53 protein-coding genes, 8 tRNA genes and 1 other RNA gene (2 of these 62 cut by a window edge) are annotated in these 57,671 nt (G+C 35.6%); 50 read left to right on the top strand and 12 right to left on the bottom strand.

Going from position 1 to position 57,671, the window contains the following annotated elements; genetic code table 11:
* The 3 genes in view from BM371_RS17555 to ruvB are tightly spaced (at most 20 nt apart) and all read right to left on the bottom strand, a layout consistent with a single transcriptional unit that may run on beyond the window.
* Window positions 1-21, bottom strand: the beginning of a protein-coding gene (locus BM371_RS17555; protein ID WP_034679103.1) for an MBL fold metallo-hydrolase. The gene continues 846 nt to the left of window position 1, outside the view; only the first 21 of its 867 coding nucleotides appear in the window; the start codon lies at window positions 19-21; the stop codon falls past the left edge of the window.
* A gap of 20 nt (window positions 22-41) precedes the next feature.
* Complete coding sequence (locus tag BM371_RS17550; protein ID WP_034679104.1) at window positions 42-398, bottom strand: hypothetical protein; 357 nt, start codon at window positions 396-398, stop codon at window positions 42-44.
* Between the two features lies 1 nt (window position 399).
* On the bottom strand, window positions 400-1,422 hold the full coding sequence (gene ruvB, locus BM371_RS17545; protein WP_034679106.1) for a Holliday junction branch migration DNA helicase RuvB: 1,023 nt from the start codon (window positions 1,420-1,422) through the stop codon (window positions 400-402).
* 276 nt (window positions 1,423-1,698) lie between these two features.
* Between ruvB and hutI the strand changes: the two genes are divergently transcribed.
* From hutI to BM371_RS17525, 4 genes are all read left to right on the top strand, one after another.
* The gene (gene hutI / locus BM371_RS17540) at window positions 1,699-2,925 is read left to right on the top strand and encodes an imidazolonepropionase (RefSeq protein ID WP_034679107.1); all 1,227 of its coding nucleotides are present in this window, start codon (window positions 1,699-1,701) and stop codon (window positions 2,923-2,925) included.
* A 1-nt stretch (window position 2,926) separates the two neighbouring features.
* Window positions 2,927-4,033: a DUF695 domain-containing protein gene (locus tag BM371_RS17535; protein WP_034679109.1), complete on the top strand. Its 1,107-nt coding sequence runs from the start codon at window positions 2,927-2,929 to the stop codon at window positions 4,031-4,033.
* Window positions 4,034-4,039: 6 nt separating this feature from the next.
* Window positions 4,040-4,954 carry a formimidoylglutamase gene (gene hutG / locus BM371_RS17530; protein ID WP_034679110.1) on the top strand — a complete coding sequence of 305 codons (915 nt, stop codon included), beginning with the start codon at window positions 4,040-4,042 and terminating at the stop codon, window positions 4,952-4,954.
* Between the two features lie 253 nt (window positions 4,955-5,207).
* A complete protein-coding gene (locus tag BM371_RS17525; RefSeq protein ID WP_034679112.1) occupies window positions 5,208-6,500 on the top strand; it encodes an aldehyde dehydrogenase family protein in 1,293 nt (430 codons plus the stop codon).
* A gap of 58 nt (window positions 6,501-6,558) precedes the next feature.
* Here the strand turns inward: BM371_RS17525 and pyk are convergent, their stop codons facing one another.
* The 5 genes from pyk to BM371_RS17500 are packed head-to-tail and all read right to left on the bottom strand — an operon-like array spanning window position 6,559 to window position 10,735.
* Complete coding sequence (gene pyk / locus BM371_RS17520; RefSeq protein WP_034679113.1) at window positions 6,559-8,004, bottom strand: pyruvate kinase; 1,446 nt, start codon at window positions 8,002-8,004, stop codon at window positions 6,559-6,561.
* Entirely contained in the window at window positions 7,997-8,470 is a 474-nt protein-coding gene (locus BM371_RS17515; RefSeq protein WP_034679116.1) for an IPExxxVDY family protein, read from the bottom strand. The genes pyk and BM371_RS17515 overlap by 8 nt, the downstream gene beginning before the upstream one ends.
* Window positions 8,448-9,209, bottom strand: a complete 762-nt coding sequence (rnc, locus tag BM371_RS17510) for a ribonuclease III (RefSeq protein WP_034679119.1) — start codon at window positions 9,207-9,209, stop codon at window positions 8,448-8,450. Before rnc ends, BM371_RS17515 begins: the two co-directional genes overlap by 23 nt.
* Before the next feature lie 10 nt (window positions 9,210-9,219).
* Entirely contained in the window at window positions 9,220-10,464 is a 1,245-nt protein-coding gene (gene fabF / locus BM371_RS17505) for a beta-ketoacyl-ACP synthase II (protein ID WP_034679121.1), read from the bottom strand.
* A 31-nt stretch (window positions 10,465-10,495) separates the two neighbouring features.
* The gene (locus BM371_RS17500) at window positions 10,496-10,735 is read right to left on the bottom strand and encodes an acyl carrier protein (RefSeq protein ID WP_002976354.1); all 240 of its coding nucleotides are present in this window, start codon (window positions 10,733-10,735) and stop codon (window positions 10,496-10,498) included.
* Between the two features lie 327 nt (window positions 10,736-11,062).
* On the opposite strand from BM371_RS17500, the gene BM371_RS17495 reads away from it, so the two are divergent.
* Together BM371_RS17495 and cqsA are read left to right on the top strand one after the other, a co-directional pair.
* On the top strand, window positions 11,063-11,554 hold the full coding sequence (locus tag BM371_RS17495; RefSeq protein WP_034679123.1) for a hypothetical protein: 492 nt from the start codon (window positions 11,063-11,065) through the stop codon (window positions 11,552-11,554).
* 229 nt (window positions 11,555-11,783) lie between these two features.
* Window positions 11,784-12,989 (top strand): alpha-hydroxyketone-type quorum-sensing autoinducer synthase, encoded by a 1,206-nt coding sequence (cqsA, locus tag BM371_RS17490; protein ID WP_074958866.1) that lies wholly within the window; start codon window positions 11,784-11,786, stop codon window positions 12,987-12,989.
* 134 nt (window positions 12,990-13,123) lie between these two features.
* On the opposite strand, the gene ssrA is transcribed toward cqsA, so the two are convergent.
* Window positions 13,124-13,525, bottom strand: a transfer-messenger RNA (tmRNA) gene (ssrA, locus tag BM371_RS17485).
* Window positions 13,526-13,672: 147 nt separating this feature from the next.
* On the opposite strand from ssrA, the gene rpsU reads away from it, so the two are divergent.
* The 15 genes from rpsU (at window position 13,673) to BM371_RS17410 (ending at window position 24,393) form a co-directional block, all read left to right on the top strand.
* Entirely contained in the window at window positions 13,673-13,870 is a 198-nt protein-coding gene (gene rpsU, locus BM371_RS17480) for a 30S ribosomal protein S21 (RefSeq protein ID WP_034679125.1), read from the top strand.
* Window positions 13,871-13,950: 80 nt separating this feature from the next.
* The gene (locus tag BM371_RS17475; RefSeq protein WP_034679128.1) at window positions 13,951-14,838 is read left to right on the top strand and encodes a tyrosine-type recombinase/integrase; all 888 of its coding nucleotides are present in this window, start codon (window positions 13,951-13,953) and stop codon (window positions 14,836-14,838) included.
* Complete coding sequence (locus BM371_RS17470; protein ID WP_034679130.1) at window positions 14,835-15,125, top strand: HPF/RaiA family ribosome-associated protein; 291 nt, start codon at window positions 14,835-14,837, stop codon at window positions 15,123-15,125. Before BM371_RS17475 ends, BM371_RS17470 begins: the two co-directional genes overlap by 4 nt.
* 110 nt (window positions 15,126-15,235) lie before the next feature.
* Window positions 15,236-15,309 (top strand) — tRNA-Thr (locus BM371_RS17465).
* 20 nt (window positions 15,310-15,329) lie between these two features.
* A tRNA-Tyr gene (locus BM371_RS17460) sits at window positions 15,330-15,410 on the top strand.
* A gap of 86 nt (window positions 15,411-15,496) precedes the next feature.
* Window positions 15,497-15,569, top strand: a tRNA-Gly gene (locus BM371_RS17455).
* 93 nt (window positions 15,570-15,662) lie between these two features.
* A tRNA-Thr gene (locus BM371_RS17450) sits at window positions 15,663-15,736 on the top strand.
* A gap of 20 nt (window positions 15,737-15,756) precedes the next feature.
* A tRNA-Tyr gene (locus BM371_RS17445) sits at window positions 15,757-15,837 on the top strand.
* 83 nt (window positions 15,838-15,920) lie between these two features.
* Window positions 15,921-15,993, top strand: a tRNA-Gly gene (locus BM371_RS17440).
* Window positions 15,994-16,033: 40 nt separating this feature from the next.
* Window positions 16,034-16,105: transfer RNA gene (locus BM371_RS17435), tRNA-Thr, on the top strand.
* Between the two features lie 321 nt (window positions 16,106-16,426).
* Window positions 16,427-17,107 (top strand): response regulator transcription factor, encoded by a 681-nt coding sequence (locus BM371_RS17430; protein ID WP_034679131.1) that lies wholly within the window; start codon window positions 16,427-16,429, stop codon window positions 17,105-17,107.
* Window positions 17,108-18,472 carry a HAMP domain-containing sensor histidine kinase gene (locus BM371_RS17425; protein WP_034679133.1) on the top strand — a complete coding sequence of 455 codons (1,365 nt, stop codon included), beginning with the start codon at window positions 17,108-17,110 and terminating at the stop codon, window positions 18,470-18,472.
* Between the two features lie 195 nt (window positions 18,473-18,667).
* A complete protein-coding gene (locus tag BM371_RS17420) occupies window positions 18,668-19,909 on the top strand; it encodes a TolC family protein (RefSeq protein ID WP_081874591.1) in 1,242 nt (413 codons plus the stop codon).
* 110 nt (window positions 19,910-20,019) lie between these two features.
* Window positions 20,020-21,102: an efflux RND transporter periplasmic adaptor subunit gene (locus BM371_RS17415; RefSeq protein ID WP_034679136.1), complete on the top strand. Its 1,083-nt coding sequence runs from the start codon at window positions 20,020-20,022 to the stop codon at window positions 21,100-21,102.
* 189 nt (window positions 21,103-21,291) lie between these two features.
* Complete coding sequence (locus BM371_RS17410) at window positions 21,292-24,393, top strand: efflux RND transporter permease subunit (RefSeq protein ID WP_034679137.1); 3,102 nt, start codon at window positions 21,292-21,294, stop codon at window positions 24,391-24,393.
* Window positions 24,394-24,481: 88 nt separating this feature from the next.
* On the opposite strand, the gene BM371_RS17405 is transcribed toward BM371_RS17410, so the two are convergent.
* Complete coding sequence (locus tag BM371_RS17405; protein WP_034679139.1) at window positions 24,482-25,981, bottom strand: DUF4394 domain-containing protein; 1,500 nt, start codon at window positions 25,979-25,981, stop codon at window positions 24,482-24,484.
* A 250-nt stretch (window positions 25,982-26,231) separates the two neighbouring features.
* Between BM371_RS17405 and tuf the strand changes: the two genes are divergently transcribed.
* The 28 genes from tuf (at window position 26,232) to BM371_RS17265 (ending at window position 56,111) form a co-directional block, all read left to right on the top strand.
* Window positions 26,232-27,443, top strand: coding sequence for an elongation factor Tu (gene tuf / locus BM371_RS17400; RefSeq protein ID WP_034679141.1), 1,212 nt, complete (start codon window positions 26,232-26,234; stop codon window positions 27,441-27,443).
* Window positions 27,444-27,497: 54 nt separating this feature from the next.
* A tRNA-Trp gene (locus tag BM371_RS17395) sits at window positions 27,498-27,568 on the top strand.
* 12 nt (window positions 27,569-27,580) lie between these two features.
* Window positions 27,581-27,787 (top strand): preprotein translocase subunit SecE, encoded by a 207-nt coding sequence (gene secE, locus BM371_RS17390; RefSeq protein ID WP_034679301.1) that lies wholly within the window; start codon window positions 27,581-27,583, stop codon window positions 27,785-27,787.
* A gap of 19 nt (window positions 27,788-27,806) precedes the next feature.
* The gene (nusG, locus tag BM371_RS17385; protein ID WP_034679142.1) at window positions 27,807-28,349 is read left to right on the top strand and encodes a transcription termination/antitermination protein NusG; all 543 of its coding nucleotides are present in this window, start codon (window positions 27,807-27,809) and stop codon (window positions 28,347-28,349) included.
* Between the two features lie 70 nt (window positions 28,350-28,419).
* Entirely contained in the window at window positions 28,420-29,550 is a 1,131-nt protein-coding gene (locus BM371_RS17380; protein WP_034679144.1) for a hypothetical protein, read from the top strand.
* Between the two features lie 227 nt (window positions 29,551-29,777).
* Window positions 29,778-30,224 (top strand): 50S ribosomal protein L11, encoded by a 447-nt coding sequence (gene rplK / locus BM371_RS17375; protein WP_034679146.1) that lies wholly within the window; start codon window positions 29,778-29,780, stop codon window positions 30,222-30,224.
* 11 nt (window positions 30,225-30,235) lie between these two features.
* Entirely contained in the window at window positions 30,236-30,928 is a 693-nt protein-coding gene (gene rplA / locus BM371_RS17370) for a 50S ribosomal protein L1 (RefSeq protein WP_034679149.1), read from the top strand.
* An 18-nt stretch (window positions 30,929-30,946) separates the two neighbouring features.
* Complete coding sequence (gene rplJ, locus BM371_RS17365) at window positions 30,947-31,534, top strand: 50S ribosomal protein L10 (RefSeq protein ID WP_034679151.1); 588 nt, start codon at window positions 30,947-30,949, stop codon at window positions 31,532-31,534.
* A 48-nt stretch (window positions 31,535-31,582) separates the two neighbouring features.
* A complete protein-coding gene (rplL, locus tag BM371_RS17360; RefSeq protein ID WP_034679154.1) occupies window positions 31,583-31,951 on the top strand; it encodes a 50S ribosomal protein L7/L12 in 369 nt (122 codons plus the stop codon).
* A gap of 282 nt (window positions 31,952-32,233) precedes the next feature.
* The gene (locus BM371_RS17355; RefSeq protein WP_051883024.1) at window positions 32,234-34,270 is read left to right on the top strand and encodes a hypothetical protein; all 2,037 of its coding nucleotides are present in this window, start codon (window positions 32,234-32,236) and stop codon (window positions 34,268-34,270) included.
* Window positions 34,271-34,277: 7 nt separating this feature from the next.
* Window positions 34,278-34,811: a hypothetical protein gene (locus BM371_RS17350; RefSeq protein WP_034679157.1), complete on the top strand. Its 534-nt coding sequence runs from the start codon at window positions 34,278-34,280 to the stop codon at window positions 34,809-34,811.
* A 280-nt stretch (window positions 34,812-35,091) separates the two neighbouring features.
* Entirely contained in the window at window positions 35,092-35,496 is a 405-nt protein-coding gene (locus tag BM371_RS17345) for a hypothetical protein (protein ID WP_034679160.1), read from the top strand.
* Window positions 35,497-36,022: 526 nt separating this feature from the next.
* Window positions 36,023-36,697 (top strand): hypothetical protein, encoded by a 675-nt coding sequence (locus BM371_RS17340; protein WP_034679162.1) that lies wholly within the window; start codon window positions 36,023-36,025, stop codon window positions 36,695-36,697.
* A gap of 147 nt (window positions 36,698-36,844) precedes the next feature.
* Window positions 36,845-37,498, top strand: a complete 654-nt coding sequence (locus tag BM371_RS17335; RefSeq protein ID WP_123947085.1) for a hypothetical protein — start codon at window positions 36,845-36,847, stop codon at window positions 37,496-37,498.
* Window positions 37,499-37,500: 2 nt separating this feature from the next.
* Window positions 37,501-39,429 (top strand): RCC1 domain-containing protein, encoded by a 1,929-nt coding sequence (locus BM371_RS17330; protein WP_034679164.1) that lies wholly within the window; start codon window positions 37,501-37,503, stop codon window positions 39,427-39,429.
* A gap of 16 nt (window positions 39,430-39,445) precedes the next feature.
* On the top strand, window positions 39,446-40,018 hold the full coding sequence (locus tag BM371_RS17325; RefSeq protein ID WP_051883036.1) for a hypothetical protein: 573 nt from the start codon (window positions 39,446-39,448) through the stop codon (window positions 40,016-40,018).
* Window positions 40,019-40,468: 450 nt separating this feature from the next.
* Window positions 40,469-44,290 carry a DNA-directed RNA polymerase subunit beta gene (rpoB, locus tag BM371_RS17320; protein ID WP_034679166.1) on the top strand — a complete coding sequence of 1,274 codons (3,822 nt, stop codon included), beginning with the start codon at window positions 40,469-40,471 and terminating at the stop codon, window positions 44,288-44,290.
* Window positions 44,291-44,456: 166 nt separating this feature from the next.
* A complete protein-coding gene (rpoC, locus tag BM371_RS17315) occupies window positions 44,457-48,725 on the top strand; it encodes a DNA-directed RNA polymerase subunit beta' (protein ID WP_034679167.1) in 4,269 nt (1,422 codons plus the stop codon).
* Between the two features lie 140 nt (window positions 48,726-48,865).
* Window positions 48,866-49,174: a DUF3467 domain-containing protein gene (locus BM371_RS17310; protein WP_034679169.1), complete on the top strand. Its 309-nt coding sequence runs from the start codon at window positions 48,866-48,868 to the stop codon at window positions 49,172-49,174.
* 148 nt (window positions 49,175-49,322) lie between these two features.
* Complete coding sequence (locus BM371_RS17305) at window positions 49,323-49,973, top strand: Crp/Fnr family transcriptional regulator (protein WP_034679171.1); 651 nt, start codon at window positions 49,323-49,325, stop codon at window positions 49,971-49,973.
* Between the two features lie 124 nt (window positions 49,974-50,097).
* The gene (locus BM371_RS17300; RefSeq protein ID WP_034679172.1) at window positions 50,098-50,943 is read left to right on the top strand and encodes a DUF5777 family beta-barrel protein; all 846 of its coding nucleotides are present in this window, start codon (window positions 50,098-50,100) and stop codon (window positions 50,941-50,943) included.
* A 2-nt stretch (window positions 50,944-50,945) separates the two neighbouring features.
* Entirely contained in the window at window positions 50,946-51,296 is a 351-nt protein-coding gene (locus BM371_RS17295; protein ID WP_034679174.1) for a hypothetical protein, read from the top strand.
* Between the two features lie 10 nt (window positions 51,297-51,306).
* Window positions 51,307-51,852: a YceI family protein gene (locus tag BM371_RS17290; protein ID WP_034679175.1), complete on the top strand. Its 546-nt coding sequence runs from the start codon at window positions 51,307-51,309 to the stop codon at window positions 51,850-51,852.
* Entirely contained in the window at window positions 51,849-52,376 is a 528-nt protein-coding gene (locus BM371_RS17285) for an ankyrin repeat domain-containing protein (RefSeq protein WP_034679177.1), read from the top strand. Before BM371_RS17290 ends, BM371_RS17285 begins: the two co-directional genes overlap by 4 nt.
* Window position 52,377: 1 nt before the next feature.
* The gene (locus BM371_RS17280; RefSeq protein WP_034679178.1) at window positions 52,378-53,133 is read left to right on the top strand and encodes a T9SS type A sorting domain-containing protein; all 756 of its coding nucleotides are present in this window, start codon (window positions 52,378-52,380) and stop codon (window positions 53,131-53,133) included.
* A 152-nt stretch (window positions 53,134-53,285) separates the two neighbouring features.
* Window positions 53,286-54,140, top strand: coding sequence for a helix-turn-helix domain-containing protein (locus BM371_RS17275; protein WP_034679179.1), 855 nt, complete (start codon window positions 53,286-53,288; stop codon window positions 54,138-54,140).
* 98 nt (window positions 54,141-54,238) lie between these two features.
* On the top strand, window positions 54,239-54,754 hold the full coding sequence (locus BM371_RS17270; RefSeq protein WP_034679180.1) for a hypothetical protein: 516 nt from the start codon (window positions 54,239-54,241) through the stop codon (window positions 54,752-54,754).
* A gap of 40 nt (window positions 54,755-54,794) precedes the next feature.
* Window positions 54,795-56,111, top strand: a complete 1,317-nt coding sequence (locus tag BM371_RS17265) for an alkaline phosphatase family protein (protein ID WP_228376807.1) — start codon at window positions 54,795-54,797, stop codon at window positions 56,109-56,111.
* Window positions 56,112-56,240: 129 nt separating this feature from the next.
* Here BM371_RS17265 and BM371_RS17260 read toward each other — a convergent pair whose 3' ends face one another.
* Window positions 56,241-57,125: an NmrA family NAD(P)-binding protein gene (locus BM371_RS17260; protein WP_034679182.1), complete on the bottom strand. Its 885-nt coding sequence runs from the start codon at window positions 57,123-57,125 to the stop codon at window positions 56,241-56,243.
* A gap of 79 nt (window positions 57,126-57,204) precedes the next feature.
* Here BM371_RS17260 and BM371_RS17255 point away from each other — a divergent pair, with 79 nt between their 5' ends.
* Complete coding sequence (locus tag BM371_RS17255; RefSeq protein ID WP_034679184.1) at window positions 57,205-57,567, top strand: winged helix-turn-helix transcriptional regulator; 363 nt, start codon at window positions 57,205-57,207, stop codon at window positions 57,565-57,567.
* A 74-nt stretch (window positions 57,568-57,641) separates the two neighbouring features.
* Here BM371_RS17255 and BM371_RS17250 read toward each other — a convergent pair whose 3' ends face one another.
* Window positions 57,642-57,671, bottom strand: partial view of an NAD(P)-dependent alcohol dehydrogenase gene (locus BM371_RS17250; RefSeq protein WP_034679185.1) — the 3' end only. 1,023 nt of this gene lie beyond the right edge of the window; the window shows 30 of its 1,053 coding nt (coding positions 1,024-1,053); its start codon lies beyond the right edge, outside the window; its stop codon occupies window positions 57,642-57,644.

Here is a 57,671-nt window from a genome sequence, read left to right as displayed (position 1 = left end):
TTGTATAGGATATAGTTTCATATAGTATTTTGATTTTTATTTTAATTGGTTACTAATTTGAAATTCATCAAATCGTATTTTTTCAATACATCAAATATTGGTTTTGTTTTAGAAAATGTAGTTTCAGAACTGCCGATAATATAAATTTTAGAATTTCTTATGTATTTTAGATTACTTTTAATGAAGTTTTCAATTTCAACTTTATCATTCGAAACTAGATATTTTTTGCCTAAAGAAATTTTATAATTATCATCCCTAATTTCAATTTTTACTGAATCAATTTTTTTTAAAATCTCTACTTCATTATTTGTTGCAAATCTTGTTTCTTTAGATTTAAAGATCAAAGTCGGAGCAATAGTTAAGAGAAGAAAAAATATGGAAAGACCTATTTTTTTCATATTAAAATAATTCCCCCGGATTTTTTGGTCTTGCTATATTCAAATGTTTATAAGCTTTATCTGTCACTTCTCTTCCTCTCGGAGTTCTGATGATAAACCCTTCCTGAATCAGAAATGGTTCATAAACTTCCTCCAAAGTCTCAGGATTTTCCGCAATAGATGTTGCTAAAGCCGAAATTCCTACAGGTTTTCCTTTGAAATTTTCGATCATCACACGCATTATTTTGTTATCCATTTCGTCCAGACCAAATTCGTCTACATTTAATGAATTTAAAGCATATTTTGTGATCTCAATTTCAATTTCTCCGTTACCTTTAATTTCTGCAAAATCCCGAACTCTTCTCAAAAGCGCATTCGCAATTCTCGGAGTTCCTCGGCTTCTTCTTGCAATTTCAATGGCTGCATCTTCATAAATTTTCACGCCCAAAACTCTTGAACTTCTGATAATAATCATCGATAATAATTCAATTGTGTAATATTCCAGTCTGCTCTGAATTCCGAATCTTGCCAACATAGGTTTTGTCAACATTCCGCTTCTTGTCGTAGCACCTACTAGAGTAAAAGGATTCAGACTAATCTGAACACTTCTCGCATTTGGGCCTGTTTCAAGCATAATATCAATTTTATAATCTTCCATTGCAGAGTACAGATATTCTTCCACAACAGGCGAAAGTCGATGGATCTCATCGATGAAAAGAACATCATTTTCCTCAAGATTGGTCAATAAACCTGCTAAACTTCCGGGTTTATCCAAAACAGGACCGGATGTAATCTTACAATTTACACCGAGTTCATTCGCAATAATATTGGCTAAAGTAGTTTTTCCTAAACCTGGGGGACCATGTAAAAGAACATGATCGAGTGCACCGCCACGTTTTTTGGCAGCGGTTACGAAAACTTCAAGATTTTCTAAAGTTTTTCTCTGTCCTGCGAAATCCTTGAAACTCTGCGGGCGAATTTGCTCCTCCTGCATAAGTTCCTCGTTGGAGTAATTGTCTTTATCTGGATGTAAAAAATCAGGCATTAATTCAGTTTCATTTACCGTAAAGATAGGAAATTTAGGTTTAGGCTGATAGGGAGATTAAGGAAAAAGTTGGCATTTGAATACAACAGATATTTTAAGTATTTTTGAGAGAGAAAATTTTAAAGATAAAAATTGTTCAGTTTATAACGATGTAGAGATTCCTAAGGAATGACAAAAAGTACGCACCGTTTGTCATTCCGTAGGAATCTAGGCAAAATGATATTAAAAAAGTTACAGAATTATTTTTTATCTAAACTTTAGCTTTAAACTAAATAAATGAGATTAATTGGTCCTTTCAAGCAAGTGGTAACTCTTGCCAATCTCCCGTTAAGAGGAAAACTTTCTGACGAACAACTTGAAATTATTGTTGATGGCGGAATTTTAATTAATAATGATAAAATCCAGCAAGTCGGAAATTTTGAAACATTAAAATCAGAAAATCAAAATTTAGAAATCGAAATGATTGAAGGAGTGCAAATTGCACTTCCAGCTTTCGTAGATTCTCACACCCATATTTGCTTTGGCGGAAACCGTGCAAATGATTTTGCCATGCGAAATGCCGGGAAAACATATCTTGAAATTGCTGAGAGCGGCGGAGGAATCTGGAGTTCGGTTCAGCATACCAGAAATGCTTCGGAGGAAGAATTATTAAAAACTTTATTGGAAAGAATAGATTTTTTAATTTCTCTTGGAATTACAACAATTGAAGTAAAAAGCGGTTATGGTTTAGATGTAGAAAACGAACTGAAAATGCTTCGAATCATCAAAAAAGCTCAGGAACAGACAAAAGCGACATTAGTTCCGACTTGTCTTTCAGCTCATTTAAAGCCGAGAGATTTTGAAGGAAGTAATGAAGAGTATTTACAATATATTTTAAAAGAAATTTTACCAAAAGTAAAAGAAGAAAACCTCGCAAAACGAGTTGATATTTTTATTGAAAAATCTGCATTTCAACCTGAAGAAAGTAAAGAATTCTTACTTAAAACTAAAGAATTAGGTTTTGAAATTACGGTTCATGCAGACCAGTTTACTCCGGGAAGTTCAAGAATTGCAGTCGAAGTTGGCGCAAAATCTGCAGATCATCTGGAAGCAACGATTGATGAAGATATTGAGTTTTTAGCAAAATCAGATTCGGTGGCAACAGCTTTGCCGGGTGCAAGTTTAGGATTGGGTGAAAAATTTACTCCTGCAAGAAAATTATTAGATGCAGGAGCAATTGTAGCGATTGCAAGCGATTGGAATCCGGGTTCTGCTCCAATGGGAAATTTAATTACGCAAGCTTCAATATTAGCGACATTTGAAAAATTGACAACAGCTGAAGTTTTGGCTGGAATAACTTTCCGTTCGGCTTTTGCGCTTAATCTGGAAGACAGAGGAAGTTTAAAAAAAGGTCTGAAAGCAGATTTTGTTACTTTTAAAACAAATAATTTCCAGAATGTTCTGTATAATCAGGGAAGTCTGAAAGCCGAAAATGTATACATTGATGGGAATAAAATAAAATAGCATGGGAATTTTCGATAAAGTTTTTGGAAAGAAAGAAGAAAACGAGGGAGCAGAAATCAAAACATATAAAGATTTCTGGGATTGGTTTATGACTAAAGAAAAAGATTTTTTTGAGGTTGTGAAAAACCATAATAATATCGAAACAGATTTCTTTGATCTACTGGCTTCAAAGCTAAAACTGCTTAATGAAGGATATTATTTTCTTTGTGGAATGAGTCAGGACGAAATAGCAGAATTGATTATTACTGCAGACGGAGATATTAAAAATATTGTTTTTGCAGAAGAACTTGTCGCAGAATCTCCGAAGCTTGACCGATGGAAATTTACTGCATTAAAGCCCGAAATGAATCTAGACCACGGAATCAAAATGGATGGAAGAGATTTTTCTAAGGAAAATATTTCCTTTTATTCGAATGAGATTGATAATTATCCCGATGAAATTGATATTACTTTCGTTTACGATGGTTTGAATGAAGAAAACAAAAATGCTTGCGTAACCGGAGTTTGTGTTTTTTTAGACAATTTCTTAGGCGAACTTAATTTTGCCACACAAATTGACACATTTAATGTAATCGGTAGAGACGATGCTGAGAAAGAGCTTGTTCCTATTTCGAAGCTGAAGGATTTTTTATCCTGGCGTGAAAGAGAATTTACAGAGAAATATAAGAATGTAAAAAACTTTGAAGAAGAAGATCAATATACCATTTTAGAAGCAACTTTAAAAAACGGACTTCCTTTGATTGCAACAATCAATACTTCTTTATTGAATTATGATTCCAAAGCTTCTTATCCTTGGATTTCTGTTTTGAAAGTTGAATATAATGGTGAAAATAACAACGGACTTCCCGAAAAAGAAGACTACGAAAAGTTGAGCAATATTGAAGAAAAGATGATTGAGGCATTGAAAATTAAAGAAGGAAATCTGTATATCGGTAGAGAAAACGCTGAAAACCTAAAAGAAAGTTATTTTGCTAGTAAGGATTTCAGGAAACCATCGAAAATTTTGCGACAGGCAATTAAAGATAATCCGGAATATAAAATGTCACTTGAAATTTATAAAGATAAATATTGGCAGAGTTTTGAACGTTATAATGTAAATCAAAATTAATTTAAAATGATTTGGCAAGGAAGACTGGATGGTGAAGAATTACTTTATCACAGAATATTTCAGAGAGTAAAAGTGGAAACCAACTATGATGCGGTTTCAACGAACGATTTCGTTTTGCACGGATTTGCCGTTGATGAAGGGGTTCGCAGAAATAAAGGAAGACAGGGCGCAAAAGATGCCCCGGATCTTATCCGAAAAAATATGTCGAATTTCCCTGTTGTTTTACCAAATTTTTCTCTTCTCGACTTTGGAAATATTACCTGTGAAGATGGCAATCTTGAAAATACTCAGAATGAGCTGGCAAAAAATGTTTCTAAAGTTTTATTGAAAGGTGGTAAATCTTTGGTTCTTGGTGGTGGTCATGAAGTCACATTTGGTCATTATCGTGGGGTAAGAATTGCCTTTCCTGAACAGAAAATAGGTATTATTAATTTTGATGCTCATTTTGACAACAGACAGCCTGAAAATGGAGTAAGAGTAAGCTCTGGAACAGGTTTCTGGCAAATTGCTCAGGAAGGAGAAATCAATTCTTTACATATCGGAATCCAGAGAAATTCTAATACTTTGAAATTGTTTGATACCGCGCATCAGTTCGGAATGAAATACATTCTTGCCGATGAATTATTTTTTGAAAACCTTCCGTCGATATATGAAAGAGTAAATGAACTTGCAGATTCGGTTGATGTTCTTTACATGACGATTTGTATGGATGTTTTCAATGCTTCCATTGCACCGGGAGTTTCGGCTTCTGCTTACAACGGGATTTTTGCAGATGCAGCTTTTATGCATTTGTATAAACATATTCTTAGAAATGAAAAACTGGTTGCTTTGGATATTGCAGAAGTTAATCCGCATTTTGATATTCAGGATCGTACGGCAAGATTGGCGGCGAGTTTGGCGAATGAATGGTTGATGATTTAGTAAGAATTGAGCAGATTATGCAGATTTATTGAATTAAAGATCGGCTCAATCTCCTTACTCTGGTGAACGTTTTTAATACGATTCATTCGAACGAATTCATTTTAAAGAAATAAAATGTTTTAGCCTAAATAAATACATTTCATAGAATTTATCAGTAATTATATATGATATAAGGAACAATATTTGTTGCCTTAAAAATGCTTATCCAAAAGCAGAAGATTTGTTATGAATCTTTAAAAATGGAAAATCTAACATGGAAAATTTAATAGAAAACAAGCTGTTAAAAGCTGATCAGGCTTTTCAGGAATGGAAGAAAGTTCCGTTTGAAGAAAAACAGAAACTCATTGCACAAGCTGCAGAAATTTTTAAATCTAAATCTGAAATTTTTGGCGAAATCATTACCAGTGAAATGAATAAACCTATTTCTCAGGCTATTTCTGAAGTTGAGAAATGTGCTTTAATGATGAATTATTATGCTGAAGCTGAGAATATTTTAAGTCCGGAAAAAATAGAATCTGAATATAAAATTTCAGAAATCCATTATGTCCCGAAAGGAGTAATATTAGGAGTAATGCCTTGGAACTTCCCTTTCTGGCAGGTTTTGAGATTTGCGACACCTGCAATTTTGGCTGGAAATACAGTTGTTTTAAAACATGCATCCATTTGTTTCGGAAGCGGAAACGCTATTGAAAAAGTTTTTATCGAGGCAGGTTTTCCTGAAGACGTTTTCCAGAATCTGGAAGTTGGTCATGGTGAAGTAAAAGAAATTTTAGAACATAAAACCATTAAAGGAGTAAGTCTTACCGGAAGTGAAAGAGCAGGAGCGGAAGTGGCTGCAACAGCTGGTAAAAACATTAAAAAATCTTTACTTGAGCTAGGTGGAAGCGATGCGTTCATCGTTTTGAATGATGCGGATCTTGATGAAGCTGCGAAATCTGGTGCTTTGGCAAGACTTCAGAATTGCGGACAAACCTGTGTTGCGGCTAAAAGATTTATTATTCAGAGAGACATTGAGTTTGATTTCCTTCCCAAGTTTATTGAAGAATATAAAAAATACGTTCCGGGAGATCCGAAACTAAAAGAAACAAAATTAGGCGGAATGGCAAGACCCGATTTGGCAGATGATCTGGAAAAACAATATCAGAAGGCTTTAGATCATGGTGCAGAAGCAATTATTCCGTTGGAAAGAATCTCTGAGAATGAATTTAATCCCGGATTAATCAGAGTAGAAGAAGGAAACCCTATTTTGCAGGAAGAATTATTTGGTCCTCTGGGAATGGTGATGATTGCCGAAAATGATGATGAAGCTTTAGAAATGGCGAATAATATTCCTTTTGGTTTGTCGAATGCAGTTTGGACAAAAAATAAGGAACGTCAACAGTTTTTTATCGATAATCTTGAATCCGGAACAGTGAATATCAATAGAATGACCAGTTCTGATCCTCGTTTTCCGTTTGGGGGTACAAAGTCTTCCGGTTATGGAACCGAGCTTTCTTTATTGGCTTTAAAAGAGTTTGTGACGGCGAAAACTATTTTAGGTAAATAAACATAAAAAACTCCCGATTCAATCGGGAGTTTTCATTTATATATCAAAGATAATAATATTAAATCGTCGTTAATCTCAAAGTATTTGTCTTTCCACCTTCGTAAGACGGTGTTGCGTTGATGTTGATGACGAAATCTCCGCTTTCGATGTAACCATGATTATGAGTTAACATATTTACCTGAATGATGGTTTCATCAGTTGGCTTATTCATGTCATAATAATACGCACGAACTCCCCAAAGAAGATTCAACATTGTGATTACTCTCTTATTTCCACTGTAAACAATAATGTGAGAATTCGGTCTGTGAGCCGACAATTGGAAAGCAGTATAACCAGAACTCGTTAAAGTTACAATTGCAGCTACATTTGTACTTTTTGCAATTCTTACTGCTGCAAGACAAACTCTGTTCGTAATAAAACGCTCATCGATGCAGTTGTAATCTTTTTCAATAGGCTCATTTTTGTGCTGATAGAAATTCGTCATTTCGATATTCTTCACAATTTTTGCCATATTTTCAACCACCTGAACAGGATATCTACCTACAGAAGTTTCCCCTGAAAGCATTACCGCATCAGCTCCGTCCAATACAGAGTTGGCAACGTCATTTACTTCAGCTCTTGTTGGCGTTAAACTGTTGATCATGGTTTCCATCATCTGTGTAGCGATAATTACAGGTTTTGAGTAGAATCTGGCTCTTTCGACAAGATTTTTCTGAATCGCAGGAACTTCTTCCATCGGAACTTCTACACCCAAATCTCCACGGGCAACCATCAATCCGTCACATTCCAATAAAATCTGATCAATATTTTTTACGCCTTCAGGTTTTTCAATTTTCGCAATAATTGGAGTTTTAAACTTACCATTTTTATGCTTAGAAATAAGTTCTTTCAAATCAATAATATCCTGTGCATGACGTACGAATGAAAGCGCAATCCAGTCTACTTCCATATCCATCATGAAATTAGCATCCTGAATATCTTTTTCAGTCAAAGCCGGAAGAGAAACATTGGTATTCGGAAGGTTTACCCCTTTTTTAGAACTCAAAGGTCCACCCTGAATTGTTTTAGCTTTTACAGTGTCAATTTTATTCGTTTCAAGAACCTCAAGAACAAGTTTCCCATCGTCGATCAAAATTCTTTCCCCAACATTTACATCCTGAGGAAACTGCTGATACGTCATGTAAACTTTCGTAGAATCTCCTTCGATTTTTTCATTGGTAAATGTAAGAATGTCTCCCGGGTTTAGGTAAGAACCTTCTTTTACAACACCTACTCTTAGTTTTGGACCCTGCAAATCTCCTAAAATGCTTACGGAGTAACCGTATTCTTTATTAAGATCTCTGATGATTTCTATATTGGAACGAACTAAATCGTAATCTGCGTGAGAAAAATTGATTCTAAAAACGTCAACACCCGCTCTCATCAATCCTAACATTACCTCCTTCGATGATGAAGCAGGCCCAAGTGTTGCGATAATTTTTGTCTTCTTTAAATACTTATTCATAATACTGTATTATTTGATAGAGTTCTTCTTCAGAACTCAGATTGTAATCCTGAATCGGAAATGCAAGATTTTCAGCCAGCAAAATTACGGAAAAATCAGGAAATTGTTCCGAACTATGCAGAATATATTCTACTTCTGGATGATTATTTAATAAAAATTTAATGTTTTCTTCTTCTGCGAAGAGCTCAGTTTGTAATTTTTTTTGATTACTTTCTGAAGATTTGTTGGAGATAAATGTAAAACAGGTCTTGGTATGCTTGTGATAAGCTTCAAACCTGGGAAAATAAAAATCATAATAGATCCCATGAAAAACAAGATCTTTTATTCTTGAAAACTTTAAATCATTGTGTTGATTGATTTTGAAAAAAAACTCATGATCCGGGATATGTTTTACTAATCTTACCAAGGCAATGGCAATATCTTCAAATTCTATATCGTCAATATCATAAAGTTTTTGGATTTCCAAGTATATTTTCTTTTTTATTTAAAATATAAAATGCTCTCTGAGCAGCTTTTTCTTCAGCTTTTTTCTTCGAAGTTTCCGTGGCATTCGAAATCTTCTCATTCCCAAGCCATACATGACAACGGAAAACGATCGATTTGTTTACCTGAATTTCTTCGCAGGTTTCGTACTTTATATTCAGTTTCTTTTTCTGGCTCCATTCCAGCAAAAGACCTTTGTAGCTTACAATTTTATTTTCAAGCTTGTTGATTTCCGTTGGCGTGAGCAGTCTCTCCAAAACGATTCTTTTGCAGGTTTCGTATTGGAAATCTAAATAAACTGCACCAATTAACGCTTCAAAGAGATTCCCTGAAATGTTTTCGCCTAAGGCAACAGAATTGTTTTTTTGTAAAAGATCGGTAAGCTTTAAATCTTCTCCTAATTTATTGAGATTTTTCCTATTTACAATCTTCGATTTCATCTGCGTCATGTATCCTTCATTAGCTTTAGGATAGGTTTGAAACAAATGGCACGAAATAATTGTACCCAAAACAGAATCTCCTAAAAATTCAAGTCTTTCGTAGTTACTTTCCTGATTTTTAGAAGAAGTTTTAATTGAAAAAGCTTCGCGGTAAAAACTCATATTCTGAACATCAGTGCCTAAAATTTTATTTAGCTCTGTAGTCAGGAAATAGTCTCTTTCCGTAAGTTGTCTTTTTCTTTTTTTGAGAAGGAATTTAGAAAAGTATTTCTGTAACTCCATTCAGTAATAATTAGATTTTCTTAAACAGAACGCAGGCATTGTGCCCACCAAATCCAAAAGTATTACTCATGGCTACTTTTACATCTTTTTTTACAGCTTCATTGAATGTGAAATTCAATCTGCTGTCGATGTTCTCATCATCAGTAAAATGGTTGATGGTAGGAGGAACAACACCATGAATAATAGTTCCTAAAGCAGCAATTGCTTCAATAACTCCGGCTGCACCCAAAAGGTGACCCGTCATTGATTTTGTAGAATTAATCTGAATGTCGTAAGCGTGCTCACCCAATAATTTTGAGATTGCGCTGGATTCTGCAATGTCTCCTAATGGAGTAGATGTACCATGCATGTTGATGTGATCTACTTCATCAGTAGTTAATCCTGCATCTTCCAGACAATTTTTCATTACCAGATAAGCTCCTAAACCTTCAGGATGAGGTGCCGTCATATGATGTGCGTCTGCACTCATACCGCCACCCAATAATTCTGCATAGATTGTTGCACCACGCTTCACAGCGTGTTCGTACTCTTCAAGGATGATACAGCCTGCTCCTTCTCCTAAAACAAATCCATCTCTGTCTTTGTCGAAAGGTCTTGATGCAGTTGTAGGATCATCGTTTCTTGTTGAAAGTGCCATCATTGCATTAAATCCGCCAACGCCACTTGCCGTAACGGCAGCTTCAGAACCCCCGCAAACGATAACGTCTGCTTTACCGAGCTGAATAAGCATTTTAGAATCAATTAATGCATTTGCTGATGATGCACAAGCAGAAACTGTAGTGTAATTGGGACCATGAAAACCATATTCAATAGAAATATGACCAGGTGTAATGTCCGCAATCATTTTAGGAATAAAGAAAGGATTAAATCTCGGGATGTCTGTATTTGCCCATCCCAAAACTTCAGTTTCGAAAGTCTCCAAACCACCAATTCCTGATCCCCAAATCACTCCGACTCTGTTTTTATCAACATTGTCTTCCATGATTTTTGAATGACTTACTGCCTCTCTTGCAGCAACCAATCCAAGCTGGGTGTTTCTATCCATTTTTTTAGCTTCTTTCTTATCGAAATGGTCTAATGGATTGAAGTTTTTCACCTCACAAGCGAACCTTGTTTTGAAGTTTGTGGCATCAAAAAGAGTAATAGGAGCGGCTCCGCTCTTGCCTTTTACAAGGCTTTCCCAGTATTCATTCGCATTATTACCGACGGGTGTTATTGCGCCAAAACCGGTTACAACTACTCTTTTTAATTCCATAAACTTTTAAAATTTTCTTTGTTGAAGAATATTATTTATTTACTACTTCTTCTATATAAGCGATAGCGTGCCCTACAGTAGTAATTTTTTCAGCTTGGTCATCAGGGATTTGAATATTAAATTCTTTTTCAAATTCCATGATTAACTCAACTGTATCTAGTGAGTCTGCTCCTAAATCATTTGTGAAGCTAGCCTCAGGAGTTACTTCTGTTTCTTCAACGTCAAGCTTATCAGCGATGATAGCTTTTACTCTTGATGCAATGTCTGACATAGTAAATTATTTTTTTTAATTGTTAGATGGTGCAAATATATAAAATTCTTTACGATAAAACATTTTTTTAGTCTTTTTTGTGGGTAGAGTATTTATTATTTATTATATTTTGAGATACTTATTTCGTTATCAGTGATTTATATTCCGGAGAATTTTTCAGGTCTTTTTAGTCAGTTATTTCTTTTAGTTTTAAATAAGCCTTTACGCATTCATGTGATTGTTGTTTATATAATTTGAAGTTATTTTGATTGATTTTAAAATAGCCTTTACAGTTACAACCGCCGAGGTAAAATTCTATATTTGTGGACTAATTTTAAGCATTAAATAATGTCGGCTACTGCTCTTAAGCTTGTTCCTATGATAGATTTTGTGATTGAATATTATTCTCATGAAGGTTATGCAGATCTTCATACACTTAATCTTATGAATAATTATGCAAATTTTCTCAGATTGCCACTTGCTTTAAATATGTTTGTACCTGTAGATCGATCAGGAAATATTCTGAAAGAACCTAAGAGTTTTGACAGCTGGAAATCTCTTGCCCATAATCAGATTATTGATGATGAAGATCAGACGGAACTTAACGAATATAAAGCTTATCAAAAGGCAAAAGATAAGTGTCTTTTCGGAGATTTTAAAGTTGCATACAATGGTTTTTCTGTCGTGAGAATTGTTGCTTCCTATGACCATAATGTGGAATTGTCATTCAGCAAAACAGAAAACATTTTTCAAGGCTTTAATACTGTAGAATCTCTTATCCGATTTGATGAAATATTTCTGACTAAAGCTGCCTTGAAGAAAATAGGTTTAAAGATCTGATATTTCAGAATTGGTGATGTATTAAATTTTATTAGTATAATCGTTAATAATAATTCACTATGTTAATTTATATAACAAAAAAATACTAATTTTAGTGCTTTGAAATTTGAGCTGTAAAATTTCTGCTCTTATTTTAAGTCTTCTTCTTGTTTATTATAATGTGGTGGATTTATATGTTTAATGGTTTTTAAAGAAGGAGCCTGTAAAAAAAACATTAAAACACCATATCATGAAAATGAACCTCCCTCATTCTCTTTCGGAAAACTACCGAAAGAAATTTCCCAATTTCCTTTTAGATAAAATGGATGACTTTTATGTAAACCGCTTGCATAAAGAATGGAACGGAAAGCATATTCTTCGTGGAGCAATTCCTTCCGAAAATTCAATTAATCTATCAAGTAATGATTATCTGCACTTGTTCAGAGATTTTGAAATTCTAAACTCTGAAACTCAAAAATTTGATGAGACTCCCGGAACACCTTTGATGTCGGCTTCCTTCATTCATGGTGATGCGCCTCAAGCTGTTCTGGAAAAAAGAATGGCTTCTTTTTTTGAATCTGAATCAGCCTTGCTTTGTCAGTCAGGATATGTGGCGAATCTTGGTCTTTTGCAGGCGTTGGTAGAAGATACGGATGTTCCGGTGTATATTGATATGATGGCGCACATGAGCCTCTGGAACGGTATTCGTCTTGGAAACGGCAAAGCGATCCCTTTTTTACATAATGATATTAACTATCTGAAAAGAAAGATTGAAGAGCATGGCGCGGGAATAATCGTTGTGGATTCTGTGTACAGCAGCGACGGAAGTGTGGCTCCTTTGTCAGATATTGCAGAAATTGCTAGAACGAAACATTGTACTTTGGTAGTAGATGAGTCCCATTCATTGGGAACCCATGGTCCGAATGGAAAAGGACTCGTTGTAGAATTGGGAATTACAGATGTTGTTTTGTTTAGGACGGCGAGTCTGGCTAAAGCTTTTGCTTCACGTGCTGGCTTAATTTTATGTCCGGAAGAATTCGGAGATTTCTTTAATGTGACTTCCAAACCGCAAATATTCAGTTCTGCATTAATGCCTTTTGATATTAAAAGTTTAAATACTGTACTAGATTTGATCAATTCGGAAACAGGAAACGACAAGAGATTGAAATTAGATCATAATTCAAAACAATTAAAGAGTTTTTTGCAGGAAAAAGGAATAGATGTAAACGAGAGCCAGTCACAAATAATTGCCCTTAAAGCTAATTCTGAAAGCAAAATCATGCTTTTGAAAGAAATTTTAGAAAACGAACAGGTTTTTGGAGCTCCTTTCTGCACACCTGCCACTTCGAAAAAGAGACCTGTTTTGCGATTTTCTCTTCACTCGGAATTGCAGCTTAATCAACTCGAATATGTTGCTGCGGCCTGTGAAAAAGCTTTTTCGGTACTTAAAATATAAAGTTTTTTATATGGGATTTATTTTGTTCTTGCTTGAATTTTTTTAAGCAAGAACTTTAAATATCTAATATGTGGTAAAATAAATTGTATAAAAAAAGAGAAAATGTAATGTTTACAAATTCTCTTTAGTTTAAAAAGTGGAGTTGGAGGGATTCGAACCCTCGTCCAAACAAGCAATACATAAGCTTTCTACATGCTTATTCTACTATTGGTTTTCGACTGAAAGCAGAGAGCAGACGCCCAACTTCCAGCTTATCTTCTGAGGTTTTCGAGCTTTAGCCGAAGTGTCTAAAACCTTATTTCCGCATTCCTATATCCCATGATCAAACGCCGCAGAACAGAGCGATTGTGGAATATCTTGCTTCCCTACTGAAATCTTCGGGAAAACGCTTGATCTACTATACTTCGATATTAAGCTGCAAGAGCGAACTCTTCGTTGCCAGTTAAAATTTTGTAGCAAGGGATTATAGAGATCGCGCTACGGTTCTCTGCATGCTTACTTACCCATTGGTCTTGCTGTCGAAACCAGTCAACCCCATGAATAATGGTACAAAGATAGAGTTTTTTGTTTAAATTAAATTAATATTCTTATCATATTCTGTGAAATATTGAAATTTAAGTACTGATAATTTTGTGGTTTAATAAAAAACGTTTACTTTTGCAATCCAAAATGAGATGTAATATATGTTAATAATTCCAGTAAAAGACGGAGAGTCTATCGACAGAGCATTAAAAAAATATAAAAGAAAATTTGACAAAACTGGTACAGTTCGTCAGCTAAGAGCTAGACAACAGTTTATCAAACCTTCTGTAACTCTTAGACAAGCTAGATTAAAAGCGGCTTATAAGCAAAGAGGATTAAGCAAGGAAGAGCAGGCTTAAGAAATTTTCTTAGACACATACTAAAATCACTTCTTGAATAGTTATATTTAAGAAGTGATTTTTTGTTTTATATTTACAGTATGGTAGACAAGTTTTTAGATTATTTACAATTCGAAAAGAGGTATTCACCCCATACAATTACCAGTTATCGACGGGATTTGGAAGATTTTCATTCATTCTATATAAAAACGGAAGGTTCTGAAGATTTGTTTAAAGCCAATAAAAAAGTAATCCGCAATTTTGTTGTTGAGCTTAGTGAGAACGGGATTTCTAAACGTACCGTCAACCGGAAGCTTTCTACACTCCGTAGTTTCTATTTGTTTCTTTTAAAACTTGGTGAGATTAAAGTTTCTCCTGTTGAAAGTATTTCTTCTTTAAAATTTTATCCGGAAAAGCAGATTCCTATCTCTCAGGATGAAATGGAAGTTCTACAGACCAAAATTTTTGATGAGGTAGAAGATGTTTTAGAAAAGTCTATTGTCGAAACTTTGTACCAAACCGGAATCCGGAAATCTGAACTTTGTGGCTTAATATTTGAAAGTGTAAACTTAGAAGGAAACGAGCTCAAGATTTTAGGGAAAGGAAATAAAGAAAGGTATATTCCGATCTCCGAAACTTTAAGCAATCTGCTTAAAGACTATCTTAAAGTACGTGTACCACAAGATGAATTTAAAAAGTATTTTTTTGTCAATAAAAAGGGAAAAAAACTCACGGAAAAATTTGTCTATGTAGTAGTTAATAAGTACCTTAGTCTTGTAACTTCTAAACAAAAAAGAAGTCCTCATATTTTAAGACACAGCTTCGCGACGCATGTTTTAGACAATGGGGCAGAGATATCAAAAGTTAAAAAAATATTGGGTCATTCAAGTCTTGCAAGCACACAGGTGTACACTAATGCCAATATAGAACAGTTGAAAAAAGTGTTTAATCAAGCTCATCCAAGAGCAATTAAAAAAGAAGAATTATGAAGATTTCAGTACAAGCAATCGGCTTAACTCCACACGAACCACTAGAGTCACATGTTGACAAAAAAGTAAGCAAACTAGACACGTTTTATGACAAAATTCAGGAATGCAAAGTGTTCTTGAAAGTTGAAAATAATTCAGACAAATCAAATAAAACCACCGAATTGATTTTGGTCGTGCCGGGAGATGATATCGTAGTAAAAAAAACAACCGCAAGTTTTGAAGAAAGTTTAGATCAATGTGTTGATACTGCTAAGAAACTGTTAATCAAGAAAAAAGAATTGGCTTAATAAAAAAAGCAAAAAAACTTCTCGAAAAGTTTTAGAATTCAAAAAATCCGTTCTATATTTGCACACGCAAAAAAGGAACAGTGATCTTTTGAATTCTTTTTGTTTAAATTGCTTCCATAGCTCAGTTGGCCAGAGCACGTGATTTGTAATCTCGGGGTCGTGGGTTCGAATCCCTCTGGAAGCTCAATTTAATATAAAATATCTGGGGAGATTCCAGAGTGGCTAAATGGGACTGACTGTAACTCAGTTGCTTCGGCTTCGTAGGTTCGAATCCTGCTCTCCCCACATTTTATATTAAAAAAAAGTCTTGCGAGTTTAAAAGAATTTTTTTAAATTTGCAGACTGTTACCAATGATTTTGGAAACAAAATTGCGGAAGTAGCTCAGTTGGTAGAGCGTCAGCCTTCCAAGCTGAATGTCGCGAGTTCGACCCTCGTCTTCCGCTCAAATTTCACACCTTCAAGGCGTGATTTTTTTTACTACTGATGTAGAAAAGAGTAGATTTTCTCTTACAGCTCTCAGTTGAAATGTTTAAATTGCTTCCATAGCTCAGTTGGCCAGAGCACGTGATTTGTAATCTCGGGGTCGTGGGTTCGAATCCCTCTGGAAGCTCAATTTAATATAAAATATCTGGGGAGATTCCAGAGTGGCTAAATGGGACTGACTGTAACTCAGTTGCTTCGGCTTCGTAGGTTCGAATCCTGCTCTCCCCACATTTTATATTAGAAAAAGTTGCATAAATAAAGGATTTTTCCTAAGTTTGCACAACGTTACCAATAGTTTTGGAAACAAAATTGCGGAAGTAGCTCAGTTGGTAGAGCGTCAGCCTTCCAAGCTGAATGTCGCGAGTTCGACCCTCGTCTTCCGCTCAACAGAAATCATGCTTTTTAGTGTGATTTTCTTGTTTAAGCCGACTTAGCTCAGCGGTAGAGTGCTTCCTTGGTAAGGAAGAGGTCACGGGTTCAAGTCCCGTAGTTGGCTCATAATTTTATACAAACTTACTGATTACAGTAAGTTTTTTTTATTTCTACTAATTCTCCAAAATGCTTTCTTAAAGCTGGATTTACATTAATATAAATCGTGTTTTTGTTCAAACATTTTCAGACATTTACTCTTAAATATTAACCTAAACCTAAGCCTTTCAAAGTTTAATATTATTTTAATCAATCATAATATCGGCTTCAAATTACTTTAATGATAAGTCTTTAGAAATTCTTATAATTAAACGTGCCCACTTCTTCAAAATAATTCCGGCGAAGAATTTTGAAATTTTCATTAAATTCGTAATAAATAATTTCCCAAATGAATATTCTTTTATTGGAAGATGATTTAATTCTTTCTGCCGAACTGAGTAAATTTTTAGAATCAAATAATTTCAATTGTGACAAGATTTATGATGGTGAAACTTTTCTTCGCCAAATTAAAAACAGTTCTTATGATTTGTATCTTTTAGATATTAATGTTCCGAAGATTAATGGGCTTGATGTTTGCCAAACCATCCGTACGTTTGATAAAAATACACCGATTATTATCATTTCGGCTTATGGCGATATTTCCGATAAGAAAGATGCATTCACAAGATTGGCAGATGATTATTTGGTGAAACCTTTCCAGTTCGAAGAATTGTTATTGAGAATGAATTCTCTTTTAAGAAGAAAAGCACCTTCTGAAAGCGTGGATCTGGATATTATCAGAATTGATGATTTAATTATCAATAAAACTGAACAGAAAGTTTTCCGTGCAGGAAACGAAATTGCTTTAACACTGAAAGAATTCCAGCTTTTGGTTTATTTGGCAGAAGCGCAGGGAAGAACGGTTTCTAAGCAACAGATTACCGAAAATGTTTGGGAACATAATTTTAATACCAATACCAATACAGTTGAGGTTTATATTAATTTCCTGAGAAAAAAGATCGATAAAGAATATAAAGTGAAGCTGATTCACACGAGATCAGGTTTCGGATATTATCTAAATCCTTTATAGATGTCTTTAAAAAGAAAGATTGCGCTTACTTTGAGTGTGTCGTTTTCCTTGCTGTTTGGTATTGTTCTCATCATCATTTATATTTCGTTTGATGATTTCCGGCGTGAAGAATTCAAAGACCGGTTTATAAGACGGTTAGGATTTACGACCAATTTTATTTCAAAATCTAAAAATTTTGAGGAAGAAGCACCTATTTTTTTCAATGAAAACTCAGATAATTTTCTTCTCAATGAAACCATTTTAATATTTAATGGTCAAAAAGAACTTATCTACAGCACCTTAAAAGACCAAAAAGTAACCTGGGACAAAAATTTATTGTCAGAATTAGACAAAAAAAAAGATGTTTATAAAGAAGAAGCAATTCCGGAAGTATATGCTTCATTGAAAAATATTAACGGTGACAATTATTATATCCTTACAAGCGCCTATGATACCAACGGAAGATCGAAACTCGCCTATCTGAAATATCTTTTAATTACTGCTTTTATTACCTGTACTTTATTGATTGGATTTTTCTCCTATTATTTTATGGGTAAATTTCTACGGCCTTTAGAAGATCTGAATAAAGAAATTTCTGAGGTTACGGCTCATAAACTCACGACACAAATTCCGGTGGAGCAGTCGAATGATGAAATCAGTATTTTAGCCAATTCGTTCAATACGATGATTTCAAGGTTAAATGACGTTTTCCAGTCACAAAAAGATTTTACGGCAAGTGCATCACATGAAATCAGAACACCGATTACAAGGATGGCTTTTCAGCTTGAAAATTTAATTAAACTCGAGCAGCACTCTCCCGATACGCTTTCGGCATTACAACAGATGTTGAAAGATGTTTATCAGTTATCTGATCTTACAAATTCACTTCTGCTTCTCACAAAATTCGACAAAGAAAATATTCAGACTATTTACGAAGAAGTACGAATCGATGAAGTGATTTTTGAGTCTTTCGACAGGGTACAGAAAAGTTACCCTAATTTAAAAATGGATTTTGGCATTTCCGAAGAAACCCAGGAAAACGCTTTTCTTACAATCAATGGAGTTCAGTCGCTTTTAGATATTGTCTTTATTAATTTACTTAAAAATGCAGCAGTTTATTCAGACAATGCCGATGCAAAAATTTTAATCACAGAGACTGAAAAAAATCTTTTGGTTGACATTCTTTCAGAAGGTAAAACGATTTCCGAAGAAGAGCAACCCAAACTTTTCGAAGCTTTTATGCGTGGAAATAACTCTCAGAATATTTCCGGTTCCGGTTTAGGCTTGAGAATCGTCAAAAGAATCTTAGAATATCACGGTGCAGAAATTTCTTACGCTTCACTTTCAAAAAATTTAAATAAATTCAGCATTACTTTTGATAAGTGAATTTAATTTAATTTCTCGCAGATTACGCTGATTTTGCACATATTTAAAATCAGCGTAATCTCCAAAATCAGTGAGAGTTTTTCATCAGTATTATTTTGTTTTCAATTGACAAATCAAGAATTTAATTTTATTTTAAGCCTCATTTAAGTTCGTTTTAATCGAGCAAACGCACTTTTGTCATCAAAATTTGAGAGAATGAACAAAATTGCAGGACTGTTCGTTGTAATTTCTTCGGTAATTTCAGCGCAGCAGCAAATGTCGCTTTTGGAGTGCGAAAACGCCTTTCAGCAAAACAATCTTCAGCTTCTTGCCGAGCAATACAGCATCAATATGGCAGATGCAGATATTTTGCAGGCTAAAATCTGGGAGCTTCCGCAGATGAGCGGATATATCAACGGCTATAATCCGGAAGATAAAAGATTTCTTGATGCAGGAAGAGCAAAAGGTTTGGAAGTTACCCAACTGATTTACATGGGCGGTAAAAAGAAAAATGAAATCGCCTTTGCTAAATCAAATAAAGAACTGGCACAACTTCAGTTTTCGCAACTTTTGGTTGAATTGAGAACGCAGCTTCACACCAATTACTACAATCTTTACTACGAAAAACTCAAGCTTGAAAATGTCAACAAACAATTGGGTTACATGAATGACCTTTTAAAGGCATATAAAGTACAGTCTGCAAAAGGAAATGTTTCATTGAAGGATGAAGTAAGACTTCAGAGCATCGTGATTCAACTTAATAATGATAAGGTTGAAATTAATAAGAATCTCCTGGAGTTTAAACAGGCTTTGAAAGTTTTGACAGGAATTTCAGAAGGAGTAGAACCTCAGATTTCAGAGGAAGAAGCGAAAGACATTTTGGCTGCGCAACCTTTCGGAGATGAAACCGAATTGAAAAGAAAAGCGCTTGAAAACAATGCCGATTATTTATTCATTCTAAAACTGATTGAAAATTCCAAATTATATTCGCAATGGCAAAAATCGTTGAATGTTCCCGATTTGAATGTGGGAATGGAATATGATCAGGCTTCAGGAACTTTTAATAATGAAATCAATTTAAAAGTGGGAATCCCGATTCCTTTGTGGAAAAACAATAGAGGAAATGTCGAGAAAGCCAATCATGCAATTAAGCAAAATCAGAAAAATGCAGAATTCCAGAAATTTGATTTGGAAACCAAAGTAGAATCGGCTTTTCAAATCTGGAAATCGCAATACGAACAATTAGCCGAAATAAAAGCGACCGATCTAAGCAATCTCGATTTGGTCTACAACGGAATGCTTAAAAACTTCAGAAACGGAAATATCAGTTTAATCGAATTTACCGATTTCATGGAAAGTTACCGTCAGACAGCACTTCAGATCTATGATATGAAAAACGAACTGATGCAGTCTGCCGAACGGCTTAATCAGTTGGTACAAACTAAAATCTTCTATTAAAGTAAAAAATGTTGCGGTCTTTGCTAAGTGAAACGCCTTTGCGAACTTAAAAACAGCATGTTATTTAAAAAATCTTTGTCCCGAAATTTCGGGATTAAAAAAATTCTAAAATGAAAAAAATAATTATACCCTTATTTTCAGCTTTCCTTTTATGGTCTTGTTCAAAGCCTGAAATTGCAAAAACTCCCGAACCAAAAGGTTTTGAATTGAGCAATACGATGCTTGAATCGATTTCCACGGCAAAAGTTGAAAACAGATTAATAGAAGATTCTTACAGCTTTTACGGCAAAATAGCTGCAGATGCCAATTCATACATTGACGTTTTCCCTTTGGTTGGCGGAAATGTGATGAGTGTAAATGTAGAGCTCGGAGATTACGTAAAAAAAGGACAGGTTTTAGCCACCATCCGCAGCACCGAATTGGCGGAAATTCAAAAAGATGTAAGTGATGCTAAAACAGATTTGCTGGTTGCCAAAAACAATCTTCGTGTTGCCAGAGAAATGTATGAAGGAAAACTGAACACAGAAAGAGATGTTCTCGAAGCAAAAAGTCAGCTCCAGAAAGCAGAAGACCAGCTCCAGAGAGCAAGTGCAGTAAGCACGGTTTATAATGTGAAAAATGGAAATATTTACAGTGTTTTAGCACCAATCAGCGGTTATATTGTACATAAAGACATTAATAAAGATATGCAGCTAAGAAGTGACCGAAGCGAAAATATTTTCGATGTCGCCAATACGACCAACGTTTGGGCAATTATGAATATCAACGAATCTGATATCAATAAAATAAGCCTTGGAATGCCTGCTCAGGTTTCCACATTGTCTTATCCGGATAAAGTTTTTGATGGTAAAATCGATAAGATATTTAAAATTATCGATCCTCAAACCAACGCAATGCAGGCAAGAGTAGTTTTGGATAATGCAAACGGATTGTTGATTCCGGACAGTAAAGCAACGATAAAAGTCTCAAAATCTGAGGGTAAATCTGCTCTTTCGATTCCTTCAAAAGCTGTGATTTTTGATGACAACAGAAGTTATGTGGTGGTTTTTAAATCGAGAACAGATGTGAAAATTAAAGAAATTCAGGTTTTAAAACAGCTTGGAGACGTGACTTACCTTTCGGAAGGTCTTAAAGAAGGAGAGAATGTGATTACCAATAACCAATTATTAATCTACCGTTCTTTGAACAACTAAATTTTTTCCAAACCATTAAGAAGTTTGAGGTGAAATAGAAGTTTTGCTAATTACTTTCTGGCTATTATCCTGTCGATATTGACTTCAAAAACAGAGAGCTTCAGACTCTTAATGGTTTTAATTTCTTTAGATAAAATTAAACACTTAGATATTAAATTAATATCTAAAGTCTAACATCTGATTTCTATCATGAACAAATTCATAAAAAATATAATCTCATTTTCACTGAAAAACAAAGCTTTTACCTTTATTTGGGTGGCTGTTTTAGCAGTGGCGGGATTTATCAGCTTTAAAAATATGCCGATTGAGGCATTTCCCGATGTTACCAATACCCAAATCGTTATCATTACTCAGTGGGACGGAAGAAGTGCCGAAGAAGTAGAACGTTTTGTAACCACACCGATTGAATTGGCAATGAGCCCGGTTCAGAAAAAAACAAGTGTGAGGAGTACGACGATGTTTGGTCTTTCCATTGTCAAAATTCTTTTTGATGACGGCGTAGATGATATGTTTGCCCGAAATATGGTGAATAACCAGCTTCGAAACGTAAGTCTTCCCGAAGGAATTGATCCCGAAGTTCAGCCACCTTACGGACCAACCGGAGAAATTTTCAGATACACTTTAGAAAGCAAGAAAAAAGATTCGCGTGAACTTTTAACAATACAAAACTGGGTGATCGACAGAGCGCTTCGTGGAGTTCCCGGAGTTGCAGATATCAATGTTTTCGGAGGTCAGGATAAGGTTTTTGAGTTGAGTATTGATCCGAGAGCTTTAGATAAATATAATTTGACTCCGCTTCAGGTTTATGAAGCCGTGACGAAAAGCAACTTAAATGTCGGTGGAGATGTTATCGAAAAAAACGGACAAGCGTATGTCGTTCGAGGAATTGGTTTGGTACAGTCGACTGATGATATTGCCAATATTACCATTCACAATGATAATGGAAATCCGGTTTTGGTAAAAAATGTTGCTGAGGTACATGAAAGTTCAAGACCGAGAGTGGGGCAGGCTGGATTAAACAATCAGGATGATACGGTGGAAGGAATTGTTGTGATGCGAAAAGGCGAAAATCCGCGTGAAGTTTTGGTGGGTGTAAAAGCTAAAATTGCAGAGCTGAACGAAAAAATTCTTCCCAAAGATGTCAAAATGGTCACTTTCTACGACCGTGATAACTTAATGGATTTTACCACAGAAACGGTAATGCACAATTTACTGGAAGGAATTATTCTAGTTACGGTTATTGTTTTAATATTCATGGCAGACTGGCGAACGACACTTACGGTTTCCATTATTATTCCGTTGTCGCTACTGTTTGCTTTTTTATGTCTAAAACTTTGCGGGATGAGTGCCAATTTGCTGTCACTCGGAGCAGTCGATTTCGGAATTATCATTGACGGAGCCGTCGTCATGGTCGAAGGGATTTTTGTAATGCTCGATCATAAAGCCAAGAAATATGGCGATGAAAGATTCAATAAAATGGCAAAAGCGGGCTGGATTAAACAAACAGGAACAGGCTTAGGAAAAGCGATTTTCTTTTCTAAATTAATCATCATTACTTCCCTGATTCCCATTTTTGCATTCCAAAAAGTAGAGGGAAAGATGTTTTCACCATTAGCATTTACTTTAGGCTTTGCCTTGTTAGGAGCTTTAATTTTTACGTTGACTTTAGTTCCAGTCTTAACGCATTTGCTTTTAAATAAAAATGTAAGAGAGAAAAACAATCCGTTTGTGAATTTCTGGGACAGAATTGTTTTAAAAGGATTCAGATTTACTTTTAAAAATAAGAAGATAAGCTTAATTGTTTCTGTTTCAATTGTTGTCGTTACTTTATTCTCAGGGAAATTTTTAGGAACAGAATTTTTACCACAACTTAATGAAGGTTCACTCTGGATTACCGCCGAAATGCCAATGAGTTCTTCTTTAAAAGAATCTTTAAAAACTGCAGATATTTTAAAGAAAGATATTATGAGCGTTCCCGAAGTAACCAATGTTTTGGCGCAAACCGGACGAAGCAACGACGGAACCGACCCGAACGGATTTGGATTTGTGCAGTTCGCCGTCAATCTTAAAGCTAAAGATGAGTGGACCCGAAAAATCACTTACGAACAGTTAACCGAAGAAATTGATAAAAAACTGAGCAAATATCAGGGAATTACGTTCAATTATTCTCAGCCGATTTCTGATAACGTTGCCGAAGCTGTAGCAGGTTTTAAGGCTGAAAATGGTATTAAAATTTATGGCGACAATCTTCATACTTTGGATGAATTGGCAGAAAAAGTTTTAAAATCAATCAAAGATGTAGACGGAGTTCGTGATGCCGGAATTATCAAAAATATCGGTCAGCCCGAAGTAAATGTCGTCTGGGACAGAAATAAAATGGCAGCGTATGGTGTAATGCCGGAAGATGCACAAACCGTTCTGGAAATGGCTTTTGGTGGGAAAACAGCTTCTGAAATGTATGACGGCGAAAGAAAATTTCCGATACGTTTAAGATATTCTCACGAATATAGAAAAGATGAGAATGACATGGCTTCACTGATGATCCCTACACAGGATGGAACAATGATTCCGTTGAAAGAAGTTGCTACTATTGAAAAAAATAACGGCGCTGCGTTTATTTACCGAGATGATATTAAACGTTATATCGGAATTAAATTCTCGATTCGTGACCGTGACTTGGGTGGAACGATTTCGGATGCGCAAAAAGAAGTAGCAAAAATTGATATTCCCGAAGGCTATAAAGTGGGGTGGACTGGTCAGTTTGAAAACCAGCAAAGAGCAACCGCAAGATTGACGGAAATTGTACCTATCAGTATTTTAGGAATATTCTTCCTGTTGTTTATTCTTTTTGGAAACATGAAAGATTCATTCTTGGTATTGGCAAACGTCCCTTTTGCGCTTATTGGCGGAATTATCGCACTGCATGTAACCAACATGAATTTCGGAATTTCTGCCGGAGTCGGAATGATTGCTTTGCTCGGAATCTGTATTCAGAATGGAGTAATTCTCATCACAGAGTTTCATCAAAACATAAAAGATGGGTTCAAACTGGATGAAGCTGTTCTTAACGGAGTAAAATCCAGGACAAGACCTGTAATTATGACGGCTTTAATGGCATCCATCGGACTTTTACCTGCCGCTCTATCTACAGGAATTGGTTCTGAATCTCAAAAACCTTTAGCAATCGTTATCATTGGAGGATTAATCACAGCGACGGTTTTAACCTTATTAATTTTCCCAATCATCTTCTGGATTTTCAATCGAACAAAGAAGACCGAAGAAATTATTTAAAATTCTCTTTCATTTATCATTATATAGTTGAAGCCCGGAATAGAAAATCTATTCCGGGCTTCTTTATATATGAAAATCAAGTCTGTTTTTAGAATCCTAAACCGACTGTAAATCCTTTTACAAGATTAGGATAAGTTCCTAATGAAGCAGCAGCTCCTGTAGTTGTATTTACGGTGTACAGTTTTGTTTCTGTACCTACAGTTGCCATCAGATATGCTTTTTGGCTTGTACTACCAATATCAAATCCGTTTGCCTGTGAAATATTGATTCCTAATGAACCTCTTTCTACCAAAATACCTCCGTTTGGCGGGTTTTGCAAGTAGAGTTTATCCGTATTGTGGTCGATTACAAAAAGTTCAGTCGCCGTTGTCCCTGCGAAGTTATTGGTATACGCTGCAGCACTTACCGCAACTGGAGTAGGGCTAAGATTGGTATCGGTCCCAGTAATTCCTCCCGTAACAGGATCTAGTCTTAAATTCTGTCCGGTATTGCTCACCACTCTGATTTTATCCACAACCGGATTAAAGTCAAAACCAAATTCAGTTCCTGAAAGCAAAGTAGGAAGTTGAGTTCCTACAACCGTAGCTGCGCCTGTCCCTAAATTAATCGTATAAATTCTGCTTGAGCTTCCCAGAGCATACAACTGTCCGTTTAATGGTCTGAAATCGATGCCCAAAATATTTTCTCCGGTTTGAAGCCCGGTTATTGTCTTGGTTACAGGCTGTGGATTTTCAGGATTGAAAATTTGTAAGGCATTTGCATCATTTACAGCATAAGCAACCGGATTTGTTGGAATGGCTAAATCTAAAATTTTTTGTGAAAGATTTCCAATGTTTGTTGCTTTTCCGTTTGATAAATCAACTTTATAAAGACTGTTTTGGCTTCCTGTTGTTGCAGCCATTAATGCAACAGAGTTATCAGGATTGATGTCGAATGCAGCTTGTCCTGTAAAGGTTATTCCTAAACTTCCGACTTCAACTAAAGTTCCGTTGTTTGGAGGATCTTGTTTAAATAATTTCCCTGAAGTTGCATCAAGATCATATAAAATAGTTGAACTGGCTCCGGAAACACTGTTGGTATAGGCAATTCCTGTAATGGATGAGGAGGTTGCAATTCCTGTATCTGTAGCAGCCAGAGCGCCGGTTTCAGGATGTAAACGAAGATTTTGCCCTGTATTGGTAACCAATCTGATACGATCCACTGTTGGATTAAAATCGATTGACGCAATCGTTCCCGAAATTGCCGGTGTAAAAGAGGTTGTACTTACAGGTCTTGTATTTCCCGTTGAGGTATTAATAATATAAAATTTGCTTGCATTCGAAACTGCATAAAGCTCACCTGTAGCAGGTCTGAAGTCTATGCTTAATAATTTTTCCCCGGAAGGTACTCCCATGATTGTTTTTGTGGAAGAAAAAGAAGCCGAATTTTTGGAGTTGAAAGCGACCAATTGATTATTGTCGGTCAAGCCATAGACCATCATGTCGGGCGCAGGAATAACTTCTGGTGGCATTTCCATAGAGTCGTCATCACAAGATAATACCGAGACGAATGCTAATGCAGCTAAACAGATGTAAGATAGTTTTTTCATAATAATTTATTTAATAGGATTTTATTAATCTATCTACGAGAAAAAATTATCTCCGGATTTTCACCAACACTTTTTTTTAATTCATTTTTTTGTTTAAATTTGCATCTCTGTTTACAGAAAATAATACGGTTTGTGACTTTCTGGGTTTGAAGATGAAACTTTTTTTTCATAAAAAGATTTTGGTATATAAAAATTCATTATATTTGCACACCGAAAATTTGAATAAAACAATAAATAAATAATTTAAATCATGGCAAAGGAAACGTTTAATCGTAACAAACCACACTTGAACATTGGTACTATTGGTCACGTTGACCATGGTAAAACTACTCTTACAGCTGCTATTTCTGCTGTATTAGCTAGCAAAGGTCTTGCTGAGAAAAAAGACTTCTCTGCGATTGACTCTGCTCCAGAAGAAAAAGAAAGAGGTATTACTATCAATACTGCTCACATCGAATACGAAACTGAAAAAAGACACTATGCTCACGTTGACTGTCCAGGTCACGCGGATTACGTAAAGAACATGGTAACTGGTGCTGCTCAGATGGATGGAGCTATCGTTGTATGTGCTGCTACTGACGGACCTATGCCTCAGACTAGAGAGCACATTCTACTTTGCCGTCAGGTAAACGTACCTAGAATCGTTGTTTTCATGAACAAAGTTGACATGGTAGACGATGCTGAGTTATTAGAGCTTGTTGAAATGGAATTGAGAGACTTATTGTCTACTTACGATTTCGACGGTGATAACTCTCCAGTAATTCAAGGTTCTGCACTTGGTGCACTTACAGCTGCTACTTCTAGCCCGGTAAACACTGACGATCAGTGGTTTAAGAGTGTTGAAGCGTTAATGGATGCTGTTGATACTTGGATCGAAGAGCCAGTAAGAGATACTGAAAAGCCATTCTTGATGCCAATCGAAGACGTATTCTCTATTACAGGTAGAGGTACTGTAGCAACTGGTAGAATCGAGGCTGGTATCATCAATACAGGTGATCCTGTTGATATCGTTGGTATGGGTGATGAAAAATTAACTTCTACAATTACAGGGGTTGAGATGTTCAGAAAAATCCTAGACAGAGGTGAAGCTGGTGATAACGTAGGTCTATTGTTGAGAGGTATTGAAAAAACTGACATCAAGAGAGGTATGGTAATCGCTAAGAAAGATTCTGTGAAGCCACACAAAAAATTCAAAGCATCTGTTTATATCCTTTCTAAAGAAGAAGGTGGACGTCACACTCCATTCCACAACAAGTATCGTCCTCAGTTCTACGTAAGAACTACTGACGTTACAGGTGAGATCTTCTTACCAGAAGGTGTAGAAATGGTAATGCCTGGTGATAACTTAGAGATCACTGTAGAATTGTTACAACCAATCGCTCTTAACGTAGGTCTTAGATTTGCGATCAGAGAAGGTGGTAGAACAGTTGGTTCAGGTCAGGTTACTGAAATCTTAGACTAATCATCTTAATATAATTAAAGTTCCGTAAGGAAGCTTACGGAACTTTTTTAATCTACGGGCATCGTCCAATGGTAGGATACCGGTCTCCAAAACCGTTGATCAGGGTTCGAATCCTTGTGCCCGTGCAAATAAAAATTATGAGTTCATTTGTTGATTTTTTAAAAGGTTCTTATAACGAATTCAGACATAAAGTTGAATGGCCAAAATGGTCAGATCTACAGTCTTCTACAATTGTAGTAACTGTTGCAACTGTTATTTTAGCGTTATTCACTTTTGGTGTTGATGAATTGTTTTCTAAAGCAATCAGCAATATCTTAGGAATATTGATTAACAGCTTCAATTAACAAAAAGTAATTTCCCGTAATGAGCGAATTAAAATGGTATGTGCTGAAAGCAATCAGCGGACAGGAAAATAAAGTGAAAAACTATATTGAGACGGAAATCAAACGTTTAGGGTTTGAGCAGTACGTTACTCAGGTAGTTATTCCTATGGAAAAGGTGATTCAGCTTAGGAACGGAAAAAAAGTTCCGAAAGAAAGACCATACTATCCTGGTTACCTTATGGTAGAAGCTGATTTAATGGGAGAGATTCCTCACGTTATTAAAAACATTCCCGGGGTAATTTCTTTCTTAAGTTTAACTAAAGGCGGAGATCCTGTTCCAATGAGAAAATCAGAAGTGAACAGAATGTTAGGTAGAATGGATGAGCTTTCAGAATTTGCTACCGATGCAGAAATCCCGTTCATTGTTGGTGAAAACGTAAAAGTGATCGACGGTCCTTTCAACGGATTCAACGGAACTGTTGAGAAAATTCTTGAAGATAAAAAGAAAATCGAAGTTTCAGTTTTGATCTTCGGAAGAAAAACTCCAATGGAATTGAGCTACATGCAGGTAGAAAAAGTTTAAGATATTATTCTAAAATATATGAAGGTTACTTTTAATAGGTAACCTTTTTTTGTTCATAATAATAGATCGTATGATTCCATTTGCGAAAAAGAACAGCATTTTTTTATTGTATTGCTTTTTTTTAACGGCAATCTTCTTATATGTCATCTTAAAATTATACGGAAAGGCAACGTTGCCTGTTCATGAATGGACGATGTCTGACTGGCTCGTCAACTACGAAGACGGTGGTTTCAAACGTAGAGGAATTAGTGGAACTGTTTTTTTTGCAATGCAGGATCTTTTCGGGATATCATTACCTATTCAGGTTTTTTTTATTCAGGTTGTTTTCTATGCTCTCGTTTTTTTTGCCTATTTTAAGCTCTTAATTTCAAAAAAAATTGACTGGAACATTTTAATACTATTGTGCTCGCCTCTTTGTTTTATGTACTTTCCAATCAATTTATCATATTCAGGAAAGAGAGAAATAATTTTATTCGCACTTGTCGCATATTTTGCATTAGGTAAAATGACTGTTTTTAAAGAAAGAATATTTTTAGTTTTATTTTCTATAAGTCTGTTTTTTCATGAAATGTTTTATTTCTTCTTGCCATTTTTCATATTCATCCATATTCTCAAAACCGGAAAAAACAAATATGCCTTTTGGCTGCTTTTTTTTGCAGTGTCCACAATTACCGTAGGAAGTATATATTTATTGGGTGCAGATATTAATTGTGGTAAAAGTTTAGAAATTATTAAAAATAGAGGAGTTGTTTTTGGCGAGAATAATATTTTCTTTTTTAAATATTGGAATAGCATAGAAATTATAAAAAATGAAATTAGCTCTTACCTGTTATTCATTTTAGAACTCATCATTGAGATCTCAATGTTTCTATATTATGCATATACCTTTTACAGAAATAAATTTTATACACTTCTTAAATTTGTTTTAATAAGTTTAATCTGGGCAAGTCCTCTATATGTTTTAGGAATTGATTGGTATCGATGGGATCATATTTATTCTATGCTTTTATTTATTATCGTAGTATGTATGTTGCAGAATAATGAAAACAATAAAATTTCATTTAATCAAAATCCGTTTTTAAAGAGGTTTCTTATTTTTAATATTTTGTTTTTCATCTTTTTTTTCATTCATATACAATATGATGGGCGAGGATTTTCATTGCAAAATGTAAAAGAATATTATTTCTCTCGATTCTTCTGATCTTAGATATAATATGTAATTTATACAGTATTCTTTTCTTAGTGTCAAAAATGATCTTATTGAAAATTTTAATTATCTGATTAAAACTCAAATAATTAATTTGCTATTTAAAAAATATTTCATAATTTTGCAGTCCGAAAAGTAGGCTTATCTAATGTGAGAATGGATAACCTGCTGAATAATAATGCTTCCAAACTCATTAATTATTCAAATTTAAAAAATAAAAAATGGCTAAAAAAGTCTTTAAAATGGTAAAACTTCAGGTGAAAGGTGGCGCTGCTAACCCTTCTCCACCGGTAGGTCCAGCTTTGGGTTCTGCAGGTGTGAACATCATGGAGTTTTGTAAGCAATTTAACGGGAGAACCCAAGATAAGCCAGGACAAGTTTTACCTGTAGTAATTACAGTGTACGAAGACAAATCTTTTGAATTCGTAATCAAAACTCCTCCTGCAGCAATCCAGTTGATGGATGCGGCTAAAATCAAAGGTGGTTCCGGAGAACCAAACAGAAACAAAGTAGGTGCTGTATCTTGGGCTCAGGTTCAGAAGATCGCTGAAGACAAAATGACTGACCTTAACTGCTTTACAATGGATTCTGCTGTTTCTATGGTTGCAGGTACTGCAAGATCTATGGGATTAAGAGTGACAGGAACTAAACCAACTTTTAACGCTTAATACTATTAGAAATGGCAAAATTGACTAAAAAGCAAAAGGAAGCTGCTAGCAAAGTAGAAAAAGGAAGAATCTATAACCTTGAAGAAGGTTCAGCTCTTGTAAAAGAAGTGAACACTGCAAAGTTTGATGCTTCTGTAGATATCGCTGTAAGATTGGGTGTAGATCCAAGAAAAGCAAACCAAATGGTAAGAGGTGTTGTATCTCTTCCTCACGGAACTGGTAAAGATGTTAAAGTTTTGGCTTTAGTAACTCCGGATAAAGAAGCTGAAGCTAAAGAAGCTGGTGCTGATTATGTAGGTCTTGATGAATATTTACAAAAAATCAAAGAAGGTTGGACAGATGTTGACGTGATCGTTACAATGCCGGCTGTGATGGGTAAATTAGGACCATTGGGTAGAGTATTAGGACCAAGAGGTTTAATGCCAAACCCTAAATCAGGTACTGTAACTATGGAAATTGGTAAAGCAGTAACTGAAGTAAAAGCTGGTAAAATTGACTTCAAAGTAGACAAATACGGTATTATCCACGCTGGTATTGGTAAAGTATCTTTCGATGCTGCTAAGATCAAGGAAAATGCTCAGGAATTGATCTCTACTTTGATCAAAATGAAGCCAACTGCTGCTAAAGGAACTTACGTAAAGTCGATCTATTTGTCTTCTACAATGAGTCCTGGTATTGCAATCGATACTAAATCTGTTAACTAATATTAAATCCTTAAGACAATGACAAAAGACCAAAAAGTTGTAGCGATACAAGAGATCAAAGACTTGCTTCAGGATGCTAAAGTAGTATATGTTGCAGATCTTGAAGGATTGAATGCTGGTAAAGCTTCAGACTTCAGAAGACAAGCTTTCAAGCAGAATATCAAAGTAAAAGTTGTAAAAAATACACTTTTACAAAAAGCAATGGAACAGATTGACGGAGTAGATTTCTCTGAAATGTTCCAGACTTTCAAAGGTAACTCTGCATTAATGATTGCTGAAACAGCAAACGCTCCTGCAAAACTTATCAAAGATTTCAGAAAGAAAGATGAAAAGCCAGCTTTAAAATCGGCATTCGTACAAGAAACTTTCTATGTTGGTGACAACAACCTTGATGCTTTAGTAAGCATTAAGTCTAGAGAAGAAATGATCGGTGAAATCATCGGATTACTTCAGTCTCCAATCCAAAGAGTTGTTTCTGCTCTTCAAAACAAATCTGAAGCATCAGAAGCTAGCGCTGAAGAAGCTGCACCTGCAGTAGAAGAAGCTCCGGTTGCTGAAACTCCAGAAACTCCGGCTGCTGAAGGAGAAGCTCCAGCTGCTGAATAATAGACTCTCAAAAAATTAAATAAAACAATCAACAAAAACATTACAACAATGTCAGATTTAAAAAATTTAGCTGAAACGCTAGTAAACTTAACAGTAAAAGACGTAAACGAATTAGCAACTATCCTTAAGGATGAGTACGGTATCGAGCCTGCTGCTGCTGCAGTAGTAATGGCTGGTCCTGGTGCTGGTGAAGCTGCTGAAGAAAAGACTGAATTCGACGTAATTCTTAAGTCTGCAGGTGCTTCTAAATTAGCTATCGTTAAATTGGTAAAAGATTTAACTGGTGCTGGTCTTAAAGAAGCTAAAGATATCGTAGACGGTGCTCCTGCTCCATTGAAGCAAGGTATCTCTAAAGACGAAGCTGAAGCTCTTAAGAAGCAATTAGAAGAAGCTGGTGCTGAAGTAGAATTGAAATAATTTTTCAATTTTTAAATATAAGAAGCAACTACATTTTGTAGTTGCTTTTTTTATGTAACATATAGTATTTCTTATCATAGATCAATGTGTAATCGATTGCATTGTTGTATATTTGCATTCGAAAAATTCTTTTCACACTCCCTACTAATAATCTACAGAAAAATTATAACCTTTTAGTATTCTAAAGGGATGTATATTTTTGTGTTCATTTTAAAAATTACGTACAGGTAGGGATTGGAATTTGTTTTTTGAAACTCTGAATAACAAAAACACTTTAACTCTATGAAAGAGAAAACATTCAAAATGACTTTAAGAAGTATTACCCTATTTCTTTTTTGTCTTTTAAGTAAAAATTATCATGCACAAACAGTATTTTTTGAAGACTTTGGTGTAAGCCAGGCTCCTACTGCAGCCAATGATTATGGAAGAAAAAAATCAGACTATGTTCCGACAGGAAATTTTAGCTACGGAACTTCTAAAGCCAACACAACTAATTTTGAAACCAGCAATATAGATAATTCTTACTATGCTGTTGTAGCTCCTGAATTTATCTACTCCGGAGTAATTCCGGGATTTTATTTCTGGACTTTAGCAGATCCTTCTACATCTCCATTTGAAGGGGCAAATCGATATGCAGAAGATCATACTCTGGGAGACAGTCATGGTGCAGTTCTGGCGATCAATGCACAAGCTCCAAACACTGCTTTTTATGAAAGGAATTTTAGTTTTACGGCAGATTCATATTATGAAGTTTCATTTTGGATATATGTCGTAAATCCTACGACACAGGTGAAATTATCAATGAAGGATCCTGTTTCAGGAGTTGAACTTGGTGGAGTTTCTACCGGGGCAATTGCTTCTCAGTCTGCTAATTGGCAAGAATTTAAGCTTAATTTCAAAACTCCGGCGACAGGTTGTGAGAATACTGTTGCTAAATTATCCTTACAAAATATTTTCCAGGGAGGCACAGGAAATGATTATTACATAGATGATATTGCTGTCAAAAAATTATCCGTGCAACCGATTACATTGGATTTCACATTTACTTGTCCGATAAATTCAGTTATTGCTGACACAGATGGTGATGGCATTGCTGATGATTTAGATATGGATTCTGATAATGACGGGATATTAGATATCAATGAGTGTCCTGATCTTGTTGTTAATAAAGATTTTAATTCTACTAATGGGACTACCGTGACTTTCGATGCGCCCGCTGCAGATCTCGGGTTTGTATTTGATGTTTATACGCTCGATAATTCTTTTAATCTGAATATTAATGGAGTTAATTTAGCTTTAAACGAAATAGAATTTCAGCCCGATCAGACAGATAACATCAGATTCAAAGATGGTTCTCATTACGGAAGCGGAGGTGTTCCACAGATTTACCAGATGACCGGAAATGCTTCTAATCCTCTGGTCAGAATAATTATTCATAAAAACGGAAGTGTCGAAATGTACGGAAGTAAGTCTACAAACGGACATTTATATCCTTTACAACTTTACAATGGAAATCATTTTAATACAATCAATTGGCATAGAACGGGTAGTAATACTGTTGTTTTAAAGCAACATGTTGTCAGTATAACTTACATTACAGGAAACGGAAGAGGAGTTAAGAATGGTTTTTGTGATCCTGATGGCGACGGTATTTCCAATCAGTTTGATACAGACAGCGATGGTGATGGATGTCCTGATGCCATCGAAGGGTCAGAACTTGTAAAATATGACCAGGTACATCCGCTAAATCTATTAGCTGATAATCCTGACTATAAATACAGAGGGCAGATAAAGGTTTTAGCAGATGGTGTTACGACAGGGAATCCGGGTCAGGTTATAAGTAAATCACCACTTGCCAACGGAGTTCCGGAATTGGTGAATCCACCAGCAGATAATACTTCAGGAAATAACGGTATTGCAGATAATACGGATGAAATATCTACTTCAGAAGCAGGTCAAGGGATTGGATCAAGACAGAATTTTACCGTAAACGCATGTATATGTTATAATCCTGCAAATACTTCGGGAGCTCCTGTCCTAAAAACTCAGCATGGCATTACATCTTTAAACAGAGCAGATTCTACTTCAGAAAAGTGGCCAGGAGTAAGAAAAGGTGCATGGGCAGCCTTAGAATCTAAAACTAAAGGATTCGTGCCTAACAGATTAACTGCAGCTCAAATGAGTTTGATTCCTGAAAGTGACCTGAGAGAGGGAATGATGGTATACAATATTACAGATGATTGCCTTCAGGTTAATACAACCGGAACAGCATCCGGTTGGAAATGCTTCACTACACAAACATGTACAACAATTAATTAATTTTAAAATGAAAAATTTAGCTATAATTATTTTCTCAGTATTCTCCATGACTGTTTTTTCGCAAGTTTCAATAGGAAAGTCATCAGTTTCAAGTAATGCGGTTTCTCTTGAGTTTGGAGATCAGCATCGTGGTCTTCTTCTACCTTGGGTAGACAAAACAGATGATGTTGTAGGAGCGGTAAACGGAACCATGGTTTACACTCTTAATGATAAAAAAGTAAAAGTAAAATATGCAAGTGGGTGGAAGGATCTTTCAGTAAATACGGAAGGAACAACGATTGATCCTGTAACATTTGTGGATGGAACTGCAATTCAGAATACGACTGATGAAAATTCTACTGCAAAAGTCTCTATCGGTACGCCTTCATCTACACCTGGAATTCTGGTTTTGGAAGATGCCGATAAAGCAATGATATTGCCAAAAGTTGCAGACCCTAATCGTAATATTGTGAATCCTTCACCCGGAATGATGGTGTACGATACTACAAAAAAACTTCTGGCTGTATTTAATGGAAGTGTTTGGTCGTACTGGCGTTCATGAATTCTTTAATTCTAATAGCAGACCGGATGTGATAAATCCGGCTGCTTGTTTTATTTCAATAACATATTCAATCAACGGAATTGTTATTGACAGAAAGTATTAAGACGAATTGTAATTTCTAAAAATCGTGAATTATATATGAATTTTTTTAATCTTTTTGTGTAATATTTTAATTATTATTTGTAATTAACCTATTATTAATGAAAATTATTTATGATTGAGCGCATAATATGTATATATTTGTAATCATTATTTGACTATCTATTAAAATCAAATCAAATTGAGAAAACTTTTTAAATCAAGAACATTTGCGGGTTATGCTGCTATATTACCAATCGTATTTTGTCTGTTTTGTTCGTTACTGAATGCTCAGTCTAAAGATTCTGCAAAAGTGAGTCCGAAGGCAAGTATTAGTCTGAAAGATGGTGCAACTCTTTTTTCTGCTGATGAATCTTTCAACCGTCAGATTTCAGGGAAAAAAATTATTCGCGATAAAGCGACTGTTGCTTATCAGAAAAATAAAGAAGAAGGCAAAAATTTAGAAATGACCGCTCCAAAAACAGGAAGTGGTCATGTTACAAAAGATTCAGCGAAAGAAAAGAAAAAAGAAGAGCCTGCAAAAAAAGATAAAAAGAAAGTATCTTATTTTTTCCTAAACAATAAATTTACGATGAATTACTGTTAATATTGTTTTGAAATTGAGTTGTGGCACAGACTTTGGAAGCTGTGTTCAACCATTAAATCATTTATTATATATCTTTCAGATTATAAAATTCCCCAACATGTGTTGAGGAATTTTATTTTAAGCTTATATGAGATTATCGTTTTATAGGTAATTTTAATTAAACTTATTTTAGGCATAGAAATTGTTTGCAAAATACACAACATACCTAAACCAAATCATCACTATATTAATTTTAAAATCCCCATAGTTTTATGATAAACTGGGGATTTTCTCTTTTGATTTTATATAATTTCATTGTTCTTTTTCAATTTTTCTGTATTAATTCGAATAGAAATTTCATTATATGCAAATATTGATTAAAATCGTTGTGCTTTTGATTAATTATAAAACCATACAAAGTGAAATATATTTATCGCACATAAACGATTATGTCCTATTTTCAGGCAATTAAACTTAAATTTAATATTGATTTTCATTTTATAATCAAATATTATTGTTATTTTTGCAATTCCCTAACTGAACGTGATTGAAAAGAAATTTACTAAATCTGAATTATGAATTTGAAAATTCAAGCTTTCGAAAAAGCCTGAGATTTTTTTGTATTTGTAGCTTTTTGGTATTTATTTCTTTTAATCAGACTTTGCGTGCTCAAGTTGAGAATGGGAATAGCCATAATGCAACAATCGTTTTGAGTCAGGGAGCAGTGGTTTATAGTGCAGATGCGGAATTCAACAAGCAAATAAGCTCAGGCAAAATCACTTTAGACAATGGATCTGTTTCGTATGATGCTCAGAAAGATGTTTTAGTTGCTGGGGTTAAGCAATCGAAGAACTTTGATAATAAAGCTAAAATTGCGGAAAGTAAGAACCAAAAGGAGGAGCTAAAAAAAATTCGTAAAAAGATTCAGGATTTTGAAACTCGCCAAAAAAGTTTTCCAGTTAAACAACTTCAGGTATTTCCTTCTCAACAGGATATTATTTCTCTTTCAGGTGTAAATCTTGAATATTTATCGCCGGGTCAGCAACATCATGATCTGAATAAATTTTTTATCTCAGATAAGCTTTATCAAGACAAAGTTGCATTCAATCAGGAGCAAAGACAAAAAATTACAAATTACAGCGAGCAGGCTGTTAATTTCTTTTATGCAAATGCCTTTTCTGTAAGGCCTCCGCCTGTATTCTTTACAGTTTATTATATTTAGAGCTTCTAAAAGTTCATCAATCAAGTAATGGTAATTCTTTACAGCTATAAAGATCAAGTTTTTATAGTTGAGGATTTCTATTGCTCTTACGCAACAATATTAAAAACAATAATTATTCAAATGAAAAAATGTTACTCAAATTTGATAGTGAGTAAGCTGCAATTATTTGCATTGCTTTTTACTGCAGGTTTCGTTTTGGCACAACAAAGTGTTGAACAAGAAAAAGAAACGAAAGAAGATGTTGTAATTTCTTACAACACACCATTTTCCTATTCGCTTAATCCGAATGTAAGCTGGGAACTTAAAAACTCAACTGGAGATCTGATCAATCAAGGTAAAGGCGATTTTGTAAATAAAGCGTTTACTGTTCCCGGAAACTATGTTTTGTCTATCCAACAAAAACACGCACACAATGAAGAGTCATGTGACCATGATCAATATCCTTCAAAATTAAACATTAAGGTAAGTAATACTAAAATGGATTTTGACTGGTCTACACTGAAATTTTCAAAAAATATTGCAGATGGACAGTCGTCAAAAGGAATAACTGTAACTGTAGATGTACTTTATTCTTCTGCTGAAAATGAAAACGCAGTTTACGAGCATGGTTTTAAAACTGCAGGTGTGGGTACTTCTATCGTAGGAACGTTGAAGGATAAAAAAACAATTTTAAAACCCGGAGTCAATAAACTTGCTTTTTTGCTTGATGGGGTAGCAGAAAAAGGAAATTATATCATGCTGGACTTTAAAGATGTTAACGGACAAGTACAGTCATATACTTTAACTCAAAAAATTAAATAAAAATGATGAAAAATATATATGTCTTAACGGTATTTTCGCTTTTTATAACCGGGATTTTGTCCGGCGTAAAAGCGCAATATTGCGTCTCGGGTTGTAATTCAAATACGTTTGTGTACAGTACCGATCCGAATACTTTAGAGTATGATAACCTGATAAGCACTTTTCACTCTTCTTTGGCAAAAGAAAAAGATGGAACCTTTAAAATATGGGGTGAAGGAACGGCTTCCAATGGTACGGGGAATTTGTTTTCACCAACAGTGATCGGACCGTCCGCTACAGCGACTCAAAATTTTGTGTATGCGGGTAGTCCGTTAAAAGTGGCGGCTGGAAGTAATTATTCTGGTATACGACAATTTGCTCTTCTTACTACAGATGGACTTTATGTGTGGGGAACTACAGGGACTTTGGTTGATGCAACAATTAAGTCTACTACTGCTTTTGGTAAGATTTCTGTGAACGGAAAAACTGATGGTCTTCCTGCTGGAGTAGCGCCGACAGACGTAAAAATGATGTTTGGTTCTTATGGTACTTTGGCGATTGTTACATGTACAGGAGCTGCTTGGGTTTTATCTTTTAATGGAAATAAGAATGGTGATGGATCAGCTCAGGTAATTGCAAATAATGTATGGCATCGTGTGAGAACAGCTGATGCAAGTAATCCTGATTTGGCTAATATTGTGGTGATGAGAGGAACTCCAAATGCTTTATTTGCTTTGACTTCAACAGGAAAGCTTTATACTTGGGGTACGGGTACTTATGTGAATGGTAGTGCTGCTGCAAACAGAACTTTTGCAACTGAGGTTACGGTTCCTGCTGGAGTTACTCCTAAAATGATAGGGATGACTCAAAATGGTACTTTGCAGACATATTATCTTTTGGGAACTAATAATAAGCTCTATGGAATGGGAGATAATAGCCAAAAACAACTTGGAGATGGTGGTACAACGACAAGAACGACTTGGATTCAGCCACAAAAAATTACCGATCAGTCAGGTCAGGGATTGGGTGTTTTAGAAAATATTGTATGGTTCTCTGCTAATGAGCATGATAATTCTAGTGCTGCAGCCATTAATGTTTTAACCACGACTAACAAACTTTGGGCATGGGGATCTAATTCTGGAAATATGATTGGGGGTGCGTCGAATGGAGCAGTATATGATCCAATTTATATGCCTGGACAAACGACTGCTGCTAACGGTTTAAACTTAACTGATGAGGTTGTTGCTGTGGAAACGGGAGGTCATACCACTGTTAATGTGAAAAAATGTTCACAGTATTTTGGTTATGTGGGGCATAAAACCGGTGGTAGTATGGGAGATGGAACAAACGGTTCTGGTAATCCTAATACTTACAGCTACTCAACTGCTATTTTGATAGTTTGTGGTGCAGATGCAGGTCCGAGAATTCAGAATTTAAATATCTGTCAGGGTACAACGGCTAACTTAAATAATGCTGTTCAGGAAGCGAACCCTAGTGAAGTAGAATGGCATGCTACAAATGATGTAACCAGTCCTGTTATTACCAATGTTACAGCGGTTGGCCCGGGAACTTATTATGGCTTTTTCACGGTAGCCTCAGGAAAGTGTAGAGTTGTAGGATCTGTAATTACTGTTGCTTACTATGATGCCGCAGGTGCTTATGCCAACAATTGTACATGTACGAAAGATGGGTCTACAATAACCGGTGGTGCGCCAACAAAATTTGGAATTACGACGCTAAATAAATTGTCGATATGGCCGGAAGCTGTACCGAACGGTTTCGTCGCTTTGGAATCAAAAGATAAAGGGTTTGTTATTACTCGTGTTGCAAATTCAGGAGTAATTACTGAACCTAAAAAAGGAATGCTGATATATGATATAGCGGATCAGTGTGTGAAATTATACAACGGATCATTCTGGAGATGTCTGAAAAAAAGCTGTAATGATTATTAATTTAAACTTAAAAAAAATGAAACTAAATAATATACTTGTTGGTTTTTTAATTTTTGGTGGATGTCTTTTCAATGCACAAATTGCTATTGGTAAACAGTCGGTTAACGGAGTTAATACGATTTTAGATTTTGCCGGAGCAACTGCTACGGAAGCTTCCACAGATCCTGCAACAACCAATGAAAATGGGATCATTCTTCCTGCAGTAACTGCTTCACCTTCATATGCCGTAACTGCGCCAACGACAAACAATCCTAACAATGGGACATTTGTTTTTGATCGTGCATTAAGAATGGTCAGAATGTTTACAAACGGGGCTTGGGTAAATTTATCTGATGCTGCTGGGAATGATATTCCTGCTGATCTTAATAACCCGAGTACAGGTTTGAATGGAGGTGTGATCATCGGTTCAAGTACGACGGCTGCTTCCGGGGTACTGGTTTTAGAATCTGCCGATAAAGCAATGGTTTTGCCACACGTAAGAAATCCTCATACAACAGTGAAAAGTCCTTATCCGGGGATGATGTGCTATGATACACAAAGCAACTCACTTGCAGTGTATGATGGTGTAAAATGGAATTACTGGAGATAATTCCTGAGCATTGCTGTGATCCTGACTGGATTTTAAAACAGATTTAAAAATAAATTCATAACCACTTCAAAATGAAGTGGTTTTTTATTGCATATAAAATTAAAATTATGTAAATTTGCATTCTCTTTTGGCGCTAAAATTAAACATAATACAGTAATCTATTGAAAATCAACTCTTTCATAAATTTGAAAGAGTGTTTCTTGTTTTTGTTGTATTATCGTCTTTTTAACTCCATTAGATAAAAATAAAAATATTTTGCACTACACTGTGAAAAGATATACCAGTGTTGCAGTTAGATATCGAAAGACAAAAGAAACAAGGTAAAAGAAACATACATAACGGCGCCAAAGTTATATATTCCTTTAATCTTTTTACTTTTTTCTTGGCTCTTGATTATCTGATATTTTTGAATAAAAACAAAATATTTTTTAACCCTTTCTTAAAAGTTTTATGAGTAAAACAACATCAACAACTAGGGGAGTGGAGAGAATTAATTTCTCTTCGGCTAAAGGAAAAATCATTACTCCGGATTTCTTGGATATCCAGTTGGAGTCATTTAAAGATTTTTTCCAGTTAGATACACTTCCTGAAGACAGAAAGAAAGAAGGTTTGCACAAAACCTTCCAGGAAAACTTTCCAATTACCGATTCTAGAAACCAGTTTGTACTTGAGTTTTTAGATTATCTGGTAGATTCTCCACGTTATTCGATCGACGAGTGTGTGGAAAGAGGTTTAACGTATTCAGTTCCTCTAAAAGCGAGACTTAAATTGTATTGTACAGATCCTGAACATGAAGATTTTCAGACGGTTGTGCAAGATGTTTATTTAGGTCCGGTTCCTTACATGACTCCTTCTGGTTCATTCATTATCAATGGAGCAGAGCGTGTTATCGTAACTCAGTTACACAGATCTCCGGGTGTATTCTTCGGACAGACTTACCACGCCAACGGAACTAAACTTTATTATTCAAGAATTATTCCTTTCAAAGGATCTTGGATGGAATTTACAACCGATATCAACAGCGTAATGTACGCGTATATCGACCGTAAGAAAAAATTACCATTAACAACTCTATTAAGAGCAATCGGTTTTGAATCTGATAAGGATATCCTTCAGATCTTCGATCTTGCTGAAGAAGTGAAAGTTTCTAAAGCTGCCCTTAAAAAAGTAGAAGGAAGAGTATTGGCTGCGAGAGTATTGAACACTTGGTTCGAAGATTTCGTAGACGAAGATACCGGTGAAGTAGTTTCTATCGAAAGAAACGAAATCATCTTAGATAGAGAAACAGTTCTTGAAAAAGAACATTTGGATCTAATTCTTGATGCTGGTGTGAAATCTATCCTGATTCACAAAGAAAACAGCAACGAGTTCTCTATCATTCAGAATACATTACAGAAAGACCCTACAAACTCTGAAAAAGAAGCTGTAGAATATATCTATCGTCAGTTAAGAAATGCAGATCCACCCGATGAGGAAACTGCAAGAGGAATCATTGAAAAATTATTCTTCTCTGAGCAAAGATATTCATTAGGTGAAGTTGGACGTTACAGACTAAACAAAAAGTTAAATCTTAAGATTCCTACAACTACCGAAGTTCTTACAAAAGAAGATATTATTGCTATCGTAAGACATTTGATTGAGTTGGTAAACTCAAAAACAGATGTTGATGATATCGATCACTTATCAAACAGAAGAATTAAGACTGTTGGTGAGCAATTGGCAGGACAGTTCGGTGTAGGTCTTTCAAGAATTGCAAGAACAATTAAGGAAAGAATGAACGTTAGGGATAACGAAATCTTTACTCCGCTTGATCTTGTTAATGCTAAAACGTTAACATCAGTAATCAACTCGTTCTTCGGTACCAACCAGCTTTCTCAGTTCATGGACCAAACCAACCCGCTATCAGAAATCACGCACAAGCGTAGACTTTCTGCACTAGGACCTGGTGGTTTATCAAGAGAAAGAGCAGGTTTCGAGGTTCGTGACGTTCACCATACGCACTACGGAAGAATTTGTCCGATTGAAACTCCGGAAGGACCAAATATCGGTTTGATTTCATCTTTAGGAATTTATGCTAAAATCAATACTTTAGGTTTCATCGAAACTCCTTACAGACAAGTAAATGAAGGTAAAGTTGATTTAAATGCTGATCCGATTTACTTAAATGCAGAAGACGAAGAAGATAAAGTAATTGCTCAGGCAAACGTTGAATTGAGCGATAGCGGTGACTTCGAAACAGACAGAATTATTGCAAGACTTGATGGTGATTATCCTGTAGTAGAGCCTACTCAGGTAAACCTTATTGATGTTGCTCCGAATCAGATTTCCGGTATTTCAGCTTCATTGATTCCTTTCTTGGAACATGATGATGCGAACCGTGCGTTGATGGGATCAAACATGATGCGTCAGGCTGTACCATTGTTGAAGCCACAGGCTCCGATTGTAGGTACTGGTCTGGAACAGCAGGTGGCAAAAGATTCTAGAATTTTGATCAATGCTGAAGGTACAGGTACTGTAGAATATGTAGATGCTGATAAAATTGTTATCAAATATGAAAGAAGCGAAGACGAAGATTTAGTGTCATTCGAATCTGCTACGAAAACATATAACCTTACTAAGTTCAGAAAAACCAATCAAAGTACAACCATTACCCTAAGACCAAACGTAAGAGTAGGGGATACAGTGGAAAAAGGACAGGTGCTTTGCGACGGTTATGCCACAGAAAACGGAGAATTGGCTCTTGGTAGAAACTTAGTGGTTGCGTTCATGCCTTGGAAAGGTTATAACTTCGAGGATGCGATCGTAATCAACGAAAAAGTTGTACGTGAAGACTGGTTTACTTCAATCCACGTAGATGAATATTCTCTTGAAGTTCGTGATACCAAATTAGGTATGGAAGAATTGACGGCAGATATTCCTAACGTTTCTGAAGAAGCTACGAAAGATCTTGACGAGAATGGTATGATCAGAATCGGTGCTGAAGTGAAGCCAGGAGATATTATGATTGGTAAAATCACTCCAAAAGGTGAATCTGACCCGACTCCTGAAGAAAAACTTCTTAGAGCAATCTTCGGTGACAAAGCTGGTGATGTAAAAGACGCTTCATTGAAAGCTGATTCTTCATTAAGAGGTGTTGTGATCAACAAAAAATTGTTCTCTAGAAACATTAAAGACAAAAAGAAAAGAACTGAAGAAAAACTTAAACTTGAAGAAATTGAAAACACTTACAAGGCTAAGTTTGACGAGTTGAGAAATAGTTTAATTGAAAAATTAAATACTTTGGTTAGCGGTAAAACTTCTCAGGGAGTTACCAACGACTTAGATGAAGAAATCATCGGTAAGGGTATGAAATTTACTCATAAATTATTGACTTCAGTTGAAGACTACGTAAACGTAAGCGGTGCAGATTGGACTGTTGACAACGATAAGAATGAATTGATCAAGCAGTTGATTCACAACTATAAAATCAAATTCAACGATATTCAAGGAGTTAAAAACCGTGAGAAATTTGCAATTTCAATCGGAGATGAGCTTCCTGCTGGTATCATGAAGTTGGCTAAAGTGTATATCGCTAAAAAACGTAAACTGAATGTAGGAGATAAAATGGCAGGTCGTCACGGTAACAAGGGTATCGTTTCGAGAATCGTTCGTGAAGAAGATATGCCATTCCTTGAAGACGGAACACCGGTAGATATCGTATTGAATCCACTTGGGGTACCTTCGCGTATGAACATCGGTCAGATCTACGAAACTGTTCTTGGATGGGCAGGTAGAAAATTAGGATTGAAGTTCGCTACGCCAATCTTTGACGGAGCAAGTCTTGATCAGATTACAGAGTACACTGAGAAAGCAGGTCTTCCTAAATTCGGTCACACTCACCTTTATGATGGTGGTACCGGAGAAAGATTTACACAGGCTGCAACAGTTGGTATCATTTATATGCTGAAACTTGGTCACATGGTTGATGACAAAATGCACGCACGTTCTATCGGTCCTTACTCATTGATTACTCAGCAGCCATTAGGAGGTAAAGCTCAGTTTGGAGGTCAGAGATTCGGAGAGATGGAGGTTTGGGCTCTTGAAGCATTCGGAGCATCGAATATCCTTAGAGAAATCCTGACTGTGAAGTCGGATGACGTGATTGGTAGAGCAAAAACTTATGAAGCGATTGCGAAAGGTGAAGCAATGCCTGAACCAGGTATTCCTGAATCTTTCAACGTATTACTTCACGAGTTACAAGGTCTTGGATTAGACGTAAGATTGGAAGAATAATTAATTTGAAATTCGAAATTTGATATTTGAAATTGATGCGTAAAGCGTATAAGTGATTTTAAATATTTAAATTTTACAAATTCAGATTTATAAATAAGGAGAGGCATTGAGTAATAGAGTAAATCTCAAAATCTCAAACCTCAAATCTCAAATTAATTTAAAAATTATGTCATCAAATAAAAATAAAACAAGTCGTTTTAATAAAATAACCATCGGTTTAGCTTCTCCGGAGTCTATTTTACAGGACTCAAGAGGGGAGGTTCTTAAGCCGGAAACTATTAACTACAGAACGCACAAACCTGAAAGAGACGGTTTGTTCTGTGAAAAGATCTTCGGTCCTATTAAGGATTACGAATGTGCTTGTGGTAAATACAAGAGAATTCGTTACAAGGGGATCGTTTGTGACCGTTGTGGTGTAGAGGTTACGGAGAAAAAAGTACGTAGAGAGAGAATCGGGCATATCAATTTGGTTGTTCCTATTGCTCACATCTGGTATTTCCGTTCTTTACCAAACAAAATCGGTTACCTTTTAGGAATTCCTTCTAAGAAATTAGATATGATCATCTACTACGAAAGATATGTAGTGATTCAGCAAGGTATTGCTAAAAAATTAGACGGTTCTGATTTCGAAAACATGGAATTCTTAACAGAAGAAGAGTATCTTGATATCATGGAAACTCTTCCTGTAGAAAACCAATATCTTGACGATTCTGATCCAAACAAATTCATCGCTAAAATGGGTGCTGAAGCTGTTGAGGAATTATTAAAAAGAATCGATCTTGATGCATTGTCTTTCGACTTGAGACACAAAGCGCACAATGAAGGTTCAAAACAAAGAAGAACTGAAGCTCTGAAAAGATTGAACGTTGTAGAAGCATTAAGAGGTGCTAATACAAGAATGATCAACAGACCGGAGTGGATGATTATGCGTGTACTTCCAGTTATCCCGCCAGAATTAAGACCATTAGTTCCATTGGATGGTGGACGTTTCGCTACTTCCGATTTGAATGACCTTTACAGAAGAGTTATTATCAGAAACAACCGTTTGAAGAGATTATTGGAGATCAAAGCTCCGGAAGTAATCTTGAGAAACGAAAAGCGTATGCTTCAGGAATCAGTAGATTCATTATTCGATAATACAAGAAAATCTTCTGCAGTAAAATCTGAATCAAACAGACCATTGAAATCACTTTCAGATTCATTGAAAGGTAAGCAGGGTCGTTTCCGTCAGAACTTATTGGGGAAAAGGGTAGATTACTCTGCGCGTTCGGTAATTGTTGTAGGTCCAAACTTACAGCTTCACGAGTGTGGTATTCCTAAAGATATGGCAGCTGAACTTTACAAACCGTTTATCATCAGAAAACTGATTGAAAGAGGAATTGTAAAAACAGTAAAATCTGCAAAGAGAATTATTGATAGAAAAGAACCTGTAGTTTATGATATCCTAGAAAACGTGATGAAAGGTCACCCTGTTCTATTGAACAGAGCACCTACACTTCACAGACTGGGTATTCAGGCTTTCCAACCTAAGATGATCGAAGGTAAGGCAATCCAGCTACACCCGTTGGTAACAACAGCATTCAATGCCGATTTCGACGGTGACCAGATGGCGGTACATTTACCATTAGGTCCTGAAGCAATCCTTGAAGCTCAGTTATTGATGTTGGGTTCTCAAAACATCTTGAACCCTGCAAACGGTTCTCCAATTACGGTACCTTCTCAGGACATGGTTCTTGGTCTTTATTTCATGACCAAAGAATTGTCTTCTACAGAAGATATGAAAGTAAAAGGGGAAGGTCTTGCATTCTATTCTCCTGAAGAAGCGGAAATCGCTTATGCTGAAGGCAGAGTATCATTAAATGCTAAAGTAAGATGTAGACTTCCTGTAAAAGAAGACGGTGAAATCGTTACAAGATTAATCGAAACTTCTGTTGGTAGAATTTTGTTCAACCAGATTGTACCTAAGCAGTCAGGATATATTAATGAGCTTTTAACTAAGAAATCATTAAGAAACGTTATCGGTAAGATCCTTGCAGATACAGATTTCCCTACAACGGTGAAGTTCTTGGATGCAATGAAAGACTTAGGGTATTCAAATGCATTCAAAGGAGGTCTTTCTTTCTCATTAGGTGACATTGTAGTTCCTGTTGAGAAAAAGCAGATGATTGCTTCATCTATTGAAACGGTAGACGAAATTAGAGCTAACTATAACATGGGTCTAATTACCGATACAGAACGTTATAACCAGGTAATCGACGTTTGGACAAACACAAACGCCGGATTAACTGAAATGATCATGAGCAGAATGAAAGTTGACCAAGGTGGATTCAATTCTGTGTATATGATGCTTGATTCCGGAGCGAGGGGTTCTAAGGAACAGATCCGTCAGTTATCAGGGATGAGAGGTTTGATGGCAAAACCGCAGAAAGCTGGTTCTACCGGTGCGGAGATCATCGAAAACCCGATCCTTGCAAACTTTAAAGAAGGTCTTTCCATCTTAGAATACTTTATCTCTACTCACGGTGCTCGTAAAGGTCTTGCGGATACCGCTCTTAAGACTGCCGATGCGGGTTATTTAACGAGAAGATTGGTAGACGTTGCACAGGATGTTATCGTTACAGAAGACGACTGTGGAACTTTAAGAGGTACAGAAGTTACTGCCCTTAAGAAAAATGATGAGATCGTTGAAAAAATCTCTGAAAGAATTTTAGGTAGAGTTTCTTTACATAATATCTACGATCCTGAAAGTGATGAATTAATCGCTGAAGCTGATCAGGTAATTACTGAACAATTAGCGAAGAGAATTGAAGAAGCAGGATTAGAAGCTGTTGAAGTACGTTCACCACTTACTTGTGAAACTAAAAAAGGTATCTGTGCTAAATGTTACGGTAGAAACTTAGCGACAGGTAAAATGATTCACATGGGTGAAGCAGTTGGTGTAATTGCAGCACAGTCAATTGGGGAACCGGGAACTCAGCTTACGTTGAGAACCTTCCACCAAGGGGGTACTGCAGGTAACGTTTCAGAAAACCCATCTATTGTTGCGAGAAGAGACGGTATCGTTGAAATGGATGAAGTAAGAACTATTACTTCTGAAGATGAAAACGGTAATACAGCTGAGGTTGTAGTTTCTCGTTCAACAGAATTCAGATTGGTTGCTGATAACGAAGCAAGAACTCCATTGATGGTTGCCAACGTTCCTTACGGTTCGATATTATCTGTAAAACCAGGTGATAAAGTGAAGAAAGGAGATACAATCTGTAGATGGGATGCTTATAACGCGGTAATCATTGCTGAAACTTCTGGTAAAGTAGAATACGAAGATATTATCCAGGGGGTTTCATTCCAGTTGGAAATTGACGAAGCTACAGGTTTCGAAGAAAAAGTAATCTCTGAATCTAGAAATAAGAAAGCGGTACCTACCCTGAAAGTAGTAGATTCTAAAGGTGTTGAACAAAAAGGTTACAACTTACCTGTAGGAGCCCACTTAATGGTTAATGACGGTGAAAAAATTAAGGCTGGTAAAGTCTTGATCAAAATCCCAAGAAAATCTGCAAAAGCAGGGGATATCACCGGAGGTCTTCCGAGAGTTACCGAATTATTCGAAGCAAGAAACCCTTCAAACCCGGCGGTTGTTACAGAAATCGATGGGGTAGTTTCTTACGGAAAAATCAAGAGAGGTAACAGAGAACTTATCGTTGAGGCTAAAACTGGTGAGAGAAAAATTTATTTAGTTAAATTATCAAACCAGATCTTGGTACAGGAGAATGACTTCGTAAGAGCTGGTTCGCCACTTTCTGACGGATCAATCACTCCGGAAGATATCTTGAGAATTAAAGGCCCAACTGCCGTTCAGGAATATTTAGTAAATGAAATTCAGGAAGTTTACCGTTTGCAAGGGGTAAAAATCGATGACAAACACTTCGAAATCATCGTAAGACAGATGATGACTAAGGTATCGATCGTTGATGGAGGTGATACTCAGTTCCTTGAAGGTGCTCTTGAACATAAATATGATTTCCTAGAAGAAAACAACAGAGTATTCGGTCTTAAAGTAGTTACTGAAGCTGGTGATTCGAAAGAATTCAAACCAGGTCAGATGATCACTGCAAGAGAATTAAGAGACGAAAATTCTAAATTAAAGCGTGAAGATCAGGCTTTAGTTGAAGTAAGAGAAGCTTTACCTGCTACAGCAACACCTGTATTGCAAGGTATTACGAGAGCAGCTCTTCAGACGAAGTCGTTCATGTCTGCAGCATCGTTCCAGGAAACTACAAAAGTTCTGAACGAAGCAGCAGTTGCAGGTAAGATCGATGCATTGAATGGTCTTAAAGAAAATGTAATTGTAGGACACAGAATTCCTGCAGGTACAGGTCTTAAAGAGTATCAGAATGTAATCGTAGGTTCTAAGAAAGAATTCGAAGACTTAAACTAATATGAGTTTCGTGTTTCGGGATGCACATTTTGTATCCCGAATCACGCATCTCGAAGTAAAATAAATAAAAAATAATGTTCAGGCTTCAAAGTTTTTTTTATTTTTGAAACTTGAACTTTTTAAAACATTAAATAAGAAAAATGGACAATCAAAATCAAAACAACGATCCTAACAACATCAACATCCAACTTAACGAAATGGTAGCTTCTGGAGTTTACTGTAACCTAGCTTTGGTAAACCATTCTCCATCTGAGTTTGTTGTAGATTTCATCCAGTTAATGCCGGGTGTACAGCAAGCTAACGTAAGATCAAGAGTAATCTTGGCTCCGCTTCACGCTAAAAGAGTTTTAGAAGCTCTTAAGCAAAATGTTGCTAACTATGAGCAGCAGTTCGGAGAAATCAAAGAAGTTGAGCCTTTCGTATTAGGTGGGAACAACGTTAACGCATAAGATTTTCTTAAACATACAAAGGATGCCTCAGTATTTACTGGGGCATTTTTATTTTAATCTGAATTAAAATTAATTCTAAAAATTCAAATAAAATTATAATACAGATTTATCAATTGATTATCTTTGTTTTTGGATATGATTCAACGATATGATAAGTAATCAGTTTATTTCAAATAAATTTGGTTTTCTTGGTGAAGATTTTTCAATTGAGCTTAAAAAACATGCAGTTTTAACGGATATTAAAGCGAAAACAGAAATCATCAGGGAAGGACAGAAAAATAAATTTGTCCCTTTTTTAATAAAGGGTTCTATAAGAGTCTTCTCTCTCAATGACGGAAGAGAGCTTATATATTATTACATCAGACCGAATGACAGCTGTCTGATGACATTCTCTTCTATTTTTTCTGATTATACAAGCAGAATCTATGCAGTGGCAGAAGAAGATTCTGAAGTTATTCTGATTCCTGTTTCTGTGGTACATGAATGGCTGATAAAATTTCCGCAGATCAACAGACTTTTTTATGGGGAATACGAAAAGCGTTTCATTGATGTCATGAATATGGTGAACGATGCTGTTTTTCATAAGCTTGATAAAAGGGTATTGAACTATATTAGACAGCAAATTTCTGCTACCGGCAACAATCCGATTAAGCTTACCCACAGAGAAATTGCTAACCATTTGGGAACTTCAAGAGAGGTGGTGAGCCGAGTTTTGAAAAAAGTTGAAAATGAAGGAGAAATTTTTCAGACAAAAGAAGGGATAAAATTACCTGTAAATGAAAATGTTAGATTAAGCTAATAAATATTATTTAATACTTTTAACATCCCGATTGATAAAAACAATTCACTCGGTGACTTTTATCACCAAGTTTTAGAACGATAAGTCTATAAGTTTGTCATACGAATATTTAAACAATTTGTGTATGACAAAAACTCTCTTTTTTTTGTCAGTATTTGCCTCAGGTTTTGCCTTTGCACAGGAAGACCTTTTGAAAGATATTGACACCATTCAAACAAAAAACACCGAAACTTCACCGCCCGCTTTTAAAGCACTTCAGATTGTCACGGGACAGTCTACAAAGCTTTCTGCAAAAAACGAATGGTACGTTGTTATAGCGCACCGTTTTGGGGATGTAAGCAAAGGATTCAAAGATTTCTTCGGATTAGATGATGCTTCCACTAAGCTGGGAGTAATTTATGGGGTTACAGACGGTCTTTCTTTAAGTCTTTCCCGGGAAACCAATCTGAAAACTTTTGAAGGTGCTGCAAAGTATAAAATAGTAAAGCAAAGTGAAAACTTTCCTGTTGATGTTGTAGGATATAATGTAATGGCGATAAATACAGATCTCAGTACAGACAATTATCCGCACCTGAAGTTTGGGGATCGTCTTTCGTATCTTACTCAGGCTTTAATTTCGAGACGGTTTAATGAAAACTTTTCTCTCCAGTTAACGCCTTCGTATGTTCACAAAAATCTTTACGAACCCATGATTGAGGATAAAGATCAGTTCTTGGCAGGTTTGGGTGGCCGTTATAAGATTTCGAAAAGAATATCGATTAATGCAGAATATTTTGTGAATTTCGACAATCACAGTTTTTATAAAAATCCTCTGTCAATCGGGATGGATATAGAAACCGGGGGACACGTGTTCCAGCTTTTATTTACCAATTCCCAGCTGAATTCAGATATTGGTTATCTCACCAACGCTTCCGGAAAATGGGAGGAAGGGCAGATTTTCTTTGGGTTTAATCTTTATAGAGTTTTTTAATTATGAAAAAATTAATGTACATCATTTCATCGGCAACAGTATTCATTGCCTGTGAAAGCAGAACCTATGAAGAGATTTCAGACAAAACTCCGATTGCAGAAGTGGTAACTTATAATAAAGATGTGAAGCCGATTATCGAAGCCAATTGTATCAGTTGTCATTCACCGGGAGGTCCGGCTTCTTTTCAGCCTTGGACAAGTTATAATCAGGTGAAAAATAATATTGATAAAATTATCGACAGAATAAACCGACCAACCGGAGATCCTCAGAAAATGCCTCAAGGCGGAAGTTTATCTCCATCACAAATCTCAATTATCACAAAATGGAAAGCCGACGGGCTTTCTGAAAATTAAAAGAATTAATATGAAAAATCTGGTATTATTAATCGCCGCATTAGGTTTTGCAAATATTGTTTCGGCTCAGAAATATTCTACGAAAACAGGTAAAGTAACTTTTGAAGCTTCCGTACCTTTATTTGAAGATGTTTTTGCACAGGATGATAACAATGTTGCCATTATTAATGCAGACAATGGAGACTTTGCTTCTGTTTCTGTAGTAAAGAATTTCCATTTTAAAGTGAAATTAATGGAAGAGCATTTTAACGAAAGCTATGCTGAAACTGCAAAATATCCGAAGACAACTTTCAAAGGGAAGATTGTCAATTTTGATAAAACCAAATTGACGGCATCTCCTCAGAAATATACGGTTCAGGGAACATTAAACTTTCATGGGGTAGATAAAGCAATGACTTCTACGGCTTCAATGTATACTAAAGATGGCAAAATTTATATGCAGGGAACATTCGTAGCAAGACCTGCAGATTTCAAAGTGACCATTCCTAAAATGGTTATGAAAAAAGTAGCTGAGAATGTAAATGTTGAGTATAATTATGTAATGTCGAAATCATGAAAAAAATATTATTTATTTTAAGTTTTATGCTGAGTTTTACCATGTTGACAGCTCAGGAAAAAACAAAATCTATTTTTGATGTTGCAAGAAACGGAACGGTAGCTGAAGTGAAAGATCTGATGAAGCAAAATCCGGATATTATCAATCAGACCAATGAAAACGGTTTTTCACCTTTGATTTTAGCTTGTTATAAAGGCAATGTTGAGGTGGGCGAATTCTTAATTGATCATGTAAAAGATGTGAATTATAAAAGTCAGGAAGGAACTGCTTTGGCAGGTCTCTCTGTGAAATATAATAAGAATCTGACGGAACGATTATTAAAGAAAAATGCCGATCCGAATATTGCAGATTCTACAGGATCTACACCACTATTCTGGGCGGTAAAATTTGGCAATAAAGAATTAGTGGAATTGCTGCTGAAGTACAAAGCCGACAAATCTGTAAAAGATTTACAGGGAATGACACCTTTTGAATATGCACTACAAACAAACAATAAAGAAATCATCAATTTATTAAAAAATTAAAATGAAAAAAATTCTACTTACATTATCAATGGCTCTTGCAATTTCGTTGGGAGCTCAGTCTTTTTCCTCAGGAACAGTAAGCTTAGGTTCTACAGGAATGAGTGTGAAATTGGATACATCCTCTACTTTGGTAACGATTACCTTAACAGGTCCTGATACAACATTTTTAGGAATTGGTTTCGGAACGACGGGAATGGGTGCTGGATCAGACGGATTTGTTTATAATACAAATTCTACTACATCTGCCGGTTTAGATTATACATTTGGTGGCATCGGATCAATCTCTCCGGATCCGGTACAAAACTGGACGATGACTTCCAATACAACTTCTGCTGGTACAAGAACCGTTGTTGCGACAAGATCTCTTTCAGGAGGTACAGGTGATTTTGCTATTGCAAATGCGGCCGGAGTAATCAATATTTTTTATGCAAAAGGACCGGATTTGAATCTTCAGTACCACGGATCAAACAGAGGATATGCAACTTTAAATATGGCAGGAGTTTTAGGAACTAGTGATTTGGCTTCAGAAAACAAAAAAGTTTCTTTATATCCGAATCCTGCAAAAGAAGCTGTTTATTTCAAAAATTCCGATAAAATTAAATCGGTTGATATTTACGAATCTACCGGCAGAAAAGTAAGAACGGTTAAGGTTGACGGAGCAGATATTAATGTTTCAGATTTGAAATCAGGAAACTATTATCTCGAAATCACCTTGAAAGACGGTAGTTTATCTTATGAAAAACTTATCAAAGAATAATTTTTAGAAAGATTAATTTTATAATCCTGAGAACCTTGAGTTTTCAGGATTTTTAATTTTAAATATGAGTGAAAATATTTGAATAAATTTACAATCTGAAATTGCTGTTTTTATTCAATTAAAAAAAAAGAATTGAGTAAAATGATCTTATTATGATAATTGACCACAAACAATACGACCTGTTCGGAAAACCTTTGGTGCATAAGTTGGTTTTAAAATCACCTTTCAAATTTGATTTCCCGATCACAGACAATGCCTGTTTTTTGTATATGTTGGAAGGCGAAATGCAGTACCGATTAGACGACGAAAAAATAAATCTTCCCGGCAAACATTCGTTGTTTCAGAATTGTATTAACTCTGATAAACAGATCAGTAATGAAAGTCCTGATCACAGCAATGAGATTATAATTATCAATTTCCACCTGGATATACTCAAAAAGATTTATGACAGAGAACTTCCTTTGCTGCTTACATCTCAAAAAAATATAGTGTCTAATCAGTCCATAGAACAGATTAACAATGATTTTTTAATTCAAAAATATATTGAAGGATTATTGTTTTACTTCGAAAACCCGACTTTGGTAAATGAAGATATTTTGGTTCTGAAACTAAAGGAAATTATATTATTGCTCTCCCAGACACAAAATGTTAAGGCTATTCAGATTATTTTGTCGCAGCTTTTTTCTCCAACTACTTATACATTTAGACAAATTATCGAGGCTCATCTGTTTTCGCAAATTACCATTGAAGAACTTGCCAAGTATAACAATCTGAGTGTTTCTTCATTCAAAAGAGAATTTGCAAAACTGTACAATGATACTCCCGCCAATTATATAAAAACCAAAAAGCTTGAAAAAGCTGCCGAACTGCTCTCGGTTTCTCATGAACGCATTTCTGATATCGCTTTTGAATGCGGGTTCAATGACCTTGCCAACTTTACAAGAAGTTTCACCGAAAAATATACGATTTCACCAACAAAATTTCGTTTGAACCAAAATGATAAATAATTGAGCTGATCTGCAAAAGTTTTTTTCTGAATCTGTTACAATTTTGTACTGTCAATAAAGACATTCAATTTTAAAACAAGCATTAAAAAAAATTAAAAATGGGATTATCAGTTTTAGGAATTTTTCATACCATCATTGGCGTTGTTGCCATTATATCAGCTTTAATATCATTCGTCAGATTCGGGAAAGTCAATTTAAATCACATTACGGGCAAATTATATTTTTATTTTACCATCATCACGTCAGTTACAGCTTTAGGAATTTCCAAACATGGCGGTTTCAATGCGGGTCACGCTCTTTCGTTAGTCATTTTAATTCTTATTAGCATTGCATTTTATCTTCACATCAAAAAAGAAGGAAATAATAAAGCTCGTTATTTTGAAAACTTTCTGATGTCTTTCAGTTTTCTTTTGTCGATGCTTCCAACGGTCAATGAAACCCTTACACGAGTTCCGGTTGGTCATCCTTTAGCTAAAGATATTAATGACCCTTTGATCGGGAAGACATTATTGGTAATTTTTGTACTTTTTATCGCGGGTTCTGTTTATCAGATCGTTAAACAAATAAAAATCAATAAATCGGAAACGGAATCGTTACATTTGGACGAGCTTTAAGAATCATATTTAAAATTATTTTAATCTTTTAAACTTTTGTGTGAAAACTGCGCACAGTACCTTTGCAGAAAATTTTATCATGAAGCAAGGATTGCAATTTCTGCTGCTGATTTTATCATTAAATATTTTTGCTCAGAATAGTCATGTAGATACAACTCAGGTGGTGGTTTTTGATCGTTACAACAGTGTAGAAGCGCAGAATAAACCTTATGTGATTATGATTTCGACAGATGGTTTCCGGTATGATTATGCTAAAAAATATAATGCAAAAAATCTTCTCAACTTGTCTAAAAATGGTGTTCAGGCAAAAGCAATGATTCCCAGTTATCCGAGTATTACGTTTCCGAATCACTGGACTTTAATTACCGGATTATATCCTTCTCATCATGGTTTGATCGACAATTTTTTCTACGATTATAAGAGAAATGAAGCATATGCAATGAGCAATCGCAAAAATGCAGAAGACGGCAGTTGGTACGGCGGAATCCCGTTATGGAGTCTTGCTGAAAAACAAAATATGATCAGTGCTTCTCTTCAGTGGGTGGGTTCCGCAAGTAATGCCGGAGGAATCAGGCCGACTTATTACTATCCTTATCATGAAAAATTTACGCCTTCAGAGAAATTGGGTAAAGTAATCAACTGGCTGAAACTTCCTGAAGATAAAAGACCACACTTCATTTCATTATATTTCCCAGAAGTTGACGGAAGTGGGCATCATTTCGGACCGGATTCTAAGGAAACAGAAATTGCCGTTCATTTAATTGATGATGCGATCGGTGAATTGGTTCAGAAGGTGAAAGATTTAGGTTTGAAAAATGTGAATTTTGTCTTCGTATCAGACCACGGAATGATAAAAGTCGATGGCAGAAATCCTCTTGAGATTCCTGAAATTCTTTTAGATAAAAACCGGTTCGATTTTTATAATTCCCAGACTTTATTGAGAGTGTATGTGAAAAATCCTGATGAGGTAAAAAAGGTTTACAAAGAATTGAAAGCTTCCAAAACAGATGATTACGAAGTTTATTTAGATAAAAAGTTGCCGAAATATCTTCACTTTGCAGCGAAAGATGATAAATACAACAGGATCGGACAGATTTTACTAATCCCGAAAGCTCCGAAAATATTTCTGGAAAAAGAAAAGAAAACATCTGTAGGAAAACATGGCTACAACCCAAAAATAGTTCCTGAGATGAAAGCTACATTTTTGGCATGGGGACCTGAATTTAAAAGTAATCTCGTAATTAATGAGTTTGAAAATATTAATATTTATCCTTTAGTTGCTGAGATTTTAGGCTTAAAAATCACAGAGCCTGTTGATGGAAAATTAAAAATTTTAAAAGAGACGTTAAAGAAATAATTTAAAGAGTCACAAAGTAACGACTTACTGAAGGATAGGATAAAATCCTATTAACAAAATTGATATTGCAGTAAACAGTTTCGGCGAGCCTTTGGCTCGCCGAAACTGTTGCAAGACAAAACAAACGAATTAAGAATTAAATTTACTAGCAAATTCTTTCGCAAAATCCTCCAACTTTACCTTACCATTCACAACAGAACCATGCTCAATAAAATCTTTCTGCACTACACCTTTTCTTATTCCTAATCCCATTTCTGTATATAATTCTGCCATTTCCTCCGGTACTCCGGCCTGAAGCATTCCGTTTAAAGAAGCTTCATCTTTAAATTCTACCCATGGAAGATGAGGTTTTCCAATCGCATTGCCAAAGGCTTTTGCAAAATCAGAAGCAGTGCGAACATCACTTACGATATATCTCACCTTTTTTCCTTCAGAATTTTCAACCAGTTCTTCAGCTGCAGCTTTTGCGATATCAATCGGATGAACTATTGGAATTGTTGCCGTTTCAGGAAAATTACTTCCGATAATTCCTGCATTTTTAATTAATGGAATATCATTAAAGAAATTGATGTAAAAATATCCTGCTCTCAAAAATGTTACAGAGCTATTTTCTAGTTCGTTATAAAATTTCTCGATGAAATGAAGACTTTTGATCGGTCCGTTTTCAATAGGTGATTCTACACCGATGCTGCTCAGCATGACGATTCTTTTAACGCCGGTTTGTTTAATGGCCTCAGCGTAATTTTTTCCTGCATTAATAGTGTTTTCGACAATGTTTGTTCCGCCCATGTTGGGAGGTGTCATTAGAAATGCGGCATCTGCACCTTCAAAAGTTTTAACTAAAAAATCTAAGTCCGTGATAGAACCAATGGCAGCTTTTGCCCCTAAGTTTTCAATTTCATTTTTTTTAGAGTTGTTACTGCTGATTACAGTAATATCATGACCTTCTGCAATTAATTGTTGAGCAAGAGGTTTTGCTACGTTTCCTACTGAGCCTGTGATTATAATTTTCATGTGTAATATTTTTTATTTCCGAGAACAAAGGTATATTTGTACTTACTTTTATACAAGTACTTACCCTAAAGTATGTATTATGACAGCAATTAAAGAAAGCTCTACGATTCAGCAGAACAAAAAATATGCGCTCGACCTTTGTCCTGTAACTTATGTTATGGAGAAAATCGGTGGATACTGGAAACCTATTATTTTGTACCATCTTTCGACGAACGATAAAAGATACAGTGAATTGAAACGTGCAATTCCTGCAATTACAGAAAAAATGCTTATTCAGCATCTGAAGCAATTAGAAAATGATGGCTTGGTGATCAGAACTGCAAAACCTGTTGTTCCGCCTCATGTTACCTACAATTTAAGCGAATCCGGAAAAGGATTAATTCCTGTTATTCATGCAATGGCAGAATGGGCATTTAAAGAAATGGAGGGAAGTTTTAAGTAACTGCTTTCAATTAAGTACAGAATAAAAAAGACTCTCCAAAAAATGAAGAGTCTTTCTTATAATTAAATTTGAGATTACAAAGATTTCATATCAATTACAAAACG

This window comes from Chryseobacterium formosense, from assembly GCF_900116415.1.
Lineage (GTDB): Bacteria > Bacteroidota > Bacteroidia > Flavobacteriales > Weeksellaceae > Chryseobacterium > Chryseobacterium formosense.
The sequence above is the reverse complement of the archived record's forward strand: the minus strand, read 5'-3'. Positions and strand labels throughout refer to the sequence as shown.

What these genes read in the sequence shown, in the direction of transcription:
- BM371_RS17550 (WP_034679104.1), bottom strand. Translation starts at nt 398, where the DNA reads ATGAAAAAAATAGGTCTTTCCATATTTTTTCTTCTCTTAACTATTGCT.
- ruvB (WP_034679106.1), bottom strand. Translation starts at nt 1,422, where the DNA reads ATGCCTGATTTTTTACATCCAGATAAAGACAATTACTCCAACGAGGAA.
- hutI (WP_034679107.1), top strand. Translation starts at nt 1,699, where the DNA reads ATGAGATTAATTGGTCCTTTCAAGCAAGTGGTAACTCTTGCCAATCTC.
- BM371_RS17535 (WP_034679109.1), top strand. Translation starts at nt 2,927, where the DNA reads ATGGGAATTTTCGATAAAGTTTTTGGAAAGAAAGAAGAAAACGAGGGA.
- hutG (WP_034679110.1), top strand. Translation starts at nt 4,040, where the DNA reads ATGATTTGGCAAGGAAGACTGGATGGTGAAGAATTACTTTATCACAGA.
- BM371_RS17525 (WP_034679112.1), top strand. Translation starts at nt 5,208, where the DNA reads ATGGAAAATTTAATAGAAAACAAGCTGTTAAAAGCTGATCAGGCTTTT.
- pyk (WP_034679113.1), bottom strand. Translation starts at nt 8,004, where the DNA reads ATGAATAAGTATTTAAAGAAGACAAAAATTATCGCAACACTTGGGCCT.
- rnc (WP_034679119.1), bottom strand. Translation starts at nt 9,209, where the DNA reads ATGGAGTTACAGAAATACTTTTCTAAATTCCTTCTCAAAAAAAGAAAA.
- fabF (WP_034679121.1), bottom strand. Translation starts at nt 10,464, where the DNA reads ATGGAATTAAAAAGAGTAGTTGTAACCGGTTTTGGCGCAATAACACCC.
- BM371_RS17500 (WP_002976354.1), bottom strand. Translation starts at nt 10,735, where the DNA reads ATGTCAGACATTGCATCAAGAGTAAAAGCTATCATCGCTGATAAGCTT.
- BM371_RS17495 (WP_034679123.1), top strand. Translation starts at nt 11,063, where the DNA reads ATGTCGGCTACTGCTCTTAAGCTTGTTCCTATGATAGATTTTGTGATT.
- cqsA (WP_074958866.1), top strand. Translation starts at nt 11,784, where the DNA reads ATGAAAATGAACCTCCCTCATTCTCTTTCGGAAAACTACCGAAAGAAA.
- rpsU (WP_034679125.1), top strand. Translation starts at nt 13,673, where the DNA reads ATGTTAATAATTCCAGTAAAAGACGGAGAGTCTATCGACAGAGCATTA.
- BM371_RS17475 (WP_034679128.1), top strand. Translation starts at nt 13,951, where the DNA reads ATGGTAGACAAGTTTTTAGATTATTTACAATTCGAAAAGAGGTATTCA.
- BM371_RS17470 (WP_034679130.1), top strand. Translation starts at nt 14,835, where the DNA reads ATGAAGATTTCAGTACAAGCAATCGGCTTAACTCCACACGAACCACTA.
- BM371_RS17430 (WP_034679131.1), top strand. Translation starts at nt 16,427, where the DNA reads ATGAATATTCTTTTATTGGAAGATGATTTAATTCTTTCTGCCGAACTG.
- BM371_RS17425 (WP_034679133.1), top strand. Translation starts at nt 17,108, where the DNA reads ATGTCTTTAAAAAGAAAGATTGCGCTTACTTTGAGTGTGTCGTTTTCC.
- BM371_RS17420 (WP_081874591.1), top strand. Translation starts at nt 18,668, where the DNA reads ATGAACAAAATTGCAGGACTGTTCGTTGTAATTTCTTCGGTAATTTCA.
- BM371_RS17415 (WP_034679136.1), top strand. Translation starts at nt 20,020, where the DNA reads ATGAAAAAAATAATTATACCCTTATTTTCAGCTTTCCTTTTATGGTCT.
- BM371_RS17410 (WP_034679137.1), top strand. Translation starts at nt 21,292, where the DNA reads ATGAACAAATTCATAAAAAATATAATCTCATTTTCACTGAAAAACAAA.
- BM371_RS17405 (WP_034679139.1), bottom strand. Translation starts at nt 25,981, where the DNA reads ATGAAAAAACTATCTTACATCTGTTTAGCTGCATTAGCATTCGTCTCG.
- tuf (WP_034679141.1), top strand. Translation starts at nt 26,232, where the DNA reads ATGGCAAAGGAAACGTTTAATCGTAACAAACCACACTTGAACATTGGT.
- secE (WP_034679301.1), top strand. Translation starts at nt 27,581, where the DNA reads ATGAGTTCATTTGTTGATTTTTTAAAAGGTTCTTATAACGAATTCAGA.
- nusG (WP_034679142.1), top strand. Translation starts at nt 27,807, where the DNA reads ATGAGCGAATTAAAATGGTATGTGCTGAAAGCAATCAGCGGACAGGAA.
- BM371_RS17380 (WP_034679144.1), top strand. Translation starts at nt 28,420, where the DNA reads ATGATTCCATTTGCGAAAAAGAACAGCATTTTTTTATTGTATTGCTTT.
- rplK (WP_034679146.1), top strand. Translation starts at nt 29,778, where the DNA reads ATGGCTAAAAAAGTCTTTAAAATGGTAAAACTTCAGGTGAAAGGTGGC.
- rplA (WP_034679149.1), top strand. Translation starts at nt 30,236, where the DNA reads ATGGCAAAATTGACTAAAAAGCAAAAGGAAGCTGCTAGCAAAGTAGAA.
- rplJ (WP_034679151.1), top strand. Translation starts at nt 30,947, where the DNA reads ATGACAAAAGACCAAAAAGTTGTAGCGATACAAGAGATCAAAGACTTG.
- rplL (WP_034679154.1), top strand. Translation starts at nt 31,583, where the DNA reads ATGTCAGATTTAAAAAATTTAGCTGAAACGCTAGTAAACTTAACAGTA.
- BM371_RS17355 (WP_051883024.1), top strand. Translation starts at nt 32,234, where the DNA reads ATGAAAGAGAAAACATTCAAAATGACTTTAAGAAGTATTACCCTATTT.
- BM371_RS17350 (WP_034679157.1), top strand. Translation starts at nt 34,278, where the DNA reads ATGAAAAATTTAGCTATAATTATTTTCTCAGTATTCTCCATGACTGTT.
- BM371_RS17330 (WP_034679164.1), top strand. Translation starts at nt 37,501, where the DNA reads ATGATGAAAAATATATATGTCTTAACGGTATTTTCGCTTTTTATAACC.
- BM371_RS17325 (WP_051883036.1), top strand. Translation starts at nt 39,446, where the DNA reads ATGAAACTAAATAATATACTTGTTGGTTTTTTAATTTTTGGTGGATGT.
- rpoB (WP_034679166.1), top strand. Translation starts at nt 40,469, where the DNA reads ATGAGTAAAACAACATCAACAACTAGGGGAGTGGAGAGAATTAATTTC.
- rpoC (WP_034679167.1), top strand. Translation starts at nt 44,457, where the DNA reads ATGTCATCAAATAAAAATAAAACAAGTCGTTTTAATAAAATAACCATC.
- BM371_RS17310 (WP_034679169.1), top strand. Translation starts at nt 48,866, where the DNA reads ATGGACAATCAAAATCAAAACAACGATCCTAACAACATCAACATCCAA.
- BM371_RS17305 (WP_034679171.1), top strand. Translation starts at nt 49,323, where the DNA reads ATGATAAGTAATCAGTTTATTTCAAATAAATTTGGTTTTCTTGGTGAA.
- BM371_RS17300 (WP_034679172.1), top strand. Translation starts at nt 50,098, where the DNA reads ATGACAAAAACTCTCTTTTTTTTGTCAGTATTTGCCTCAGGTTTTGCC.
- BM371_RS17295 (WP_034679174.1), top strand. Translation starts at nt 50,946, where the DNA reads ATGAAAAAATTAATGTACATCATTTCATCGGCAACAGTATTCATTGCC.
- BM371_RS17290 (WP_034679175.1), top strand. Translation starts at nt 51,307, where the DNA reads ATGAAAAATCTGGTATTATTAATCGCCGCATTAGGTTTTGCAAATATT.
- BM371_RS17285 (WP_034679177.1), top strand. Translation starts at nt 51,849, where the DNA reads ATGAAAAAAATATTATTTATTTTAAGTTTTATGCTGAGTTTTACCATG.
- BM371_RS17280 (WP_034679178.1), top strand. Translation starts at nt 52,378, where the DNA reads ATGAAAAAAATTCTACTTACATTATCAATGGCTCTTGCAATTTCGTTG.
- BM371_RS17275 (WP_034679179.1), top strand. Translation starts at nt 53,286, where the DNA reads ATGATAATTGACCACAAACAATACGACCTGTTCGGAAAACCTTTGGTG.
- BM371_RS17270 (WP_034679180.1), top strand. Translation starts at nt 54,239, where the DNA reads ATGGGATTATCAGTTTTAGGAATTTTTCATACCATCATTGGCGTTGTT.
- BM371_RS17260 (WP_034679182.1), bottom strand. Translation starts at nt 57,125, where the DNA reads ATGAAAATTATAATCACAGGCTCAGTAGGAAACGTAGCAAAACCTCTT.
- BM371_RS17255 (WP_034679184.1), top strand. Translation starts at nt 57,205, where the DNA reads ATGACAGCAATTAAAGAAAGCTCTACGATTCAGCAGAACAAAAAATAT.